Raw genomic sequence first — 45,453 nt, 5'->3', positions numbered from 1 at the left:
CCATCCGCCCCCACCACCGCCACCGCACCCGGCGACCGCACCACCTGCCCCTCAAACAACTCCACCAACGACCCCGCCGACACCCCCACACCCGTGTCATTCCACCCCTCCACCACCTGACGCCACTCACCCTCACCCATCACCTCAACCCCACTAAGCCGAGTCCCGGGGTCAGCGGTAACCGCGTCCAGAACCCGTACCAACCGACCGACCAGCACCTCCACCGACCCGCGATCAAACACGTCGGCCGCCGCCACCACCGACCCACGCAGCCCCGCAGGCACGTCCCCGGCACCGAACACCTCGCCCAGCGTGAAGTCCAGGTCGAACTTCGCCGCCGACATCCCGGCGGTCACCTCCGCAGACACCGCGCCGGACGGCCCGCCCGCCCGAACCCCCGGCAGTTCCAACTCCGCCTCGGTGTTCGTGGTCGACTGGACCTTGAACATCACCTGGAACAGCGGATGCCGCGCCATCGACCGCGCCGGTGCCAGCTCCTCCACCAGGCGGTCGAACGGCAGTTCCTGGTGCGCGAACGCGCTCCACCCGGTCTGCCGGACGCGGGAGAGCACCTGCGTAAAGGTGGGGTCGCCGGACAGATCCGTACGCAGCACCACGTTGTTGACGAAGAACCCGACCAGGTCGTCGAGCGCGACGTCGGTACGACCGGCCACCGTCGTGCCGACGGGGACGTCGGTGCCCGCGCCCAGCCGCGACAGCAGCACGACCAGCGCGGCCTGCAACACCATGAACGTGGTCGCGCCCTCGACCCGCGCCAGCTCCGCCACCCGGGCGTGCACCTCGGCCGGCACCTCGATCGGCACCGTGTGCCCCCGGTGCGAGGCCACCGCCGGACGCGGCCGGTCGTAGGGCAGTTCGAGCTCCTCCGGCAGGCCGGCCAGGGTCTCCCGCCAGTACGCCAGCTGGGTGGAGACGAGGCTGTCCTGGTCGTTCTCGTCGCCGAGCAGTTCCCGCTGCCAGAGGGTGTAGTCGGCGTACTGGACGGGCAGCGGCTCCCACTCAGGCGCCCGCCCGTCGCACCGCGCCGCGTACGCGACCGACACGTCCCGCGCCAGCGGCCCCATCGACCAGCCGTCACTCGCGATGTGATGGACGACGACCACCAGCACCCGCTCGCCCGCCCCCGCCTCGAACAGCCACGCCTTGATCGGCGCCTCAGCCGCCAGGTCGAAGGCGTAAGCCGCCGCCTCGGACACCTTCGCGGGCAGGTCGGCCGAGGCGACCTCGACCACGGTCAGCTCCCACGCCAGCTCCTCGACCGGCACGATGTGCTGGTAGGGCTCCCCCTCCACGTCGGGGAAGACCGTCCGCAGCACCTCGTGCCGCCCGATCACGTCCCGCAACGCCGCGCTCAGCGCCGCGACGTCCACCTCGCCTGACAGCGACAGCACGACTGGCATGTTGTACGTGGCGCTCGGCCCTTCCGACCGGGTGACGAACCACAACCGGCGCTGCGCGAACGACAACGGAATCATCAGGACTCCTTCTGAGTACGCATGTTCTGAGTACGCATGGGCCGCAACGCCGGCCTCGCCGACTTGAGATCACCAAGCTGTCGTGCAAGTCCCGCAACCGTCGGGGTCTCCAGCAGGACCTTCAACGGCACCTCCACACCGAGCGCCGCCCGGATCTGACTGACCAGCCGCACCGCCAGCAGCGAGTGCCCGCCGAGCCGGAAGAAGTCGTCATCCACCCCGACGCTCTCCAGGCGGAGGACGCGCGCGAACGCCTCACACAGGACCTGCTCTTCGCGGGTGGACGGTTCGCGGCTGGGGGTGGTGACGTGCTGAGGGACGGGGAGGGCTTTGCGGTCGAGCTTGCCGTTCACCGTCACCGGCAACTGCTCCAGTACGACCACGGCGGACGGCACCATGTACTCCGGCACCCGCTCACCGGCGAACCGCCGCACCGCTTCCTCGATCCCCGCCCGCTCACCGGCCGGAACCACGTAGGCGACCAGCCGCACCTCCCCGGGCAGGTCCTCCCGCGCCACCACCGCCACCTGCCCCACCCCAGGACAAGCGGCCAGCACCGCAGTGACCTCACCAGGCTCCACCCGGAAGCCCCGGATCTTCACCTGATCATCGGCCCGACCGGCGAACAACAACTCACCCTCAACCGACCAACTGACCCGGTCTCCGGTCCGATACATCCGCTCGCCCACCTCGAACGGACACGCCACGAACCGCTCGGCACTCAGCCCCGCACGCCCGGCATAGCCACGAGCCAGCTGAACGCCCGCCACATACAGCTCGCCCACCACGCCAGGCGGCACCGGCGACAGGAACTCATCCAGCACATACGCCCGAGTGTTCGCCACCGGCCGCCCAACCGGGACGGACAAACCCTCCCAATCCGCCTCACATCGGAAAGCGGTCACATCGATCGACGCCTCGGTGGGCCCGTAGTAGTTCTCCAGCCCAACCCCACCCAGCACCTCGGCGAAGCGCCGCGCCAGGTGCGCCGGCAACGCCTCCCCTGAACACACCACCCACCGCAAGCCATCACAGTCGGCAGCGGCCGGCTCAGCCAGGAAAACCTCCAGCATCGACGGCACAAAATGCGCCACATCCACCCGCTCACGGCGAATCAACTCCGCCAGATAGGCGGCATCCCGATGCCCACCCGGCCGCGCCAACACCAGCACCCCGCCCCACAGCAACGGCCAGAAGAACTCCCACACCGACACGTCAAAACCGAACGACGTCTTCTGCAACACCCGCTCACCCGGCGACAACCCCAACCGCTCCTGCATCCAGACCAGCCGATTCACCACACCCGCATGCGGCACCACCACCCCCTTCGGCCGCCCCGTCGAACCCGACGTGAACATCACATAAGCCGCATTCGCGCCCGTCAGCACACCGCCACGCTCCTCAGCGGTCAACCTCTGACCAGACAGAGCCATCAGCTCCGCCGGATCCAGCACGACCTCCCCACGCAACCCCCCAGCCGACGAAGTGATCACACATCCCGCCCCGGCCTGCTCCACCAGGTACGCCTTCCGTTCATCCGGATAATCCGGATCCACCGGCAGATAAGCAGCCCCCGCCTTCAACACCCCCAGCAACGCGACGACCAGATCAACCCCACGCTCCAGGCAGACCCCCACCACCGACTCCACCCCGACACCACGCCCCACCAACAACCGAGCCACCCGATTCGCCCGCGCGTCCAGCTCGGCGAACGACACCTCCACCCCCTCCCCCACCACCGCCACCGCATCGGGCGACCGAAAGACCTGCGCCTCGAACAACCCTGCCAACGACCCCGCCGGCACCTCCGCACCCGTGTCGTTCCACTCCTCCACCACCAGCCGCCGCCCAGCCTCATCGAGCACATCCACCCCGCTCAACGGCAGCTCCGGATCTCCGGTGACCGTCTCCAGCACCCGAACCAGCCGATCCGCCAGCGCCTCCACCGACTCCCGCTCGAACAGGTCCGCCGCCGCCACCAACGACCCACGCACGCCGGCCGGCGCCCCGGAGGCGTCCACGGCCTCAGCCAGCCCCAGTTCCAGATCGAACTTGGCGGCCGCCGCCACGGGCTGCCCGGCGGCCGACACTCCGGGCAGGTCCAGGGCCGCCGTGCCGGTGTTCTGCACCGTCAGCATCACCTGGAACAGCGGGTGCCGGGCCATCGACCGCGCCGGCGCCAGCTCCTCGACCAGCCGCTCGAACGGCACGCCGTGCTGCTCGAAGGCCGCCAGCCCGGTTTCCCGCACCCGGCTCAGCAGCTCGCGGAACGTCGGGTTCCCCGACAGATCGGTGCGCAGGACCAGGGTGTTCACGAAGAACCCGACCAGTTCCTCCAACGCCTCGTCGTCACGTCCCGCGTGGGCGGCACCGATCGGCAGGTCTGTGCCGGCGCCGAGCCTCGACAGCAGCACCGCCAGCGCGGCCTGAATCACCATGAACGTGGTCACGCCCTCGGCCCGCGCCAGCTCCACCAGCCGCGCGTGCACCCCGGCCGCGACCTCGACCGGCGCACTGTGCCCCCGGTAGGACGCCACTGCCGGGCGCGGCCGGTCCACCGGCAACGCCAGCTCCTCCGGCGCCCCCGCCAACGCCTCCCGCCAGTAGGCCAGCTGCCCGGACAACACGCTCTCCGGGTCCCGCTCGTCCCCCAGCAGCTCGCGCTGCCACAACGCGTAGTCCGCGTACTGCACCGGCAACGGCTCCCACCCAGGAGCGCGCCCCTCGCAACGGGCCGCGTACGCCGCCGAGACATCCCGCCCCAGCGGCCCCATCGACCACCCGTCACCGGCGATGTGATGCACGACCACCACCAGCACGTGCTCATCCGCCCCCACCGAGAACAACCACGCCCGCACCGGCACCTCGGCCGACAGATCGAACGCGTACCCCACAGCCGCACCGACCGCCGCGTCCAGCTCCTCGGGCGCCACCTCGACCGCCGCCAGCTCCCATTCCAGCTCCGCCATCGGCACCACCCGCTGGTACGGCTCCCCCTCCACCTCGGGAAAGACCGTCCGCAACACCTCATGCCGCGCGATCACGTCCCGCAACGCCGCTCCCAGCGCCACGCCATCGACCTCGCCGCCGAGCCGCAGCACGGCGGGAATGTTGTACGTGGGACTCGGCCCCTCCAACTGCCCGAGGAACCACACCCGCCGCTGCGCGAACGACAGCGGCACCCGTTCCGGCCGCTGTTCCGCCGCCCGTACGCCGCGCCGGGCCGCACCTGCGTTGCCGAGCCGACTCGCCAGCCCCGCCACCGTCGGCTCCTGGAACAGCAGCCGCAGCGGCACCTCGACCCCGAGCACCGTCCGCACCCGGCTGATCAGCCGCACCGCGAGCAGCGAGTGCCCGCCGAGGGCGAAGAAGTCGTCGTCCACCCCCACCTCGGGCAGCCCCAGCACGTGGGCGAAGATCCCGCAGAGCAGTTCCTCGCGCGGCGTGGCGGGGGCCCGGCGGCGCAAGCCGGCCGTGCGGCCGGGGGCGGGCAGCGCCTTGCGGTCCACCTTCCCGTTGGCGGTCAGCGGCAGCGTGTCGAGGACCATAATGATCGACGGCACCATGTACGCGGGCAGCTCGCGAGCGACGTGCTCACGCAGCTCCAGGCCGTCCGGCTGCCCGCCGGGGGCCGGGACGACGTACCCGACCAGGTATGGGCCGCCGGCCGCGTCGTCGCGTACGGCCACCGACGCGCGCGCCACCAGCTCGTGCCGTTCGAGCACGGCCTCGATCTCGCCCAGCTCGATCCGGAACCCGCGCACCTTGACCTGGTCGTCGGTCCGGCCCAGACATTCGAGCGTGCCGTCGGGCCGCCATCGTGCCAGGTCGCCCGTCCGGTACATGCGGTCGCCGTCCGGGCCGAACGGGGCGGCCACGAACCGCTCCGCGGTCAGACCTGGCCGGCGCAGGTAGCCGCGGGCGAGCTGGGCGCCCGCCAGGTAGAGCTCCCCCGCGACCCCGGCGGCGACGGGGCGCAGCTGTCGGTCCAGTACATAGGCGCGCGTGTGGGCGAACGGCCGCCCGATCGTCACCGGCCCGTCCATCACCCGGGCGGACGTCGCCCAGACCGTCGCCTCGGTGGGCCCGTACAGGTTCGCGGCCCATGCCTTCATGCCGGTGATGCGCGCGGCCAGCTCGCCGGGCAGCGCCTCACCGCCAACGAGCATCCGCACGTCACACGGCCACTCGCCGGCGTCGAGCAGCGCCCGCCACAGGGACGGCACCGCCTGCATGACCGTCGCGCCACGTTCCCTGACCAGCTCCAGCAGAGCGCCCGGTTCCCGTACGGTCTCCCTGGCCGCCAGCACCACCCGTGCCCCGCTCACCAGCGGCAGGAACAACTCCAGCGCCGCGATGTCGAACGACACCGTCGTCACCGCCACCATCCGATCGTCCACGCCGAGCGGCACCCGCTCGGCGGCGGCGCGCAGGTGGTTGACCAGGGCCCGATGCGAGATCACGACCCCCTTGGGCCGGCCGGTGGAGCCCGAGGTGTAGATGACGTACGCCGGATGCTCCGGCAACGGCCCACCGGTCGCAGGGGCAGGAATGGCAGTGGCGGGCTCGGTGAGGTGGGGCCGCTGCGTGGAGGGTGGGTCGCCTGCGACGAGGGTCGGGACGGGCGACGGGGGCAGGGTGGGGGCGGTCGTGGGGGAGGTCAGGACGAGAATCGGTGCGGCGTCGCGCAGCATGGCGGTGATCCGCTCGGCCGGGTACTCGACGTCCACCGGCAGGTACGCGGCCCCGGACTTCAGCACCGCCAGCAGGGCCACGACCAGTTCGGCGTCCCGTTCCATCGCGACCGCGACCACCGACTCCGGACCGGCGCCCCGCTCACGCAGCACATGGGCGAGCCTGTCTGCGTGCGCGTCCAGCTCGGCGTAAGTCAGCTCCATGCCGTCGGAGACGACCGCGATCCGGGTAGGTGTCCTGACCGCCTGCGCCGCCACCAACTCCGGCAGGGTCGTGCCGGAGACGTCGGCCGTGCCAGGGGTGCCGGGGGTGCCGACAAAGCCGGGCGTGCCGGACGTGCCGACCACGCCAGGTGTGCCGGGGGTGCCGGGCGTGCCGGCGACGGTATCGGTGGCCGTGTCGGGGGCGGTGGCGTTCCATTCGTGCAGGATTCGGTGGAGGTCGTCCTCGCCGAGGGCGTTGATGGCCCCGAGCGGCACGTCGGGGCCGCCGTTCAGAGCGTCCTCCAGGGCGGCGGCGAGGTTCTCCGTGGCGGTGCGGAGCAGCCTTCCGACGGCCTCCGGGTCGATGGGCGCCACCGCGTCCACGGTCAGCGCGAGCCCGTCTCCGTCGTCCTCGACCGCGACGCCGAGCGGGTAGTTGGTGCGCTCGCGAGCAAGCAGCAACCGAATGCCGTCGAGCCCTCCCCCGCCACCGCTGTTCCCGGTGTCGCCGCCCCTGCCGGTTTCACCGCGGGCGGTGTTGTGGCGGTAGTTGAGGAATGACGTGAACAGCGGGGTGTCCGCGGAAACGCCGCTGGCCTGCTGGGCGAGCGCGAGAGGCGCATGCTCGTGCTCCATCAGCCGGGCGAGCTGCCCGCGCAGTTCCGACACGGCCGCGAGCACGGTCAGCTCGTGCGTGCGCACCCGTACCGGCAGAGTGTTGATGTACGGGCCGGGAACCTGGCCGGCGCCGGTGCCGGCGTGCATGCGGCCGAACAGGACGGTGCCGAAGACGACGTCGTCGCGGCCCGACACCGCGGCCACCACCCGGGCCCAGGCCACGTGCAGGAGCGTCGCGGTGCTGACCCCGAGCCGCCTGGCGACCGCGCGCAGCCGCCGCTGTGCCTTGTCGGGGAACGCCACGACCCGGCGTACCACGTCGCTCCCGTCGCCCCGCGCGTCCACCAGCCCGAACGGCGCGGTCGGCTCGGTGACGTCGCCGAGCAGGCCGGCGAAGTGGCGTTCGTGGGCCGCGCGGTCCGCGGCGTCGCGCGACCGTGCCACGAAGTCGCGGAACGGCCGGGGCTCGGGCAGCTCGTCACCACGTCCGGACAGGAACGCGAGGATCTCGGCGAGCAGCACTTCCAGCGCCATGTGGTCCTGCACCATGTGATGCACCCTGGCCAGCGCCAGCCATCGGCCCTCTGGTGTGGGGGCGGTGTGCACGGTGATCATGGGGGCGCGGGTGAGGTCCATGCTCTGCCCGGCCTGCGCCACGAGCCGTTCGGCCGGGTCGCCCGGCCCGTCCGGCAAGGTCACCCGTTCGACCGGGACGGTGGCGTGCCGCCGGACGACCTGCACCGGTTCGCGCAGCCCGGCCCAGACGATGGAGGTGCGGTAGATGTCGTGCCGGTCCACCACGCGCTGCAACGCGTCGAGGAAGGCGTCGAGCCGGTCGCGGGAGTCGAACTCCAGCACCGTCGGCATCACGTACGCGTCCCTGCCGCCGTCCTCCGCCAGCAGGTGGTGGAAGAGCAGGCCCTCCTGGAGGGGCGCGAGCGGGTAGACGTCGGCAATGTCGGCCGCGCCGCCTTCGACGGTCGCCGTGATCCGGTCGATCTCGTCGGTGGTCAGGTCCACCAGGGGCAGCATGTCCGGGGTGATCGCGGTGGCGCCGGGCGGGATGAGGTTGGGCGGCACCGCGGTCCGTTCCGCGCCCGTCGTGGCGGCCAGGCCCGCGGGGGTCGGGGTCTCGAAGAGGGCGCGTACGGGGACGTCGATGCCCTGGGCGCGCAGCCGTTCCGCCAGGCGGATGGCCAGCAGCGAGTGGCCGCCGAGCGCGAAGAAGTCATCCTCGGCGCCGACGCTCGCCAGGCCGAGGACGTCGGCGAACGCGGCGCACACCAGCTCCTCGCGCGGGTCGGCGGGGCCGCGTCCGGTGGCGGCGAGTGCGGTGAGGTCCGGCATCGGCAGGCTCTTGGTGTCTATCTTGCCGTTCGGGGTCAGCGGCAGCTCGTCGAGGGTCACCAGCGCGGCCGGAACCATCGACTCGGGCAGGTGCCGGCGGACGAACTCCTTCAGCTCGGCCGCGTCGACGACGGCTCCGGGCGCCGGCACCACGTACGCGACGAGCCGGCGGTCGGGGGCTGGCTTGTCGCCGGTACGGGAGACGATGACGAGCTCGCCGGCCGGCGTCCAGCGGGCACGGTGGCCTGTGACGTAGAGGACGGTTCCGTCGGAGGTGAACGGGTTCGCCACGAATCGTTCCGGCCGCTGCCCGGACGCGGCCACGTACAGGTCGCCGGTCACGCCGATCGGGGTGGGGGTGAGGTGCTCGTCCAGCACGTACGCGCGGGTGGCCAGGGGGCGCATGTCGTCGGGGACGGGGACGGCGGCCGAGGCGACCTTGTTCCACTCCGTGAGGACGCGGCGCCGTTCGACGGGGTCGAGCACGTCCACCGCGCTCGTCCGGACACCGGGGTCGGCGCTCACCTGGTGCAGCACCCGGGCCAGCCGGGCGGCGAGCGCGGCGACGCCGCCGCGGTCGAAGACGTCGGCGGCGGCGGTGACGACACCACGCATCCCGGCGGGCGCGCCGGCGGCGTCGAACAGCTCACCGAACGACACCTCCAGATCGAACTTCGCCCCCAAAGCCCCCTGGGCCCCGGGCGATCCACCTGTCACCCCGCCGTCCTGGGTGGCGGGGTTCGGGGTGGTGGGTTCGTCCATGACGGTTTTGGTGACGTTCTGCACGGTGAGCATCACCTGGAACAGCGGGTGCCGGGACAGCGAGCGCGCCGGTGCCAGCTCCTCGACGACCTTCTCGAACGGCACGTCCTGGTGTTTGAACGCGGCCAGGTCCGTCGCCCGCACCCGGGTCAGGACCTCGGTGAACGTGGGGTCCCCCGACAGGTCCGTACGCAGGACCAGGGTGTTGACGAAGAAGCCGACCAGGTCGTCCAGGGCTTCGTCGGTGCGGCCCGCGACGTCCGTACCGATCGGCAGGTCGGTGCCCGCGCCGAGCCGGGACAGCAGGACGGCCAGCGCGGCCTGCAGCAGCATGAACACGGTCACGCCCTCGGCCCTGGCCACCTGGACCAGCCGCCGGTGGACGTCGGCGGGGAGCTCCAGGCGTTCGCTGATGCCCTGGTAGGACGCCACCGGAGGGCGGGGGCGGTCGAAGGGCAGCGTCAGTTCCACCGGCGCGCCGGCCAGGGTCTCGCGCCAGTAGGCGAGCTGGTGGGACATGACGCTGTCCGGGTCCGTCTCGTCGCCGAGCAGTTCGCGCTGCCACATCGTGTAGTCGGCGTACTGGACCGGCAGCGGCTGCCACTCCGGCGCCCGGCCCGCCGACCGGGCGGCGTAGGCCACCGAGACGTCCCTGGTCAGCGGGCCCATCGACCAGGCGTCGCCGGCGATGTGGTGCAGCACCACGGCGAGCACGTGCCGGTTCTCGCCGCAGCGGAAGAGCCAGGCGCGGATCGGGATCTCGCGGGCCAGGTCGAAGATGTGGGCGGAGGCCGCGGCCAGCGCGTCGTCCAGGTCCGCCTCGGCCACGTCCACGGCCGGCAGCGTCCAGGTCAGCTCGGCGGACGGGATCACCCGCTGGTACGGCTCGCCGTCCACGGTCGTGACCACCGTGCGCAGGGCCTCGTGCCGGCCGATCACGTCGAGGAGGGCGGCTTCGAGCGCGGCGTGGTCGGTCCGGCCCGGCAGGGGGCGGATGATCGGGATGTTGTAGGTGGCGCTCGGACCCTCCAACTGGCCGATGAACCACAGGCGGCGCTGCGCGAACGACAACGGGATCATCAGGACTCCTCCCCCGCGCTCATGGGCCGCAACGCCGGCCGGGGCCGCCGACCCACCTGCCCGCCGTCGTTCGTGCCGGTCCCTCCGTCTGCTCCGGTCCTGTCGGCCCCGCTGTCTGCTCCGGTCCTGTCGATCCCGCCGTTCGGGCCGGTCCCGAAGGTCGTGCCCTTCTCGTCCGTCCTGTCGGTCTCGTCGGGGAGGCGGCGGGCGAGGCCGGCCGGGGTGGGGGCGTCGAACAGCGCCGCGAGGTCGGCTTCCACACCCAGCACGGTCCTGATCCGGCTCATCAGCCGCACGGCGAGCAGCGAGTGTCCGCCGAGCGCGAAGAAGTCGTCGTCAACGCCGACCCTCTCCAGCCCGAGGACCTGGGCGAACGCCTCGCACAACCGCTCTTCCCGAGCGTCGGCCGGCGCCCGCCCCGCGCCGGACATGTATTGGGGAGCGGGGAGCGCACGGCGGTCGAGCTTGCCGTTGACGGTCAGCGGCAGCGCATCGAGTACGACCACCGCGGCGGGCACCATGTGCGCCGGCAACCGCTCGGCCACAAACCGCCTGACGGTGTCCGGCAACGCGTCTCCGGCGGTCGCGCCCCCGGTGGGTGCGCCGCTGGGAGTAGCGCTCGTGACGTAGGCCACCAGGCGGAGATCGCCCGGTGTGTCCTCGCGGGCGATCACCGCCGCCTGCCCGACCTGCGGGCAACTGGCCACCACGGCCCGTACCTCGTCGGGTTCGATGCGGAAGCCGCGGAGCTGCACCTGGTCGTCGGCGCGGCCGAGGAAGACGAGGTGGCCGTCGGCGGTCCAGCGGGCGCGGTCGCCGGTCCGGTACATGCGCGTGCCGGGCCTCCCGAACGGGCAGGCCACGAACCGGCCCGCGGTCAGCGCCGGCTGTCCGAGGTAGCCGCGGGCGAGCTGGCCGCCGGCCACGTACGCCTCGCCGACAGTGCCCGGGGGCACCGGGCGCAGCCGTTCGTCCAGGACGTACACGCTCAGCCCGGGGAGGCCGCGGCCGACCACGCTGCCCCGACCACCGTCGTCCGGGCTGAGCTCGTGGCAGGTGACGTGGACGGTGGTCTCGGTGATGCCGTACATGTTCACCAGGCGCAGACCATCGGCGGTGCCGTGGCGTTCCCACCAGCCGGTCAGCCGGCCCGGGTCCAGCGCCTCGCCGCCGAACACCACCGCACGCAGCGCGGCGACCGCTTCCGGACGGCGTTCCTCGACGGCCATGAGCTGGTAGAACGCCGACGGCGTCTGACTCAGCACGGTGACGCGTTCGCGTTCGAGGAGGGCGAGGAACTTCTCCGGCGACCGCGACACCGCGTACGGCACCGTCACGACGCGCCCGCCGTGCAGGAGCGCGCCCCACAGCTCCCACACCGAGAAGTCGAACGCGGCCGAGTGGAACCAGCTCCACACGTCGCCGGGCCCGAAGCCGAACAGCGGGCGGGTCTGCGCGAACAGGCCGGTGACGTTGGCGTGGGTGACCGTCACCCCCTTGGGGCGGCCGGTCGAGCCTGAGGTGTAGATGACGTACGCGGGATGGTCAGGGGCGAGCGTCCGTCGTTCCGTGGCGACGGGCGCGCCGGAGTCGGCGGGGTCGGCGGGGTCGGTCACGGGCAGGCGCGGCACGTCGTCAGGGAGCCGGTCGCCGAGGGCGTCGGCGCTGATGACGTACGCGGCCCCGGCGTCGGCCAGCGAGTACGCGATCCGCTCGGCCGGGTACGCCGGGTCCACCGGCAGGTACGCGGCCCCGGCCTTGAGCACGCCGAGCGCGGCCACGACCAGGTCGATCCCGCGCTCCAGGCAGATGCCGATCACCGACTCCGGCCCGGCGCCCTGCCGGATCAGCCGCCTGGCCAGCCGGTTGGCGCGCGTGTCGAGCTCCGCGTACGTCACCGTGACGCCGCCGGACACGAGGGCGACCGCGTCCGGGGTGCGGGCGGCCTGCGCCTCGAACAGTTCCGGCAGCGTGGCGGGTTCCGCCGGGGCCGGGGCGGTGTTCCACTCGGTGAGCAGGCGGTGGCGTTCGTCCGGTTCGAGCAGGTCGACCGATGCGAGCCGGGCCCGGGTGTCGGCGAGGAGCAGGTCCAGCAGGCCGATCAGGCGAGCCGCCAGGCGGGCGACCGAGGCCGGCTCGAACAGGTCGGCGGCCCCGATGAGCGTTCCGCGCACGCCCACGGGCTCGCCCTCGGAGCCGAAGGTCTCGACGAGGCGCAGGTCCAGGTCGAACTTCGCGGCGGGCGCGCCGGCGGACAGCTCGCCGGTGCGGGTGCCGGGCAGTTCCAGGGTGGCTTCTGCGGTGTTCTGCAGCGTCAGCATCACCTGGACGAGGGGGTGCCGGGCGCGGGACCGGGCCGGGGCGAGCTCTTCCACGAGTCGTTCGAACGGCACGTCCTGGTGGGCGAGGGCCTGGAGGCTCGTCCGGCGTACGCGGGCGAGCAGGTCCTGGAAGGTCGGGTCGCCGGACAGGTCGGTGCGGAGCACGAGGGTGTTGATGAAGAAGCCGACCAGGTCGTCGAGGGCTTCGTCGGTGCGTCCGGCGTTGGCCGTTCCGATCGGGATGTCGGTGCCGGCACCGAGCCGGGACAGCAGGACGGCCAGTGCGGCCTGGACGACCATGAACGTGGTCACGCCCTCGTCCCTGGCCACCTGGGTCAGGCGGGCGTGCAGGTGGGCGGGGATCTCGACCGGGACGCCGTGGCCCCGGTGCGAGGCCAGGAGCGGGCGGGGGCGGTCGGCCGGCAGTTCCAGCTCTTCCGGTGCGCCGGCCAGGGTTTCGCGCCAGTATGCGACCTGCTGGGAGATCACGCTGCTTGGGTCGCTCTCGTCGCCGAGGAGTTCCCGCTGCCAGAGCGCGTAGTCGGCGTACTGGACCGGGAGCGCGTCCCACTCCGGAGCGCGCCCTTCGCGGCGCGCCGCGTACGCCACCGAAACGTCCCGAGCCAGAGGTGCCCGTGACCAGCCGTCACTGGCGATGTGGTGGATCACCACCACCAGGATCCGCTCCTCAGGCCCGTCCTCGATCAGCCAAGCCCGGATCGGCGCCTCCGAGGCAAGATCGAAGGCGTATCCGACCAGGGAGTCCAGGTCCTCGCGGACCGCCCGGCCCAGTTCCCACGCCAGCTCGTCGGTCCCGAGAATGCGCTGGTAGGGCTCGCCGTCGGCGACCGGGTACACCGTCCGCAGCACCTCGTGCCGCTCGACCACGTCCCGCAACGCCGCACCCAGCGCCTCGGCGTCCACGTCGCCGTGCAGCCGGAGCACGATCGGGATGTTGTAGGTGGCGCTGGGGCCGTCGAGCTGGCCGATGAACCACAACCGCCGCTGGGCATAGGACAGGGGCACTCGCTCCGGCCGTGGTACGGGGGTGAGCGGGAGGCGGGCGGTGCCGGCCGCATCCAGCCGAGCGGCCAGCGCGGCCACCGTCGGGGCCTCGAACAGCTCCGACAGCGCCAGCTCCACCCCCACCAACGCCCTGACCCGGCTGACCAGCCGCACCGCCAGCAACGAGTGGCCTCCGAGGGCGAAGAAGTCGTCGTCCACGCCGACGCTGTCGAGGCCGAGCACTTCGGCGAAGGCCGCGCACAACGCCTCCTCGCGAGCATCGGCCGGGCCACGCCCCGATCCGGCCGCGTACTGGGGAGCGGGCAGCGCCTTGCGGTCGAGCTTGCCGTTCGCCGTCAGCGGCAGCGCCTCCAGCGCCACCACCGCCGCCGGCACCATGTACTCCGGCAACCGCCCCGCCGCATACCCCAGCACCGCCTCCTCGGCCCCATCCCCAGCCGGAACCACGTAAGCGACCAGCCGAGCGTCACCGGGAACGTCCTCGCGGGCGATCACCGCCACCTGGGCCACCAGCGGATGCGCCGACAGCACCGCCGCCACCTCGCCCGGCTCGACCCGGTATCCACGGATCTTCACCTGATCGTCCACTCGCCCGAGGAACATCAACTGGCCGTCAGCCGACCACCGCACCCGGTCCCCAGAGCGATACATCCGCTCACCCACCTCGAACGGGCAGGCCACAAAACGCTCCGCCGTCAGACCCGCACGTCCCACATAACCGCGCGCCACCTGAGCACCCGCGATATACAACTCACCCGCCACACCCGCAGGCACCGGACGCAACCACTCATCCAGCACGAACAACCGGCAGTTGGCGATCGGCCGCCCAATCGGCACCGACTCTCCAACGTCAACCCCCGCCTCGTAGACACAGCACCCGACAACCGTCTCCGTGGGGCCGTACTCGTTAACGATCACCGACCCGGGAGACCGCTCCAGCCACGAACGCACCACCGCACCTGACAGGGCCTCGCCACCCACCACCCAGGTCCGCGCCACATCCACCGGCACTGTCTCGGCCAGCAGACTCAGATGCGCCGGAACCACCTTCACCAGGCCCAACCCCGGCGACAACACCTCCGACAACCCCTCAACGCCACCCTGAGCACTCACCACCACCGCAGCACCCGACACCAACGGCACCCACAAACTCGTCACCGACAAGTCGAACGCCACCGACGAATGCAACGGCACACCCCCACCCACCCCATAAGCGCCCGAAGCCCACTTCACGTAGTTCGCCAAGCCCGCCTGGGTCACCGCCACACCCTTCGGCCGGCCCGTGGACCCGGAGGTGTAGATGACATAGGCGACCTGATCACCACGCAACTCGCGGGCGGGCCGCACCGCCGGTGCACCCGACAGTCGCAGCCCCATCAGGACGTCATCCACCACCAGCACCCGCCCACGACCGGCCGGCAACTCATCCGCGACCTCACCACTGGTCACCGTCAACACCGCACCACAATCCGCCAGCATGAACGCCACCCGCTCCACCGGCTGACCCGGATCAACCGGCACAAAACCGGCCCCCGCCTTCCACACCGCGAGCAGCGTCACGACCAGATCCACTCCGCGATCGAGGCACACCCCCACCACCGACTCCGGCCCCACCCCCTCACCGATCAGGACATGCGCCAGCCGATTCGCTCGCTCCTCCACCTCCCCATACGAAACCTCCACACCACCCACAGAAACCGCCACCGCACCCGGATCCTGCGCCTCAAACAACTCCACCACCGACAACCCACCAAGATCAACAGCGGTGTCGTTCCACTCCTCCACCACCCGCCGCCGCTCACCCACATCAAGCACGTCAACCGCTTCGACCCGAGCCTGCGGATCGGCGACGAGCAGTTCCAGCACCCGAACGAGCCGCCCCGCGATCCCGCTGACCGACCCCGGATCGAACAGGTCGGCCGCCCCGATCACGGATCCACGCACTCCAGCAGGCGCCCCCTGCGCGTCGAAGACCTCACCGAGCCGTACCTCCAGGTCGAACTTGGCCACGGACGTCCCACCCGGCAGCCCGCCCGCCCGCACGCCGGGCAGTTCCAGCACGGCCTCCGCCAGGTTCTGCAGGTCGAGCTGCACCTGGAACAGCGGATGCCGGGCGCGTGACCGGCTCGGGGCGAGTTCTTCCACGAGTCGTTCGAACGGCACGTCCTGGTGGGCGAGGGCCTGGAGGCTCGTCCGGCGCACCCGGGCGAGCACGTCCTGGAAGGTCGGGTCGCCGGACAGGTCGGTCCGCAGCACCAGCGTGTTGATGAAGAAGCCCACCAGATCGTCGAGGGCCTCGTCGGTACGTCCCGCGTTGGCCGTTCCGATCGGAATGTCGGTGCCCGCCCCGAGCCGCGACAGCAGCACCGCCAACGCCGCCTGGACCACCATGAACGTGGTCACCCGCTCCGCCTTCGCCACCTCGGCCAGCCGGGCGTGGACGTGGGCCGGGATCTCGATCGGCACGCTGTGCCCCTGGTGCGAGGCCGCCGCCGGGCGTGACCGGTCGGCGGGCAGTTCCAGCTCCTCCGGGATGCCGGCCAGGGCCTCCCGCCAGTACGCCATCTGCCGGGCGACGAGACTGTCCGGATCGTCCTCGTCACCGAGCAGTTCCCGCTGCCACAAGGCGTAGTCCGCGTACTGGACCGGCAGAGCGTCCCACTCAGGAGCCCGCCCGGCACACCGCGCCGCATAAGCCACCGAAACGTCCCGAGCCAGCGGCGCCCGCGACCACCCGTCACTGGCGATGTGGTGGATCACCACCACCAGGATCCGCTCCTCAGGCCCGTCCTCGATCAACCAGGCCCGGATCGGCGCCTCCGAGGCCAGGTCGAAGGCGTATCCGACCAGGGAGTCCAGGTCCTCGCGCGCCGCCCGGCCCAGCTCCCACACCAGCTCGTCAGCCGCCAACACCCGCTGGTACGGCTCCCCGTCGGCGACCGGGAACACCGTCCGCAGCACCTCATGCCGTACGACCACGTCCCGCAACGCCGCCCCCAGCGCCTCGGCGTCCACCTCCCCCGACAGCCGCAACACGATCGGCACGTTGTAGGTGGCGCTCGGCCCCTCAAGCTCCCTGATGAACCACAACCGCCGCTGCGCGTACGACAGCGGCACCCGCTCCGGCCGCTCGACCGCCGTCAGCGCAAGGCGGGCCGCCCCCACGTCGCCCAGGCCGGCGGCCAGCCCGGCCACCGTCGGGGTCTCGAACAGGGCCCGGATCTCGATCTCGACGCCGAGCAGCGCGCGGATGCGGCTGACCAGGCGGACGGCGAGCAGCGAGTGCCCGCCGAGCTCGAAGAAGTCGTCGTCAACGCCGACCGCGGGCACGCCCAGCACCTCGGCGAACGCCGCGCACAGCGCCTCCTCCCGCGCGTCCGCCGGGCCACGACCGGCACCGGCCGCGGCGGCGTGGTCGGGGGCGGGCAGGGCGTGGCGGTCGAGCTTGCCGTTGGCGGTCAGCGGCAGCGCGTCCAGCACCACCCAGGCCGAGGGGACCAGATGGTCGGGCAGGCGATCGGCGGCGAACCGGCGCGCCACCGGCGGGAGATCCGAGGCGTTCTCCGAATCGTCGGGCACGAGATAGCCCACAAGACGGACGTCGCCGGGGGCTTCCTCCCGTGCGATCACGGCCGCCTGGCTCACCCCCGGACAGGCGGCCAGGGCCGCGGTGACCTCACCCGGCTCCACCCGGAAACCACGGATCTTCACCTGGTCGTCCACCCGGCCGGCGAACAACAACTCGCCACCGGCGCTCCAGCGGGCGCGGTCGCCGGTGCGGTACATGCGTCCGCCGCCGAACGGGCAGGCCACGAACCGTTCGGCCGTCAGCCCAGGACGCCCCAGATACCCGCGAGCCACCTGCGCACCCGCGACGTACAGCTCGCCCGTGACACCCGGTGGCACCGGAGCCAGGTATTCGTCCAGCACGTGGAAGGCGGTGTTGGCCACCGGCGTGCCGACCGGCGCGACTCCACCACCGCTCAACCGGGTGGTGGCGACGCCGATCGTGGTCTCGGTCGGGCCGTAGTGGTTGAACACCGCGCAACCACGCTCGCCGGCCTCCTCCAGCAACCGCGCCAGCCAGTCAGGAGCAGCCGCCTCACCACCCAGGACCAGCGCGCGAGCAGGCAGCAGACCAGGGCCCATCGCCGCCAGGTGGGAGGGCACCATCTTCACGAAGTCGATCTCCCGCTCGACCAGCAACGCCCGCAGCGCGTCCGGGTCGGTGGCCGCCTCCTCGGCCATGACGTGCAGCTCTCCGCCCAACGTGAGCGCGGCGAAGACGATCGTGTTGCCCAGGTCGGTCGCCTGCCCCTGCACCAGGGCGAACCGGCCACCGTCCAGCTCCAGCCGCTCCGGCACAGAAGCCACATAGTTCGCCAAAGCCGCCTGACTGACCTGCACACCCTTCGGCCGCCCGGTCGAACCCGACGTGTAGATGACGTAGGCCGTCTGACCGCCGTGCACGACCCGCTCGGGCCGGGCCGGAGAAGCCATCGACAGGCGCAACGCGGTGAAGGTGTCGTCCAGCACCAGCATCCGGGCATGACCCGCCGGCAGCTCGTCCGCGATCTCCTCACTGGTGACGGTCAGCACCGCACGACTGTCAGCGAGCAGGTACGCGATCCGCTCCACCGGCTGACGCGGATCGATCGGCACATAAGCGCCACCGGCCTTCCACACCGCCAGCAACGCCACCACCAGCTCGACGCCCCGATCCAGGCACACCCCCACCACCGACTCGGCCCCCACCCCCTCACCGACCAGGACATTCGCCAGCCGATTGGCCCGCTCATCCAGCTCGGCGTACGTGACCCCCTCACCGTCAGGAGCCACCACCGCGACTGCCCCGGGCCTGCGCGCGACCTGCGCCTCGAACAGCTCCACCGCCGGCGTCGCAAGCCCGTCGGCCGCCGTACGGTTCCACTCCGAAAGGGCCCGGTGCTCGTCCGGCCCCAGCAGGTCGACGCCGCTCACCCGGGTGCCGGGATCTCCGCTCACCATGTCCAGCACCCGCACCCAGTAACGCATGATCCGCTCGGCCCACACCGGATCGAACAGATCCGCCGCCACCGTCACCGACCCCCGCACCCCGGCCGGAGCCCCGTCGGCGTCGAACGCCTCGCTCACCATCACGTCGAGGTCGAACTTGGCCGCGGTACGCCCGCTCCCCGCCGCCGGAGCCGGTCCCGTCCGCACGCCGGGCAGGTCCAGCACCGCTTCGATGGTGTCCTGCTTGGTCAGCACCACCTGGAAGAGTGGGTGCCGCGCCATCGACCGCGACGGGGCCAGCTCCTCCACCAAGCGCTCGAACGGCACGTCCTGATGCGCGAACGCCGCCAGACTGCGCTCCCGCACCCGCCCGAGCAGCTCGCGGAACGCCGGATCGCCGGTCAGGTCAGCCCGTACGACCAGTGTGTTGACGAAACACCCCACCAGATCATCGAGCGCCACGTCCGTACGACCGGCGTTCGCCGACCCGATCGGAATGTCCGTCCCCGCACCGAGCCGCGACAGCAACACCGCCAAGGCCGCCTGCAACACCATGAACACGGTCACGCCCTCGGCCCGCGCCACCTCCACCAGCCGCGCGTGCATCTCAGCCGGGACCGCCAGCGGCACACTGTGCCCCCGATGCGAGGCCAGCGCCGGACGCGGCCGGTCGAACGGCAACCCAAGCTCCTCCGGCGCACCAGCCAGGGTGTCCCGCCAGTAGGCCATCTGAGTGGCGATGAGGCTGTCCGGATCGTCCTCGTCGCCCAAAAGCTCCCGCTGCCAGAGCGCATAGTCGGCGTACTGAACGGGCAGCGCGTCCCACTCGGGTGCCCGCCCTTCCCGGCGCGCCGCGTACGCCACGGAGGCGTCCCCGGCCAGCGGAGCCATGGACCAGCCGTCACCGGCGATGTGGTGCACGACGACCACCAGCACGTGCTCGTCCCCGCCGGCGTCGAGCAGCCAGGCTCGGATCGGCACCTCGGAGCCCAGGTCGAAGGCGTGCCCGACCGCGGCGTCCAGGTCCTCGATCGTTCCCCTGACCGGCTCCCAGGTCAGCTCGTCCGGGGTCAGGACCCGCTGGTACGGCTCGCCGTCCGCGACGGGGAAGACCGTGCGCAGCACCTCGTGCCGCTCGATCACGTCGCGCAGCGCCGCGCCCAGCGCGTCGAGGTCCACGTCGCCGCCGAGCCGCAGCACGATCGGCACGTTGTAGGTGGCGCTCGGGCCTTCGAGCCGGTTGAGGAACCACAGCCGGCGCTGCGCGAACGACAGCGGCACCCGTTCGGGACGCCGCCCGGGGGTGAGCGGCAGGCGAGCGGTGCCGGCGTCGTCGAGCCGGGCCGCCAGCGCGGCCACCGTCGGCGCCTCGAACAGGGCCCGCAACGGCAGCTCCACGCCCAGCACCGACCGGACCCGGCTGACCAGCCGCACCGCCAGCAGCGAATGCCCGCCGAGGGCGAAGAAGTCGTCGTCGGCCGCCACCTGCGGCAGCCCGAGCACCTGCGCGAACACGCCGCACAGCAGCTCCTCGCGGGCGTCGGCCGGCCCTCGTCCCCTGGCGGCACCGTACTCGGGCGCGGGCAGCGCCGCGCGGTCCAGCTTGCCGCTGGTGGTCACGGGCAGCGCGGACAGGGTCACGATCGCGGCCGGCACCATGTATGCGGGCAGCCGCTCGGCCGCCATGGCCCGTACCGGCTCGGCCGGGTCCGTGCCCGCCTCCCTCGGGACGACGTAGCCGACCAGCCGCCGGTCTCCCGGAACGTCCTCGCGGACCACGACCGCCGCCTGCGCCACCAGCGGATGGGCGGCCAGCACCGCCCGCACCTCGCCCGGCTCGATGCGGAAGCCGCGGATCTTCACCTGGTCGTCGGAGCGGCCGGCGAACACCAGGCGGCCCGCCTCGTCCCAGCGCACCCGGTCGCCGGTCCGGTACATCCGGCCGCCGGCCGGGCCGAACCGGTCGGCCACGAACCGTTCCCCGGTCAGTCCCGGGCGTCCGGCGTAGCCGCGCGCCACCTGCGGCCCGGCCAGGTAGAGCTCGCCCGGCACGCCGGGCGGCACCGGCGACAGCCACTCGTCCAGCACGTAGGCGCGCACGTTGAGCCGCGGCCCGCCGATCGTCACCGCGTGCCCGGGGGCCAGGTCGTCGGTCAGCGTCGCGCACACCGTGACCTCGGTCGGCCCGTACGCGTTGACCAGCCGCCGCCCCTCGCCCCAGCGCGCCACGAGGTCGGCGCCCAGGGCCTCGCCGCCGGCCACCAGCGTGCGCACTCCGGCCAGCTCCGCCGTGCCCATCACGCCCAGGAGTGAGGGCGGCACCAGCAGGTGCGACACCCCGAACCGGCGAACCACATCGGCCAGCCCGGCCCCCGGCAGCAGGTTCGCGGCGTCGGCCACCACCAGGCAGCCGCCCGACCAGAGCGCCGCCAGCAGTTCCCAGCAGGCCGCGTCGAACCCGGGCGACGCGAACTGCAGCACCCGGTCGCCCGGCCCGCTCTCCCAGCCGCCGGCCGCGAGCAGGTTCACCGCGCCGCCGTGGGTGACCACCACGCCCTTGGGCCGCCCGGTCGAGCCCGAGGTGTAGATGACGTACGCCGCGGAGCCCGGCCCGAGCCGGCCCCGCTCGGCCTCGTCCAGCGGGCCGCCCGGCAGGCCGGCCAGCTCCGCGACCACGGCCGAGTCGTCCACGACCACCCGCGCCGGCCCGTCCTGCAGCCGATCCGTCAGCTCGCGGGAGGTCACGACGTGCGCCGCTCCCGCGTCCGCCAGCGCGTACGCGATCCGCTCGGCCGGGTACGCCGGGTCCACCGGCAGGAACGCGCCGCCGGCCTTGAGCACGCCGAGCACCGCGACCACCCAGGCCGCGCCCCGGTCCAGGCAGACGCCCACCACGGACTCCGCCCGCACACCCCGCGCCACCAGGGAGCGGGCCAGCCGGTTCGCCCGTTCGTCCAGCTCGGCGTACGAGAGCTCGACGCCGTCCCCGACGACCGCCAGGGCGCCGGGCGTGCGCCTGGCCTGCGCCTCGAAGAGCTCCACCAGGGACGAGCCGGCCGCCTGGCCCACCGTGTCGTTCCACGTCTCCAGCACCTGCCGGCGTTCCCCGGCGTCGACGACGTCCACGGCGCTCAGGCGGGTGCGCGGCTCAGCGACCAGCAGGGCGAGCACGCGCGTCAGGCGTTCGCTCAGCCGCTCGGCCGAGGCCCGGTCGAAGAGGTCGGCGGAGGCCACCAGCGACCCCCGCACGCCCGCGGGCCCGCCCTGGGCGTCGAACGCCTCACCGAGCAGCACCTCCAGGTCGAACTTGGCCACCGGAGCGCCGGCCGCCATCCGCCCGGCCCGCACGCCGGGCAGGTCGAGCCGGGCCTCGCCGGTGTTCTCCAGGGTCAGCATCACCTGGAACAGCGGGTGCCGGGCCATCGACCTGGCCGGGGCCAGCTCCTCGACCAGCCGCTCGAACGGCACGTCCTGGTGCGCGAACGCGGCCAGGCTACGCTCGCGCACCCGGCCCAGCAGGTCGCGGAAGGCCGGGTTGCCGGACAGGTCGGTGCGCAGGACAAGGGTGTTGATGAAGAAGCCGACCAGGCTGTCTAGGGCTTCGTCGGTGCGTCCGGCGTTGGCCGTTCCGATCGGGATGTCGGTGCCGGCACCGAGCCGGGACAGCAGGACGGCCAGTGCGGCCTGGACGACCATGAACGTGGTCACGCCCTCGTCCCTGGCCACCTGGGTCAGGCGGGCGTGCACGTCGGCCGGCACCTCGATCGGCACCGTGTGCCCGCGATAGGAGGTCACCGCCGGACGCGGCCGGTCGACCGGCAGTTCCAGCTCTTCCGGCGCGCCGGCCAAAGTTTCGCGCCAGTACGCGACCTGCTGGGAGATCACGCTGCCGGGGTCGCTCTCGTCGCCGAGAAGTTCCCGCTGCCAGAGCGCGTAGTCGGCGTACTGGACCGGCAGAGCGTCCCACTCAGGAGCCCGCCCGGCACATCGCGCCGCATAAGCCACCGAAACGTCGCGAGCCAGCGGCGCCCGCGACCAACCGTCACTGGCGATGTGGTGGATCACCACCACCAGCACCCGCTCGTCCTCCGCCCCTGACAACAGCCAGGCTCGGATCGGCACCTCGGACGACAGGTCGAAGGCGTGTCCCACCGCCTCGTCCAGGTCCTCGACCGTTCCCCGGCCCAGTTCCCACGCCAGCTCGTCGGTCCCGAGAATGCGCTGGTAGGGCTCGCCGTCGGCGATCGGGAAGATCGTCCGCAGCACCTCGTGCCGCTCGACCACGTCCCGCAACGCCGCACCCAGCGCCTCGGCGTCCACGTCGCCGTGCAGCCGGAGCACGATCGGGATGTTGTAGGTGGCGCTCGGCCCCTCAAGCTCCCTGATGAACCACAACCGCCGCTGCGCGTACGACAGCGGCACCCGCTCCGGCCGTACTGCGGGGGTGAGCGGAACGCGGGCCGAGCCGGCCGCATCCAGCCGAGCGGCCAGCGCGGCCACGGTCGGGGCCTCGAACAGCTCCGACAGCGCCAGCTCCACCCCCACCAGCGCTCGCACCCGGCTGACCAGCCGCACCGCCAGCAACGAGTGGCCTCCGAGCGCGAAGAAGTCGTCGTCCACCCCGACGCTCTCCAGGCCGAGCACCTCCGCGAACGCCCGGCACAGCAGTTCCTCCCGCACCGTCGCCGGGGCCCGCCCGCCGCCCGCACCGTGCTCGGGAGCGGGCAGGGCCTTGCGGTCGAGCTTGCCGTTCGCCGTCAGCGGCAGCGCCTCCAGCGCCACCACCGCCGCCGGCACCATGTACTCCGGCAGCCGTTCTGCCGCGTAGCCGCGCAGGACGTCCGGCAGTCCTTCCGCGCCCACCGCGTACGCCACCAGCCGGACGTCACCGGGAACGTCCTCGCGGGCGATCACCGCCACCTGGGCCACCAGCGGATGCGCCGACAGCACCGCCGCCACCTCGCCCGGCTCGACCCGGTAACCGCGGATCTTCACCTGTTCGTCGGTCCGGCCGAGGTACTCCAGGTTTCCATCGGCGTTCCAGCGGGCGAGGTCGCCGCTGCGGTACATGCGGGCGCCGGGCTCGAACGGGCAGGCCACGAACCGCTCCGCCGTCAGACCCGCACGTCCCACATAACCGCGCGCCACCTGAGCACCCGCGATATACAACTCACCCGCCACACCCGCAGGCACCGGACGCAACCACTCATCCAGCACGAACAACCGGCAGTTGGCGATCGGCCGCCCGATCGGCACCGACTCTCCAACGTCAACCCCGGCCTCGTAGACACAGCACCCGACAACCGTCTCCGTGGGGCCGTACTCGTTCACGATCACCGACCCCGGAGACCGCTCCAGCCACGACCGCACTACAGCGCCTGACAGGGCTTCTCCGCCCACCACCCAGGTCCGCGCCACATCCACCGGCACCGTCTCGGCCAGCAGACTTAGATGCGCGGGGACGACCTTGACTAGGCCCAACCCCGGCGACAGCACCTCCGACAGCCCTTCGACGCCGCCCTGAGCGCTGACCATCACCGCGGCGCCCGACACCAACGGCACCCACAAACTCGTCACCGACAAGTCGAACGCCACCGACGAATGCAACGGTGCGCCATCACCCACCCCATAAGCGCCTGAGGCCCACTTCACGTAGTTCGCCAAGCCCGCCTGCGTGACCGCCACACCCTTCGGCCGGCCCGTGGACCCGGAGGTGTAGATCACGTAGGCGACCTGATCACCACGCAACTCGCGGGCGGGCCGCATGGCCGGCACCCCAGCCAGCCGCAACCCCATCAGGACGTCATCCACCACCAACATTCGCCCACGACCGGCCGGCAGCTCATCCGCGACCTCACCACTGGTCACCGTCAACGCCGCACCACAATCCGCCAGCACGAACGCCACCCGCTCCACCGGCTGACCTGGATCAACCGGCACAAACGCCGCACCCGCCTTCCACACCGCGAGCAGCGTCACGACCAGATCCACTCCGCGATCCAGACACACCCCCACCACCGACTCCGGCCCCACCCCCTCACCGATCAGCACATGCGCCAACCGATTCGCCCGCTCCTCCACCTCCCCATACGAAACCTCCACACCACCCACAGAAACCGCCACCGCACCCGGATCCTGCGCCTCGAACAACTCCACCACCGACAACCCACCAAGATCAACAGCGGTGTCGTTCCACTCCTCCACCACCCGCCGCCACTCACCCACATCAAGCACGTCCACATCGCCCAGCGCCGGCTCGGCCCCGCCGTCCAACGCCGTCTCCAGGGCGGACACCAGGTTGGCCGTGGCCGTGCGGACCAGCCGCGTCACCGCGCCGGGGTCGATGGGGGCGACGGCGTCCACGGTCAGCGTCAGCGTGTCGCCGTCGTCGTTGACGGCCACGGCCAGCGGGTAGTTGGTGCGGTCGTGCGTGTAGACGGTGCGGATGCCCTCGATGCGGTGCGCGGACGGGTCGCCGGCGGAGCCGGGGTCGCGCCGGTAGTTGAAGAACGAGGTGAACAGGGGCGTGTCGCCGGCGACGCCGCCGGCCCGCTGGGCGACGGACAGGGAGGCGTGCTCGTGCTCCAGCAGCTCGCCGAGCTGGTCGCGCATGGCCGACACGGCGGCCAGGACGCCGGGCTCGCCGGTGCGCACCCGTACCGGAAGGGTGTTCATGAAGGGGCCGGGCACGCGGTCGGAGCCCACGCCGGCGTTCATCCGGCCGAACAGCACGGTGCCGAAGACGACGTCGGTGCGGCCGCTGACGGCGGCGAGTGCCCTGGCCCAGGCCACGTGCATGACGGGGGCCGGGCTGACGCCCATGCGGAGCGCGGCGGCGCGCAGCCGGGCGGTCAGGTCGGGGGCCAGGCCGAGCTCCGCCCGTACGACGCCGGCGCCGTCGCCGCGGGCGTCGGTCACCCCGTAGGGCGCGGTCGGCTCGGTGACGTCGCCGAGCAGCGCGGCGAAGTAGCGCGCGTGCCCGTCCTCGTCGTCGCCGCCCCGGGCCTGGGCGACGAAGGTGCGGAACGGGAGCGGCTCGGGCAGGGTGTCGCCGTGCCCGGTCAGGAAGGCGCGGACCTCGTCGAGCAGGACCTCCTTGGCCGTGTGGTCCTGCACCATATGGTGGATGCGGAGCAGCGCCAGCCACTTGCCGGTGCCGGGCGCGGCGGCCGTGTGCACCCTGATCAGCGGCGCGCGGCCCAGGTCCATCGACGGCCCGCCGGCCGCCACCAGCTCGGCCACCGGGTCCGGGCCGGCCGGGTCGAGAGTCACCTGCTCGACGGGAAGGGCGGCGCGCCGCCACACGACCTGTACGGGTTCGCGTAGCCCGTCCCAGACGATCCCGGTTCTGAGGATGTCGTGGCGGTCCACCACGCGCTGCAACGCGTCGAGGAAGGCGTCGAGCCGGTCCCGGGTGTCGAATTCGGCGACCGTCGGCAGCGCGTACGCGTCGTCGCCCCCGCCGGCGAGCAGGTGGTGGAAGAGCAGCCCTTCCTGGAGCGGGGCCAGCGGGTAGACGTCGGCGACGTTGGCCGCGCCGCCCTCGACGGTGGCCGTGATCCGGTCGATCTCGTCGGTTGTCAGATCCACCAGGGGCAGCATGTCCGGGGTGATCTCGGTCGCGCCGGGTGGGATGAGGTTGTCCGGCACCGCGACCGGCGCAGCGCCCGACGACCAGGCGATCCCGGCCGGGGTCGGTGACTGGAACAGCGCCCGCACCGACACCTCGACGCCCCGCTCGCGCAGCCGTTCGACCAGGCGGATGGCCAGCAGGGAGTGGCCGCCGAGGGTGAAGAAGTCGTCGTCCACGCCGACGCTGTCGAGGCCGAGCACCTCGGCGAACGCGGCGCAGACGAGCTCCTCGCGGGCGTTCGCGGGGCGGCGGCCGGCGCCGGTGGCGTACTCGGGGGCGGGCAGCGCCTTGCGGTCGAGCTTGCCGTTCGGGGTCAGCGGCAGGTCGTCCAGGACGACCACGGCCGACGGGACCATGTACTCGGGCAGCCGCCCGGCCGTGAAGCCGCGCACGTCCTCGGGCAGGCAGGGCTCGCCGGCGGCGGGCACCACGTAGGCGACCAGGCGGGTCTCGCCGGGCGTGTCCTCGCGGGCGACCACCGCCGCCCGCGCCACCGCCGGGTGGGCGGCGACGGCGGCCTGCACCTCGCCCGGCTCGATCCGGAAGCCGCGCACCTTGACCTGCTCGTCGGCGCGCCCGGCGAACACCAGCTCCCCGTCCCCGGTCCACCGCACCAGGTCACCGGTGCGGTAGAGCCGCTCGCCGGTCGCGAACGGCGAGGCCACGAACCGCTCCGCGGTCAGCGCCGAGCGGCCCACGTAGCCGCGGGCGACCTGCGCGCCGGCGATGTAGAGCTCGCCCGCCACGCCGGGAGCCACCGGCTCCAGGTAGTCGTCCAGCACGAACATGCGGGTGTTGGCCAGCGGCCCGCCGAACGGCAGCACGCCGTTCCCGTCGGGGTCCACCCGGCCGGCCGCGGTGATCACGGTGGCCTCGGTCGGCCCGTACGCGTGGACGAGCCGGCGCTCCCGCGCCCAGGTCCGCGCCAGGCCGGGCGGCATGTGCTCGGAGCCTACGACCATCGACTCGACGCCGGCCAGGTCGCCCGTCTCCAGGACCGCGAGCAGCGAGGGCACGACGCTGGCCGAGCGCACCCCGGCCGTCTCGACGAGCGCGCGCAGCAGGGCCGGCTCCGCACGTTCCGCCGCGCCGGCCACGACCAGCGTGCCGCCGCGGGCCAGGGTCACCGCCACGTCCAGCACCGACGCGTCGAACGTGAACGACGCGAACTGCAGCACCGGCACGCCCGGGCCGACGTCCATCAGCGGCCCGAACACCGAGACGAGGTTCGCGAGGGACGCGTGCTCGACCGCCACGCCCTTGGGCCGCCCGGTCGAGCCTGAGGTGTAGATGACGTACGCCAGCTCGCCGGGCAGGGTCCGCTGCGGGAGTTCGGTGGCGGGGCGGGCGTCCAGGCGCGGATCGTCGAGGCGTACGACGTGGGCGGCGCCGAGCCGATCGGCCACCTCCGCCCCGTCGCTGACCAGCACGCGCACGCCGCTGTCGGCGACGGCGAAGGCCAGCCGGTCGGCGGGGTGGGCGGGGTCGAGCGGCACGTAGGCGGCGCCCGCCTTCCACACGGCGAGGATCGCGGTCACGATGCCGGCGCCGCGCGGCAGGCAGAGCCCAACGACGGATTCCGGGCCGACGCCGAGGGCTGCGAAGTGGTGGGCGAGCCGGTCGGCCCGCGCGTCGAGCTCGGCGTACGTCGTCGTCTCGCCCTCGTGCACGACCGCGGCCGCGCCGGGGGTGCGCGCCGCCTGGGCCGCGAACAGCTCCGGCACCGTCGCGGGCGGGATCTCCCCGTCCGTGGCGTTCCAGTCGACGAGCAGCTTGCGGCGCTCGTCCTGGCTGAGCACGACCGTCTCGCTCAGCCGGGTCTCCGGCTCGGCGACGACCGTCTCGATCACGCGCCGCAGCCGCTCGGCGAGCAGCGCGGCCGACTCCGCCGTGAACACGTCGGCGGCCACGATCACCGAGCCGCGCAGCCCGGCCGGCGCGCCGTCGGCGTCGAACAGCTCGCCGGCGCTGACCTCGACGTCGAACCGCGACACCGCGCCGCCACCGCCGCCACCACTGCCGTCGCCGCCACCGCCACTGGCGCTCGGAGCCTCGGCGACGCCGCCGGCGCGCACGCCCGGCAGGTCGACGGCCGCCTGCGCCACGTTCTGCACGGTGAGCAGTACCTGGAACAGCGGGTGACGGGCCAGCGAGCGGTTCGGCGTCAGCTCCTCGACCAGCTTCTCGAACGGCAGGTCCTGGTGGGAGAAGGCCGACAGGTCCGTCTCCCGCACCCGCGCGAGCACCTCGCGGAAGGCGGGGTCGCCGGACACGTCGGTGCGCAGGACGAGCGTGTTGACGAAGAAGCCGACCAGGTCCTCCAGCGCGACGTCGGTGCGCCCGGCCACCACCTGGCCGATCGGGATGTCGGTGCCGGCGCCCAGCCGCGACAGCAGCACCGCGAGTGCCGCCTGCATCACCATGTACGTGGTGACGCCCGCGCCGCGCGCCACCTCCGCCAGCCGCGCGTGCGTGTCAGGCGGCAGCTCGAACGGGGCACTGTGCCCCTGGTGCGTGGCGACCGGCGGGCGCGACCGGTCGAACGGCAGCGCCAGCCCCTCCGGCGCGCCGGCCAGCGTCTCCCGCCAGTAGGCAAGCTGGCGCGCCATGACACTGCCCGGGTCGTTCTCGTCGCCGAGCAGCTCACGCTGCCAGAGCGTGTAGTCGGCGTACTGGACGGGCAGCGGCTCCCAGTCCGGCGCCCGCCCCGCGCACCGGGCGGCGTAGGCCACGGAGACGTCGCGGGCCAGCGGGCCCTTCGACCAGCCGTCGCCCGCGATGTGGTGCAGCACCACGGCCAGCACGTGATCGTCCTCGCCCGCCGAGAACAGCCAGGCCCTGATCGGCACCTCGGCGCCCAGGTCGAAGGCGTGCTCCAGCACCTCTCCGGCCGGTCCGGCCAGGTCGGCGGACGGGGGCAGCTCGACGAGGGTGAGGTCCCAGTCGAGGTCGTCCATGCCGAGGATGCGCTGGTACGGCTCGCCGTCGGCCACGCCGATCACCGTGCGCAGCACCTCGTGCCGTTCCAGGACGTCGCGCAGCGCGGCGGCCAGCGCCTGCTTGTCCACCCGGCCCGTCAGCCGCAGCGCCACCGGGATGTTGTAGGTCGCGCTCGGGCCCTCAAGGCGCTCGATGAACCACAACCGGCGCTGTGCGAATGACAACGGAATCATCAAGACCCCTTTTGCTCACGTTGCCCAGTGACGTTCTCGGGGCGGGCGGAAATGCCGCCGAAACGAAATTCAGCGGATCAGTGAATCGGTAGATCGGTGAATCTGTGAGTCGGCGAATCGGCGCGGAAAAACGGGCGGGGTGGCGAAAGTGCGCATCACCGGCCCGAGCAGTGCCGTTTTCGCCACGGCCCACTATGGCCTACGCCTCGGCGGATGAACAATGCCGCGCATTCCTCCCGCCCGCCCGAGGCGTTCAACTGCGCCGGAGCCGCGGTTGAACGCCTGCGAAAGGCCCGGGGAGCCCGGGAGGTCGGGGAGGACAGGGAGGCCAGGGGAGGCTCAGTCGCCGCCGGCGGCCGTCATGACGGCCGCGGCGGGCGTCTCAGACACAGCGGGCGTGCCGGGCGCGAGGGGCGCGTCCGGTGTGTCCTTGGGGTCCCGCAGGCCGAGCCAGTCCAAGGCGTCGTCGAGGTCGCCCGTGGCGCGGATGGCCGCGCGTTCCTCGTGCGTGAGGAAGCCCTCGGCCACCACGTGGTCGAGCATGGCGATCAGCGGGTCGAAGAAGCCGCCTTGATTGATCAGCACGACGGGTTTCTCATGGAGGCGCAGCTGGTTCCAGGTGGCCACCTCCATCAGCTCGTCCAGCGTGCCGAGCCCGCCGGGCAGGACCGCGAACCCGCTGGACAGGCGGTACATGAGGGCTTTGCGCTCGTGCATGGACCTGACCACGTAGATGTCGCCGCCGGCGAGGTCCGGCTGCTCCCGTTCGTACAGGTGGTGCGGGATCACGCCGGTCACGGATCCGCCGGCGGCGGTGACGGCGCCGGCGACCGCGCCCATGACGCCGAGCCCGCAGGCGCCGTAGACCAGTCCCGCGCCGCGGCGCGCCAGGGCCTCGCCGAACTGGCCGGCCACCTGGAGATACCGTGCGTGGGCGCCCGCGCGGGCGCCGCAGAAGACGGCGATGGACCTGCCCTGAGATGATGCTCTGCCTGCCATGTTCGTCTCCAAGCGTCAGTTCGCGTATCTCTCGTCGTAGCCGAGGACCGACTGCAGCAGCACGTTCGCGCCCGCGATCAGGTCGTCCCCTGCGCTGTGCTCCTCGGGTGCGTGGCTGATGCCGCCCCTGCTGGGCACGAAGATCATGCCGATGGGTGCGATGCGTCCGATGACCTGCGCGTCGTGGCCGGCGCCGCTGGGCAGGGTGAGGTGGCTCAGGTTCAGGCTCTCGCTCGCGGCCGCGATGACGTCGCGCAGGCCGAGGTCGCAGGAGACGGCCGGCACGCTGTTCTGGCCGGCCACGTCGATGGCGGTGCCGGTCCTCATGGCGATCTCCAGGATCTCGCCTCGCAGCCGCGCGGCGGCCTGCCGCATGGCGGACTCGGACACGTCGCGCAGGTCCACCTGCATCGTGACGATCCCGGGCACGACGTTCCACGCGTTGGGGGCCAGCGAGAGCGAGCCGACGGTGGCCACCCGCACGGGCCCGTTGCGGCCGGCCAGGTCGCGCACCGCGAGGATCACCTGGGCCGCCGCCACGAGCGCGTCCTGGCGAAGCTCCATCGGCGTGGTCCCGGCGTGGGAGGCCTTTCCGCGTACGGTGACGTCGAGGGTGGAGCGGCCGGTGATGGCCTCGACCACCCCGATGCGGACGTTCCTGCTCTCCAGCACCGGCCCCTGCTCGATGTGCAGTTCGAAGTAGGCGGCCACCTCGTCCGCGGCCCAGACGGCCTGGTCGAGCCGGCCGGGGTCGCCGCCCATCTCGGTGAGCAGGTCGGCGACCGGCCTGCCGCGGTCGTCGGCAGCGGCCAGGTCGGTTTCGTCGAGGGCGCCCACCATCGCGTGCGCGCCCCACATCCCCCTGGTGCCGAACGCGCCCTCCTCGTTGTTGAACGCCACCACGGCCAGCGGGTGCGACAGGAGGGTGCCGTGCTCGTCGAGCGCGCGAGCGACCTCGACGGCCGCGAGGACGCCGTACGCGCCGTCCAGGGCGCCGCCGTTCGGCACCGTGTCGATGTGCGAGCCGAGCATGAGAACGGGCAGGTCCTGGCGCTGTCCCGGCCGGTATCCGATGATGTTGGCCGCGCTGTCGATCCGGGTCTGGAGCCCGGCCCCGACCATGAGGTCGTGCACGAGCTTGCGCCCGCGCAGGTCCTCGTCGGTGAAGGCGAGCCTGGTGACGCCGCCGTCGGCGGTGGCGCCGATGGCGCCGAGGTCGCGGATGGCGGCCAGCAGCCGGTCGCCGGCGATCCGCAGCGTGCGGCCTGGCCGCCTCGTCACGCTGTCCCTCATGACGACGACCCCTGGCCTGTTCGCCGGCTCGCCGCCGGTGAGGCCAGGCGCTCGGCCAGCTCGGCCAGGTCGCGGCCGTGCTGGATGTCGGCCACCGCCACGTCGAGGTCGAGGTCCGCGCTGATCCTGAAGGCCATCCTGGTGGCCAGGATGGAGTCGCCGCCCAGGTCGGCGAAGTTGTCGCGTACGCCTATCGGCTCCACGCCGAGCAGGTCCTCCCAGATGACGGCCAGCGCCGACTCGATGGGGGTGCGGGGGGAGATGAACGCGTCCGCCGCCGGTCCGCGTGGTTCCCTGGGGTCGGGCAGGGCCTTGCGGTCGACCTTGCCGTTCGCGTTGAGCGGCACGGCGTCGATGGCGTGCAGTGCCGACGGCATCAGGTAGGCGGGCACCCGCTCGGCGAGGTAGGTCATGAGCTCCTCCTCGGTCACCTCCGCGCGGGGCACGTAGTAGCCGACCAGCCGGCGCCGGGAGCCCTCGCCGAGGATGGCGGCCACGGACCTGGCCACGGCCGGGTGCCCGGCCAGCACGGACTCGACCTCGCCCAGCTCGACCCGATAGCCGTTCAGCTTGACCTGGTCGTCAACCCGGCCGAGGAATTCGAGGTTGCCGTCCGGCAGCCATCGGCCCAGGTCGCCGGTGCGGTACATGCGGGCGACGTCGCCGAGGTAGGGGTCGGGCACGAAGCGGCTCGCCGTCAGCGCGGGCCGGCCGGCGTAGCCGCGCACCACGCAGGCGCCGCCGATGTAGAGCTCGCCCGCGACGCCCACCGGGGCGGGGTTCAGCGCCGCGTCCAGCACGTACATGGTGGTGTTCGGGATGGCCCGCCCGATGGGGAGCAGGTCGCGCTCGACGGGGCCCTGCGTGTGGAAGACGGCGTTGCCCACCGACGCCTCCGTCGGGCCGTACTCGTTGAGCACGACCGTGCCGGGGTCCAGCCGCCGCCAGTGGGCGAGGTTGCGGCTGGGGAAGGCGTCCGCGCCGACGACGAGGGTGCCGGCCAGGTTCCTGGCCGCGGTCCTGCCGAGGGTCTCGGAGAGCAGGTCCAGGTGCCCGGGGGTCAGCTTGATGAAGGTGAACGGCGCCAGCCGCTCCAGGCGGGCCCCGAGGTCGTGCACCGGCAGCTTCTCCGGCAGCATGCAGACCCGTTCGCCCATGATCAGCGGGGTGTAGATGTTGGGCACGATCATGTCGAAGGCGAAGGAGGAGAACACCGGCGCCCCGCCGCGGCCCCGGCTCGCGTATCCCTCGACGCACCAGTGCAGGTAGTTGGCCAGGCCGGAGTGCGGCACCTGGACGCCTTTGGGCCGGCCGGTCGAGCCGGAGGTGTAGATGACGTAGGCCAGGTTGGCAGGAGTGGCCAGCGGGCCGAGGTCGTGCGCGGGATGGCGCTGGATGTCCGCGGCCCGCGTGTCGGTGCAGAAGACCTGCCAGTTCCCCTCGGGGAGCCGGGAGGCGAGGTGCGCCTTGGTGACGACGAGCTGGGCCTGGGCGTCGTCGAGCAGGAAGCGGAGCCGTTCCGCCGGGTAGCCGGGGTCCAGCGGCAGGTAGGCGGCGCCGGACTTGAGCACGCCGAGCAGGGTGACGATCATGTCCGCGTCCCGCTCGGCGTGCACGCCGACCACGGTCTCGGGTCCTGCCCCGAGCTCGCGCAGCTCTCTGGCCAGCCGGTTCGCCCTGGCGTTGAGCTCGGCGTAGGTGAGTTCGGCCGCGTCGCTGAGCACCGCGAGCGCGTCGGGGGTTTTGGCCGCCTGCCGTTCGATGAGCTGCTGCACGCACTCCTCGCGCGGGTAGTCGCGCACGGGCCCGTTCCAGTCCACCAGCATGCGCCGTCTCTCCGCGGCGCTCAGCGGGGAGAACGTGTCGTGCGGCCCGTCCGGCCCGGCCATCGCGGTCAGCGTGGCGAGGTAGTAGTCGCGGATCGTCAGCGCCTGCGCGTCGTCCAGCTTGCCGGAACGGTAGTCGAGGGCCAGCGTCAGGCGGCCCGAGCGGGAGTCGCGGATGAACCGGGTCGAAAGGGTGAAGTTGTTCGGCTCGACGCGGTGGGTGATCGAGACGCCGTCCTGGCCGGGCCAGGCGTCGGGGAGCCCCACGTCGCTGTATTCGAACATGGAGTCGAACATCTCGGCGCCGCCCAGGTCAGCGGCGATCCTGGCCAGCGGATAACGGCTGTACGGGAGCATCGCCTTGGCCCGGCCGTACACGCGCCGCACCAGGTCCCGCCACCGCCCGCCCGACACGTCCACCCGGAGCGGCAGCACGTTCAGGAAGAGACCGGCCGAGGGGCCTGGCGCGGGCGGGCGCATGGTCACTCCGGTGGCGACGTCGCCGGCGCCGGTCAGCAGGCTGATCACCTTCAGGTGCGCCGTGAGCAGCACGTCCTCGATCGGCACGCCCGCCGCGCCGCTCAGCGCACGCAGCGCGCCGGCGAGGTCGTCCGGCACCGGCGACTCGATCGACCGGTACGCGGTCGCGCCGCAGACGCCGGTCGCCACCGCCGCCCCGGACGCGGCCGGCAGGGGCGTCAGCGTGTAGCCGAGAAGGTGGTCCCGCCAGCGCTCGCCGTGCTCCGCGCCGACGGCCGCCTGCTCCGCCGCGACGAACTCGGGGAACGCCTCAGCGGGCGGGGCGGGGAGCACGGCCGCCGGGTCGGCGAGCAGGTCCGCGTATCGGCGCAGGACCTCGCCGAGCACGAGCGTCAGGCTCTGCCTGTCGAGGATCGCCTGGTGGTAGACGACGGTCCAGTGGAAATCGTCCTCCGCCCAGCGGTGCAGCACGCTGCGCAGGAGGGGCGCCTGCGCGAGGTCGAACGGGCGGCGCCGCTCGACGCCGAGCGCGGCCCGCAGATGCCGCTCCCGCTCCTCCTCGGGGACGCCGCACAGGTCGTGGACCTCGCGCCGCACCGTCGCCACCGCGTGCACGAGCTGCGTCGCCTCGCCGAAGCTGCTCAGGTCGAACGAGGTGCGCAGCACGGCGTGCCGGTTCACCACGTCCTGGACGGCCCGGTCGAACAGCTCCAGGTCGAGCCGGGCACCGCGCAGGCGCAGACTGCAGGCGTTGAGGTAGAGCGTCTCGCCCCCGCCGGACAGCGCGTGGTAGACGATGCCGAGTTGCAGCGCGGACATGGGATAGGCGTTCTCCACCCCGAGGGGCATTCGGGCCGGCCTGGTCGCCGACCCGTGTGCGAATGACAACGGAATCATCAAGACCCCTTTTTTCTCACGTCGTCCGATGACATTTTCGGGGGCGGACGGAAAGCCACTGAAACAGAATTCAGCACGTCGAAGAAGAGAGAACGGCGGTGAAAGCGGGAATCACCGGCGCGGGCCGCGCCTTTATGCCGGGCTCCACTATGGCGTACCCGCCGCTGCCTGAACAATTGCCCGAATTCGGCGCCGGGCGGGGCCTTCCCGGGGCAGGGCGGGGCGAGCGTTCAACTGCGCCGAGGCCGCAGTCGAACGCTCGCGCGCGACGTCGCCGTCAGCGCTCGCGCATGGGGCGCAGGGCGGGACGGGTGCTCCGCTCCTCGCCGAGCTGCCGCGCGAGACTCGCCACCGTCGGGGCGTCGAACAGGGTGCGGACCTGGATGTCCACCCCGAGCTGGGCGCGGATGCGGCTGACCAGGCGCACGGCGAGCAGCGAGTGGCCGCCGAGGTCGAAGAAGTCGTCGTCCACTCCGACGCCCTCGACCCCCAGGACCTCGGCGAACGCGGCGCACAGCGCCTCCTCGCGCGCGTCGGACGGGCCGCGTCCCGCACCGGCCGTGGGGGTGAGGTCAGGCGCGGGCAGGGCGCGGCGGTCGAGCTTGCCGTTCCCGGTCAGCGGCAGCGCGTCCAGCACCACCCAGGCGGACGGCACCAGGTGCTCGGGCAGCCGCTCGGCCGCGAACCTGCGGGCGACGGCGGGCAGCGCGGCCGCGCCTTCCGCGTCGCCGGCCGTCAGGTAGCCGACCAGCCGGACTTCACCGGGCGCGGTCTCGTGCGGCACCACGGCCACCTGTTCCACTCCGGGGCAGCCGGCCAACACTGCTGTGACCTCGCCTGGTTCGACGCGGAATCCACGGATCTTGACCTGGTCGTCCGCTCGGCCGGCGAACAACAACTGGCCGTCGGTGGTCCAGCGGGCGCGGTCGCCGGTGCGGTACATGCGGGTGCCCGGCTCGGACGGGCACGCAACGAAGCGCTCCGCCGTCAGACCCGGGCGGCCGAGGTAGCCGCGGGCCAACTGGGCGCCCGCGACATACAGCTCGCCTGTAACCCCCGGCGGGACGGGCGACAGATGCTCGTCCAGGACGTGGAAGGCGGTGTTGGCCACGGGTGTGCCGACCGGTGCCATGCCACCGCTGCTCAGGCGGGTGGTGGCCACACCGATCGTCGTCTCCGTCGGACCGTAGTGGTTGAACACCGCACAACCGCGCTCGCCGGCCTCCTCCAGCAACCGCGCCAGCCAATCAGGAGCAGCCGCCTCACCACCCAAGACCAAAGCGCGGGCAGGCAGGAGACCGGGACCCATCGCCGCCAGATGGGACGGCACCATCTTCACGAAATCGATCTCGCGCTCGGCCAGCAGACTGCCGAAAGCATCCGGGTCCGTAGCGGCCTCCTCCGCCATGATGTGCAACTCACCACCCAGGGTCAGCGCGGCGAAGACGATCGTGTTGCCCAAGTCGGTCGCCTGCCCCTGAACCAGGGCATACCGGCCACCATCCATCCCGAGCCGCCCCGGCACCGAAGCCACATAGTTCGCCAAAGCCCCCTGACTGACCAGCACACCCTTCGGCCGACCGGTCGAACCGGAGGTGTAGATGACGTAGGCCGTCTGGCCGCCGTGCACGACCCGCTCGGGCCGGGTAGCGGGAGCCATCGACAGCCGCAGCTTCGTGAGCGTGTCGTCCAGCGTCAGCATCCGCACCCGCCCGGCCGGGAGCTCGTCCGCGATCTCCTCGCTGGTGACGGTCAGCACGGCCCGGCTGTCGGACAGCAGGTAGGCGATCCGGTCCACCGGCTGCTTGGGGTCGATCGGCACATACGCCGCACCCGCCTTCCACACCGCCAACAACGCCACCACCAGCTCGACACCGCGATCCAGGCACACCCCGACCACGGACTCGGCGCCCACCCCCTCGCCGACCAGGACATTCGCCAGCCGGTTGGCCCGCTCGTCCAGATCGGCGAAGGTGACCTCCTCACCATCGGGAGCCACCACCGCGACCGCGTCCGGCCGGCCGGCGACCTGCGCCTCGAACAGCTCCACCACCGGAGTCGCAGGCTCGCCGGTCGCCGTGCGATTCCACTCCGAAAGGGCCCGGTGCTCGTCCTCCCCGAGCAGGTCGACCTCGCTCAGCCGACCCCGAGGATCGGCGGCCAGCTGCTCCAGCACCCGCGCCCAGTAGCCCGCGATCCGCCCGGCCCACTCCTCGTCGAACAGGTCCGCCGCGACCGTCACGGAGCCGCGCACCCCGGCCGGAGCCCCGTCGGCGTCGAACGTCTCGCCCACGAGCACGTCGAGGTCGAACTTCGCCGCCGACGTCCCCGCCGACCTGCCCTCGGCCCTGACGCCGGGCAGGTCGAGCACGGCCGCGGCGTTGTTCTGCATGGTGAACACGACCTGGAAGAGCGGGTGCCGGGCCATCGACCGCGCCGGGGCCAGCTCCTCCACCAGCCGCTCGAAGGGCACGTCCTGGTGTGCGAGCGCCGCCAGGCTGCGCTCCCGCACCCGGCCCAGCAGGTCGCGGAAGGCCGGGTCGCCGGTCAGGTCAGCCCGTACGACCAGCGTGTTGACGAAGCAGCCCACCAGATCGTCGAGCGCCACGTCCGTACGACCTGCGTTCGCCGACCCGATCGGGATGTCGGTCCCGGCACCCAGCCGCGACAGCAGCACCGCCAGCGCGGCCTGCAGCACCATGAACATGGTGACGCCCTCGGCCCTGGCCACCTCGGCCAGCCGCGCGTGCACCTCGGCCGGGATGCGCACCGGCACACTGTGCCCCCGGTGCGAGGCCACCGCCGGGCGCGGCCGGTCGAACGGCAGCGCCAGCTCCTCCGGCGCACCGGAAAGGGTGTCCCGCCAGTAGGCCATCTGCGTGGCGATCAGGCTGTCCGGATCGTTCTCGTCGCCCAAAAGCTCACGCTGCCACAGGGTGTAGTCGGCGTACTGCACCGGCAGCGGCTCCCACACCGGAGCCCGGCCGCCGCGCCGCGCCGCGTACGCCACCGACACGTCCCGGGCCAGCGGCCCGATCGACCAGCCGTCGCCCGCGATGTGATGGATCACCACCACCAGCACCAGCTCGCCCGGCCCGGCCGCGAACAGCCAGGCCCGGATCGGCACCTCCGACGACAGGTCGAAGGCGTAACCCGCCGCCTCCGCCACCGCGGCGTCGAGATCGGCCGGCGTCTCCCTGACCGGCTCCCATGCCAGCTCGTCCGGGGTCAGGACCCGCTGGTAGGGCTCGCCGTCGGCGACGGGGAAGACGGTCCGCAGCACCTCGTGCCGCTCGATCACGTCGCACAGGGCGCGGCAGAGGGCATCCCGGTCGACGTCGCCGGTCAGGCGCAGCACGATCGGGTCGTTGTAGGTGCCGCTCGGCCCCTCAAGCTGGCTGATGAACCACAACCGCTGCTGCGCGAACGACAGCGGCACCCGTTCCGGGCGTTCCATCGGCGTCAGCGGCGTCTGGACGGTGCCGTCTGAGGCCAGCCGGGCGGCCAGCCCGGCCACGGTCGGCGCCTCGAAGAGCACCCGGATGTCCAGGTCGGCCCCGAGCACCGCGCGGATCCGGCTGGCCAGCCGCACCGCCAGCAGCGAGTGGCCGCCGAGGGCGAAGAAGTCGTCGTCCACGCCGACGCTGTCGAGGCCGAGCACCTGGGCGAACACGGCGCACAGGATCTCCTCCCTGGCGTCCTGCGGCCGGCGGTCGCCCGGCCCGGCCGCCGGGCCCGCGTGGCCGGGACGGGGCAGCGCCTCGCGGTCGAGCTTGCCGTTGACCGTCAGCGGCAGCGCCTCCAGCGCCACCACGGCCGCGGGGACCATGTAGCCGGGGAGGCGTTCCGCGGCGTGTTCGAGGATCGAAGGGATGGCGTCGTCCGCGCCGCCGGTCAGGACGACGTAGGCGGCCAGGCGCCTGTCGCCCGGCTCGTCCTCGCGCGGGACGACCGCGGCCTGCGCGACCGCCGGGTGCGTACGGAGCACGTTCTCGATCTCGCCCGGCTCGATCCGGAAGCCGCGGATCTTCACCTGGTCGTCGCTCCGGCCGGCGAAGGCCAGCTCGCCGTGCGGCGTCCAGCGGGCGAGGTCGCCGGTGCGGTAGAGCCTGCCGCCGTCGGCGGCGAACGGGTCGGCCACGAACCGCTCGGCGCTCAGCCCAGGACGGCCGAGGTAGCCGCGCGCCAACCCGGCCCCGGCGACGTAGATCTCCCCGACGGCCCCGACCGGCACGGGCGTCAGGTACTCGTCCAGCACGTAGACCCGCGTGTTCAGCACGGGCGAGCCGATCAGCACCTGGCCGGCGTCGGGGTCGCAGCGCCACAGCGTGGCGTCCACGGTGGTCTCGGTCGGCCCGTACGAGTTGAACATGCGCCGGTCACGCGCCCACCGCGCCATGACGTCCGGCGGGCACGCCTCCCCCGCGACCACCACGGCGACGCCGGGATCGAGCGCCTGCTCCGGCAGCGTGGCCAGCACCGCGGGCGGCAGCGTCACGTGCGTCACGCCCCGCTCGGTGAGGAACCGCGGCAGGCCCTCGCCCAACCGCCGCTCCGGCGGGATCACCACCAGCGCCGCCCCGGACAGCAGCGCCATCATCCACTCCCAGCCGAACGTGTCGAAACTCGCCGACGCGAACTGCCCCACGCGGCTGCCAGGACCGGCCCCGAGGGCGCGGACCTGGCCCGCGACCAGCGCGGCCACGCCGGCGTGGGTGACCAGCACGCCCTTGGGGCGGCCGGTCGAGCCGGAGGTGTAGATCACGTACGCGGGCTGCGCCACCGACCTGCCGCCTCTGTCCACCGGCGCGGCCGGGCTCTCGGCGTCGATCAGCAGGGTCGTCGCGCCCGCCGCCGCCGGGACGCCGGCCGTGGCCGAGGAGGTGACGACGATCGCGGGCGCGGCGTCCGCCACCATGAACGCCACCCGGTCGGCCGGGTACTCGGGGTCTATCGGCAGGTACGCGCCACCGGCCTTGAGCACGCCCAGCAGCGCGACGATCAGGTCGGCTCCGCGTTCGAGGCACACGCCGACGACCGACTCGGGGCCGACGCCATGCCAGGCCAGCCGCCCGGCCAGCCGTTCCGCGCGCGCGTCCAGCTCGGCGTAGGTCAGCTCGGCGTCACCCGCCATGAGGGCGACCGCGTCAGGGGTGCGCGCCACCTGGGCCTCGAACAGCTCCGCCACGGTCGCGGGCGTCACCTCGGGGGCCTCGGTGTCGTTCCAGCGGGTCAGGACGTCGTGGCGCTCGCCGGCGCCGAGCACGTCCAGGCTGCTGAGCCGGACCCGCGGATCGCCGGAGACGGTCTCCAGCACCCGCGCCAGCCGCCCCGCCAGCGCGGTGACGGTGCCGGGCTCGAACAGGTCGGCGGCGGCGGTGATCAGCGCGCGCACGCCGGCCGGGACGCCGCCGTCGTCGAACACCTCGGCCATGATGACGTCGAGGTCGAACTTGGCGGCGGAGGCGCTGGTGTGCACGGTCTCGGCCCGCAGGCCGGGCAGGTCGATCTCCTCGTCGAGGGTGTTCTGCAGCGTCAGCATGACCTGGAACAGGGCGTGCCGGCCCATCGAGCGGCTCGGGGACAGCTCCTCGACCAGGCGCTCGAAGGGCACGTCCTGGTTGGCGAAGACCGACAGGCTGGTCTCCCGGACCCGGGCCAGGACCTCGGTGAAGGCGGGGTCGCCGGACAGGTCCGTACGCAGGACGAGGGTGTTGACGAAGGAGCCGACCAGGTCGTCCAGCGCCTCGTCGGTGCGTCCCGCGTTCGGCGAGCCGATCGGGACGTCGGTGCCCGCGCCGAGCCGCGACAGCAGCATGGCGAGCGCGGCCTGGAGCACCATGAACATGGTGACGCCCTCCGCCCGCGCCACCTCGCGCAGCCGGGCGTGCACCTCGGCCGGCACCTCCATGGGCACCGGGTGGCCGCGGTGTGTGGCCACGAGCGGGCGCGGATGGTCGAAGGGCAGCGTCAGCTCCTCCGGGGCGCCGGCCAGCGCCTGCCGCCAGTAGGCGACCTGCCCGGACAGGACGCTGCCCGGGTCCCGTTCGTCGCCGAGCAGGTCCCGCTGCCACAGGGTGTAGTCGGCGTACTGGAGCGGCAGCGGCGCCCAGGCCGGCGGCCGGCCGGCGCGGCGCGCGGCGTAGGCGGCGGACAGGTCGCGGGCCAGCGGGCCGGTGGAGGCGCCGTCGCTGGCGATGTGGTGGATCGTCACGGCCAGGACGTGCTCGTCGGGGGCGAGGCGGAACAGCCAGGCCCGCAGGGGCACCTCGCGGGCCAGGTCGAACACGTATCGGGCGGCGGCGGCGACCGCCTCGTCCAGCTCCCCTGGCGCGAGGTCGGTGACCGGCAGATCAAGCGCCGCCTCCGCCGCCGGGACGATCTCCTGGTACGGCTCCCCGTCGGCGGCGGGGAACCGGGTGCGCAGCACCTCGTGCCGCTCCACGACGTCGCGCAACGCCAGCCGGAGCGCGCCGACGTCGAGCTCGCCGCGCAGCCGCAGCGCGACCGGCACGTTGTAGGCGGCGCTCGACCCTTCGAGCTGGCCGATGAACCACACGCGGCGTTGCGCGAACGACAGCGGCACCCGGTCAGGGCGCTCCCTGCGCGTGAGCGCCGTCTGCGCGGCGGCGGCGCCGGCCCGGCGGGCCGCGTCGAGGTGGGCGGCGAGCAGGGCCGCGGTCGGCGCCTCGAACAACGCGCGCAGCGGCACCTCCATGCCCATGATCGTGCGGACCCGGCTGATCAGCCGCACCGCCAGCAGCGAGTGACCGCCGAGGGCGAAGAAGTCGTCGTCCACGCCGACGCCGCCGAGGCCGAGCACCTGGGCGAACAGGCCGCACAGGATCTCCTCCTGCGGGGTGGCCGCCCGGGTGGCGGGCCCGGTCGCGTGGTCGGCCGCGTGGTCGGGGACGGGCAGAGCGCGGCGGTCGAGCTTGCCGTTGACGGTCAGCGGCAGCTCGTCCATGGTCACGACCGCCGACGGCACCATGTGCCCGGGCAGCCGCTCGGCCGCGTACTCCCGCAGCACGGCGCCGAGCCCGCCCGCACCGGCCTGCCGGGACGCGCCCACACCGGGACTTGCGGGGTCGGTCGTGGCGGCGTTCGCGGGGTCTGACGCATCGGGGTTCGCGGGTGCGTCCGTATCGCCGCGCGCGGGGGCGGGGACGACGTAGGCGACCAGGCGTACGTCACCGGGCGTGTCCTCGCGGGCCACCACCGCGGCCTGCTCGACCAGCGGATGAGCGGCGAGCACGGCCCGTACCTCGCCCGGCTCGATCCGGAAGCCGCGGATCTTCACCTGGTCGTCCACCCGCCCGGCGAACACCAGCTCGCCCTCGGCGTTCCAGCGCACCCGGTCGCCGGTCCGGTACATCCGCGTCCCGGCGGGCCCGAACGGATCGGCCACGAAGCGTTCCGCGCTCAGCCCCGGCCGTCCCAGGTAACCGCGTGCCAGCCCGGCCCCCGCCACGTACAGCTCGCCCGCCACACCCACCGGCACCGGCGCCAAGCGCTCGTCCACGACGTACACCTGCGTGTTGGCGATGGGCGTGCCGATCGGCACGTCGCTCGCGCCCGCCCGGCACCGCCACACCGCGGCGTCCACGGTGGTCTCGGTGGGGCCGTAGGAGTTGAACAGCTCCCGGCCCGGCGCCCACCGCTCGACCAGCTCGGCCTCCAGCGCCTCACCGCCCACGTCGATGACGACGCCGGCGGGGACGTCCCTCTCGTCCAGGCCCGCGAGCACGGCGGGCGGGAAGGCGGCGTGCGTGATGCCCTCGCCGGCGATGAACGCCGCCAGCTCCGCGCCGAGCCGCCGGTGCGGCGGCACGACGACGAGGGTGGCGCCGGCGGGCAGGGCCAGCGCCCATTCGGAGCAGAACATGTCGAAACTGACGGACGCGAACTGCAACATCCGCGACCCCGGGCCGACCTCGGTCGGGTAGCGGCGGGCGAGCGCGTGCGCCGTGTTGGCGAACCCCTCGTGGGTGAGGACCACGCCCTTGGGGCGGCCGGTCGAGCCGGAGGTGTAGATCACGTACGCCGGGTGCCGGGGCAGCACCGGCGTCCCCGGATCCCCACCGGACAGCCCACGCAGCTCCGCGACGGTCGCGTCCGAGTCGAGGACGACCAGGCCGGGCGCCGTGCGTGCCCTCCCGCTTGAGTCCACGACCGCGCCGGGCAGCGTGCGGGCCGTGGTGGTCGAGGCGAGCACCAGGGCCGGCGCCGCGTCCTCGATCATGTACGCGATCCGCCCCGCCGGATACTCGGGATCCACCGGCAGGTACGCGCCCCCGGCCTTCAGCACGCCGAGCACCGCGGTCATCAGCTCCACGCCGCGCTCCAGCACCAGCGCGACCACCGACTCCGGCCCCACACCTCGCCCCGCCAGCAGCCGGGCCAGCCGGTTGGCCCGTTCGTTCAGCTCCGCGTAGGTGACGGCGTCCGCGCCGCAGCTCACCGCGACCGCGTCCGGTGTGCGTACCACCTGTGCCTCGAACAGTTCCGTCACCGTCGCGGGACGGACCGGGACGTCGGTGTCGTTCCAGGCGTCCAGCACCCGCTCGCGTTCGGCCTGGTCCAGCACGTCCACGGCGCTCAGCGGCAGGTCATGGCCGCCGTCCAGGGCCGCTTCGAGCGCGGAGAGCAGGTTGCCGGTGGTGGTGCGCAGCAGCGTGCCGACGGCGCGCGGGTCGATCGGCGCGACGGCGTCCACGGCCAGCGAGAGCCGGTCGCCGTTGTCGTCGGCGTTGACGGTGAGCGGGTAGTTGTCGCGGTCCTCGGAGTAACGCAACGTGATGCCCGCCATCGCGTCGTTCGCGTCACGCGAAGGGCCGCTGTTGTGACGGTAGTTGAACAGGGCGGTGAACAGCGGCGTGTCCCCGGTGACGCCGCTCGCCTGCTGCGCGACGGCCAGCGGTGCGTGCTCGTGCCGGACGAGCGCGGCGAGCTGGCCGCGCATCGCGCCGACCGATTCGAGCACGCCCGTCCCGCCGGTGCGGACGCGTACCGGGAGGGTGTTCATGTACGGGCCGGGCACCCGGTCGGAGCCGGTGCCCGCGTTCATCCGGCCGAACAGCACCGACCCGAACACCACATCGTCGCGACCTGACAGCACGGAGAGCAGCCTGGCCCAGGCCACGTGCAGGAGCGTCGCCGGGCTGGCGCCGGCCCGGCGGGACAGCTCGCGCACCCGCCGCTCCAGCTCCGGCGGGAACGGCACGATCTCGCGTACGGAGGCGGTGCCGTGGCCGCGCACGTCCAGCACGCCGTACGGCGCGGTCGGCTCGGTGACGTCGCCGAGCAGATCGGCGAAGTAGCGCTCGTGCTCGGCCCGCTCGACGGCGCCGCGAGCCTGGGCCACGAACGTACGGAACGGCAGCGGCTCGGGCAGTTCGTCCCCGCGTCCGGAGAGGAAGGCCCGCACCTCGTCGATCACCACTTCGAGCGCGGTGTGGTCCTGCGCCAGGTGATGCACCCGCACCAGCCCCAGCCATCGGGAGGTGCCGGGGACGGGCGTGACGTGGATGTCCATCAGCGGCGCTCGACCGAGTTCCATGGTCCGGCCGACGTGCGCGACCAGGCGTTCGGCGAGGTCGCCCGTGCCTGGGCCGGGCGTCACCTCGCGCACGGGGAGCACCGCCCGCCGCCACACCGCCTGGACGGGTTCGCGCAGCCCCTGCCAGACGATCGAGGTGCGGTAGATGTCGTGCCGGTTCACGACCTGCTGGAGAGCGCCGGCGAAGGCGTCCAGCCGGGCCCGCGAGTCGAACTCGACCACGGTGGGCTGCACGTAGGCGTCCTGGCCGTCCTCGGCGAGCAGGTGGTGGAACAGCAGCCCCTCCTGCAACGGCGCGAGGGGATAGACGTCCGCGATGTTGGCCGCGCCGCCCTCGACCGTGGCGGCGATCCGGTCGATCTCCTCCGCTGTCAGTTCGACCAGCGGCAACATCTCCGGGGTGATCGCGGTGGCGCCGGCCGGGATCGCGTTGTCCGGCACCGCCACGCCTGTCTCGCCGGCCGACCGGGCCACCCCGGCGGGGGTCGGCGTCTGGAAGAACGAGCGCACCGACACCGACACGCCACGTGCCCGCAGCGCCGCCACCGCGCGGATGGCCAGCAGCGACTGGCCGCCGAGGGCGAAGAAGTCGTCGTCCACGCCCACGCTCTCGACGCCCAGCACCTCGGCGAACGCCGCGCACACCATCTCCTCGCGGGCGTCGGCCGGTCCCCGGCCGATGCCGGTCGTGTACTCGGGGGCGGGCAGGGCGGCGCGGTCGAGTTTCCCGTTGGCCGTTCGCGGCAGCGCGTCCAGCAGCACCACGGCCGACGGCACCATGTACTCGGGCAGCCGCTCCGCCGCGTACCCGCGCACCGCCTCGGCACCGGGCGGCTCGTCGCCGGGCACCACATAGGCCACCAGCCGTTTGTCTCCCGGCGTGTCCTCCCGCGCGATCACCGCGACCTGCCGCACTCCAGGACAGTCCGCCAGCACCGCGCTGACCTCGCCGGGCTCGATCCGGAAGCCGCGGATCTTCACCTGGTCATCCACCCGGCCCAGGAACGCCAACTCACCCTCGGACGTCCACCGCACCCGATCCCCGGTCCG

7 protein-coding genes are annotated in these 45,453 nt (G+C 72.9%); all 7 read right to left on the bottom strand.

What is annotated here, in order from left to right; translation table 11 throughout:
* Window positions 1-1,496: condensation domain-containing protein (locus AB0C28_RS54345; protein WP_358085101.1), on the bottom strand; the 1,496-nt coding region annotated here is incomplete at its 3' end.
* A complete protein-coding gene (locus tag AB0C28_RS54340; protein ID WP_358085098.1) occupies window positions 1,496-10,201 on the bottom strand; it encodes an amino acid adenylation domain-containing protein in 8,706 nt (2,901 codons plus the stop codon). The genes AB0C28_RS54345 and AB0C28_RS54340, both read right to left, overlap by 1 nt.
* Window positions 10,201-29,349, bottom strand: a complete 19,149-nt coding sequence (locus AB0C28_RS54335; protein ID WP_358085095.1) for a non-ribosomal peptide synthase/polyketide synthase — start codon at window positions 29,347-29,349, stop codon at window positions 10,201-10,203. Before AB0C28_RS54335 ends, AB0C28_RS54340 begins: the two co-directional genes overlap by 1 nt.
* A 339-nt stretch (window positions 29,350-29,688) precedes the next feature.
* Complete coding sequence (locus AB0C28_RS54330; RefSeq protein ID WP_357863299.1) at window positions 29,689-30,348, bottom strand: TIGR00730 family Rossman fold protein; 660 nt, start codon at window positions 30,346-30,348, stop codon at window positions 29,689-29,691.
* 15 nt (window positions 30,349-30,363) lie between these two features.
* Entirely contained in the window at window positions 30,364-31,629 is a 1,266-nt protein-coding gene (locus tag AB0C28_RS54325; RefSeq protein WP_358085092.1) for a Zn-dependent hydrolase, read from the bottom strand.
* Window positions 31,630-31,637: 8 nt separating this feature from the next.
* Window positions 31,638-34,796: an amino acid adenylation domain-containing protein gene (locus AB0C28_RS54320; protein ID WP_358085088.1), complete on the bottom strand. Its 3,159-nt coding sequence runs from the start codon at window positions 34,794-34,796 to the stop codon at window positions 31,638-31,640.
* A gap of 325 nt (window positions 34,797-35,121) precedes the next feature.
* Window positions 35,122-45,453, bottom strand: a 10,332-nt coding sequence (locus AB0C28_RS54315) for an amino acid adenylation domain-containing protein (RefSeq protein ID WP_358085085.1), incomplete at its 5' end; no start/stop codon positions are given.

Source organism: Nonomuraea sp. NPDC048892, assembly GCF_040649735.1.
Taxonomy (GTDB): Bacteria; Actinomycetota; Actinomycetes; order Streptosporangiales; family Streptosporangiaceae; genus Nonomuraea; species Nonomuraea maheshkhaliensis.
Note: the sequence above shows the minus strand (reverse complement) of the source record. Positions and strands in the feature narration are given on the sequence as shown.

Excerpts from the sequence above, each read along its gene's own strand:
- AB0C28_RS54330 (WP_357863299.1), bottom strand. The coding sequence starts at position 30,348 with ATGGCAGGCAGAGCATCATCTCAGGGCAGGTCCATCGCCGTCTTCTGC.
- AB0C28_RS54340 (WP_358085098.1), bottom strand. The coding sequence starts at position 10,201 with ATGATCCCGTTGTCGTTCGCGCAGCGCCGCCTGTGGTTCATCGGCCAG.
- AB0C28_RS54335 (WP_358085095.1), bottom strand. The coding sequence starts at position 29,349 with ATGATTCCGTTGTCATTCGCACAGCGCCGGTTGTGGTTCATCGAGCGC.
- AB0C28_RS54320 (WP_358085088.1), bottom strand. The coding sequence starts at position 34,796 with ATGCCCCTCGGGGTGGAGAACGCCTATCCCATGTCCGCGCTGCAACTC.